The sequence below is a fragment of the Desulfonatronum thiosulfatophilum genome (assembly GCF_900104215.1).
GTDB lineage: Bacteria > Desulfobacterota > Desulfovibrionia > Desulfovibrionales > Desulfonatronaceae > Desulfonatronum > Desulfonatronum thiosulfatophilum.
Map to the genome: position 1 here is coordinate 1 of NZ_FMXO01000021.1, position 57,671 is coordinate 57,671.

Here is a 57,671-nt window from a genome sequence, read left to right on the forward strand (position 1 = left end):
TCCCGGGCGTGGCTTTGGGGGCGGCCCACGGCATCAAGAGCCGGCAAAATGGTTCGCGGCAGAAACACCCGCTGGTAGGTTTCTTCCAGAAAGGGGATGCATCCGGGATGGGCCCAAACCTGCAACCCCTCGTCCTCCCGCAAATGCCGGAACCAGACCGGAATCCGTTGATCGCCGTCCTGTTCGGTCCGCGTGATCGTTGCCAGCAACTCGAAGCCGTGCCTGGACAAGTCCAGTCCTGAAGGCGTGCCGTCCGGATTGCTGAACAGGCAGGAAACCTTGCTCCGGGCCAGAGCCAGAAGCATATGCTCCAGCAGGGGCGCAAGGCCCTGGTCGCAGGCGTCCAGCAGCCAGGGGCCGCTGAACGTCACGCTTTTTTCGGACATGTACTCCCAAAAGAGGAGGCCTCGAACCCGGTCCGCATCGTCCAGGGCCACGCTGACCTGCAGTTCTCCGTTCGCGGCCCTGTCCATGATTTTGCCGGGAAAAGCAATCCAGGGCGGCAGTTCCCGGGCTTGGAAGCGCCCCAAAAGCCGGGCGCAGCCGTGGGCGATACGATGATAATCCGTGACGGCCTCCACCCGCACCGGAGCGCACGGCAGGTCCTTCCCGCCCTGCTGTGGGGAGGTCCGTGCATACACGTGATCCTGGCGCAAGGTCAGAAACAGTTGCCCGCCAACCCTGGAAACATGCAGGCCGTCGCTCATCCGCGAGGCCAGCACCAGAGGCAGGGCATGATCATCTTCTTCGCCTGGGTCGGCTCCGGCCACGATATTCATGGCCGAGAGGTCCAGGCTGTCGGCGGCCAGGGTAAACGTGGCCGATACCGCGCCGGGGGCCTGTCCCAGCGATATCTGCACGGCCTCGCCGGGCAGCACCCGGGCCAGATACAGGAGCACTTCCTCCATGGACATGGCCAGGCGCAGCCCCTTTTCCCGGGCCAGCCCGAAAATCCGGGCCGCGTTTTCAGCCGCGGATTGCAGCAGGGGCGCCCAGTCCGCCTCGGCGGGTACGGCCAAGGTTATGGATTTGTTGTGTTGGGGGGCGGTCATGGTGGCAAGCCTCTTGGAGAAATCGTCTCAACCAGCCATCGCTTGCCATAAAACCTGAAACTTGCAAAGGATTATATGTGGGGCTGACAAGTCACTCACCCCCGCCGTTCACTGCGCTTCATGAACCTCAGTTGGATAGTTGCCTTTGATCAAGTGCAAGGTGCCAGACGTTCATGCTTTCCAGTCCGCCGGCGATATGGGTGTTGTTGGGCAGGGTTCCGCCGAAGGCGTACCCGGCCCTGGCAAAGGTGATGTTCATGCCGTAGGACCCGGCCCGGGCGATGGTGTACAGGGTGGCAAGGCCTTCCGCCCGCATTCGGTCTTCCATGTGCTTGAGGAGAATACCGGCCAGCTTGCGGCCCCTGTATTCCGTCAGGGTGGCGAAATCGGTCATTTCCGCGGCCCCTATTTCCAGATCCATTTCCGCTGATGCCAGGGCCGCCAGGCGGCCCTGGATCAGAATTCCGTAGTACTGCACGTCGCCGGCCATGGCTTGACGCAGATAGTCCGGGTCAAAGACGGGAAACGGGTAGGAGTCGAACACGTTCCGATAGAGTGCAGCCATTGCATCGGCCTGATAGGGGTGCATGCGGACGATGTGAGCATTATCGGGCAGCGGCGGCGGGGTGAGCTGCGTACTGAGTCCGGCCTTTTTTCGGGAAACGGCCAGCACGGTCCGCAGTTCGTCGAGATTGCAGGGATGCTTGCGCCAGTCCGCGAAGTAGCGGCCCATGAATACCCCGCCTTCCCGGCCGTTGAACAAGCCGGGCACATGGGCCTCGGCGACGTATCCGGCGCGTGTAAACCGGGAAGCGACGTTTTCCGGGACCTTGGCGAAGATCTTGGTGTACCCGTTTTCCCGAGCCAGCGTCTCCAGCCTGGAAAGAACGGTGGTCTCTTCCCGCGGCGCCAGGTGCATCAGGTAGGCCCGTTCGTTCAACGGACCGTGCTGGACCAGGGAATTTCCAATGTGCTCGAGACTGTCTGCTGCATGCGCGGCCGACGGACTAAGCGACATTGTTTTTGGTCTCCGTCATGCTGTCGCGGCGATCCATGCGCGGATTGTCGCTGGGGGTCAGGCTGCATGTATCGTCCCAATCCGCCAGCAGCTTCTCGATGCCCACGCACTGCTCGATGCCGTCGTCTTCCTTGAGCTGGAGATTGCAGGCGTCGCATTTGCGATCGCAAAACTGGGCCTCGTAGCTTTCCGGCTCGGCATAGGTGGTGATCACGCCTTCGAAATTGCGCAGCACGACCTTGTTCGCGCCCCAGGAAACGACATAATTGGGCATGACCGGGATCTTTCCGCCGCCGCCGGGCGCGTCGATGACGTAGGTGGGTACGGAAAACCCGCTGGTGTGGCCGCGCAGACTTTCCACGATCTCGATGCCCTTGCCCACGGGGGTCCGAAAATGTTCCAGCCCTTCGGAAAGGTCGCACTGGTACAGGTAGTATGGACGAACCCGGTTCTTGACCAGCTTCTGGTTCAGGGTGCGGATCAGCCGCTGGCAGTCGTTGACGCCGGCCAGCAGGACGCTCTGGTTGCCGAGGGGAATTCCGGCATCGGCCAGACGGGCCAGGGCGGCGCGGGATGAGGCGGTCATTTCCCGGGGGTGGTTGAAATGCGTGTTCAGCCAGAGGGGATGATGCTTTTTTAGCATGCGCACCAGGTCGTCGGTAACCCGGTACGGCAGGACCACGGGCATGCGTGTGCCGATGCGCACCACTTCCACGTGGTCGATCAGGCGCAACTCGCCCAGGATCCAGTCCAGGCGCTCGTCGGAAAGCATCAGCGGATCGCCGCCGGAAAGCAGAACATCCCGGACCTGGGGCGTTTTTCGGATATAATCCAGCCCCTGAAGCAGATCCTTCTTGCCGGCCATCTCGGCCGTATCGGTGTCTCCCACCTTGCGCTTGCGCGTGCAGTGGCGGCAGTACATGGAACAGACATTGCTGATATGAAACAGGACCCGGTCCGGATAGCGATGGGTTATGCCCGGCGCGGGACTGTCCTCATCCTCGTGCAGCGGGTCGGTCATGTCGTGGCGTCCGACAAGCAACTCCTTGGGAGAAGGGAACGCCTGCCGGAAAACGGGGTCGTTCTCGTAGTCGTTGGGATCGATGAGGGAGAGATAGTATGGGGTGACGGACATGGGGAACTTGTCCGTCGTCTGGGCGAAAGCCCGGCGTTGCAGTTCCGGAAAGCGTACCCCCAGCAAGCTCTCAAAGGTGTCGACATCCCTGATCGAATTGCGGATATGCCACTTCCAGTTGGTCCACTGGGATTTCCAATCGACAGCTTTTCCGAGGTTGCGGTTTTCAGGATACGCCCCGATGACGTTGAGAGCTTTTCGGGAACTATTTGCGGACACGTCAAGTGCCGAATCATTGATCATCTGTGTTGCGACAGCCTGTTGCCGCTCGCTGAGTTGGTACATTTTCCTCCCTGGTTACAGTTTCGAGGACACGTGCTTGACGTGCCTTTTGACAACCGTCTGAATTAAACAGGCCTGGAACGGGAGGACAAGGGGGGAAAACGGGCAGATATCGGGTATTTCTTGATACCCGATCAGAACATAACCAATCAGTGTTCTTGGTTTTGTTGGCGCAGAAAGGAGTAAAGCGAAACCTTGCGACCCTTGAGGCCGAGTTTGCGGCGAATATTTTTGCGGTGGGTTTGAACGGTGTCGAAGGAAGTGTTCAAAAATTCGGCGATATCCCTGGTGCTGCTGCCCAAGCGGATCAAATTGCAGATCTCGATTTCGCGCTGGGTGAGCTTGAGCATCAGACGGGAAGTGCCGCCGCCGAGACTGCCCGTGCCTCGGGGAGCAGCGTCGGCGGAAAGCTCCTCGATACGCGCTTCGATCATCTGCTTGAGCGTGTCGCGCATTTCGGGAGAGTTTTCCCGGGCCATCCGCTCCAGCGCGGGAAGAACGTCCGTGCGGATTTCCCGGATTACGTCCTCGCGAGCTTTGTCTTTTTCCTCTTCCGAGGAGCGAACCACGTTGCGCAACGCCAAGCTCATCCCCTCCACCTCGGCCCGCTTGCGGCGCAGCCCTTTTTCCAGGAGCGTCTGAGCGGACAAATCCCGCAGGACCATATGATATAATACAACACCGTGCAGATCGATCCGCCAGAGGCTTATCTCCACCGGAAGCGGCGCTCCTCGCGCGTCCAGGCAGGTCTTGCGCGACGTCCAGCGCGCTCCGTCCTTGAGCCGGGAGAGCTTCTGCGTGATCCGCTCCCGGTCATCCGGGCAGAACAAGGACTGCACCGAACGGCCGATCAATCCCTTGCCCTCCGGATCCAGCAGTTCTATGGCCTTGGGGTTGACGGCATGCAGCGCATGGTCCTGGGCCAGGAGGACCATGGGGTCCTGGACCCCGTCGAAAATTGCCCCGAAGAGACGAATGGAATTGTCCAGGGCCTGGATATTATCCCCGATTCGCTCCTTGTACATCTCCTTGAGCAGCACAATGGGCCGGTTGTCCGTGGCGATAACCACATAGCCGGGTGAGGGATCGGCATCCGGCAGCGCAATGATGCGCAGAGAAAAAGTTCCCTTGCCCATGGGAGCGCCGATTTCATGCACCCGGCCAGGCTGAAACCGATCCAGCGTCTGCTTCAGTCCGTGAACCGGCAAGCCCAGAACCTCCCAGAACAACCTGCCCTCCACCCCGCCCTGAAAAAAACTTTTTTTATCGTTCCCGGTATCGCGAATGCGACCGGATTGGTCCGTGAAGAAAACATAATCCTTGAACGCCCGAACAACAGCGGAAAGATTCCGCACCGGTTCAGGGGCCGGTCGTTTTCTGGAGATGGTTGTTAATTTTTGCGAAGGAGTCATGGCTGGCTATCGGAATCATCTGATCCTGTTCTTTCTGGAATAATTTCATGATGTCACAGTCGCCCCGAACAGGCAACGCGGAATCAAAGACTGTTCAACGGCACATGTCTTTATTCAAAAGTAATTATTCAGCACTTTTGATTGCATGGCATGAATTGGTCCGGCTTGTCTCGATTTTCTGGCATCGCCTGTCTGACTGAGTCAGGATTCGTTCATCGAACCATTACCGGGCGCTTGAAGCGCCAACTGCTGTTTATTCACGCAATGGTTCGATGCTAGGAAGCCGACGGAGAAGTTGCGAGGCCGAAAAATCAAGACAAGCCGGACCGCTGGTGGGTAGTTACATTGAAAATTTTTCTTGGTGATCCGACACGGCGCAAACGCCATATTCCGTGTATCTCCCTGACGTGGTCGGAACATTAGGCATGTGGTTTATAAAGAACAGGAGGGAATAGTGAACACAACATCGCCAGAACATTTCAAGTACGTCTCGGGCAAGGATGCACAAGTCCTATGTTCCAACATCAGGCTTGTATGAAGCCGCTTCGCATGGAGATCTCGCTCAAGATAATGAAAGGGTTTGACCACAATGGGCTCCATGTGGCACACACGTCTCAAGACTTTAGAGTATAATTCCGGACACTGAATATAAGCCCTTTGCCCGCAACGTGCTCTCTCAGCACCACGAAACCGACACGATCGACAAGCTGCCCCATGCGACATTTCACAGTTCTGATGCTCTGTGCTTTCTGGCTCCATCTAACCGACTTCCAGGCGCCGGCGCATGCCGAGGATTATCCCAAGAGCGGCGGCACGATCATCCTTGGACGGGCCGCGGATTCCACCTATCTCGACCCGGCAAAGTTCCTGGATAACGAGTCGGCAATGGTCATTGAAAACATTTTTGACGGTCTGGTCCGCTATGCCGACCATTCCACCCTGATCGAACCGGCCTTGGCCGTAAGCTGGGAGCGTTCGCAAAACGAACTGGAATGGCTGTTTCATCTGCGCTCCGGTGTCGTCTTTCACGACGGCTCACCCTTCAATGCCGAAGCCGTGGCCTTCTCGTTCCTGCGGAAAATCGATCCCGCCCACCCTCATTTTCGCGAAGAATTTCGCGACATGGACACGGCCTGGCACATCGTTCAGGGAGTGGACAAAGTAGACGAGCACACGGTCAGGATCACCCTGTCCCGGCCCTTTGCCCCCTTCCTGGACCTTTTGGCCAGACACTCCTCTTATATCGTCAGTCCGGCGGCGGTGAATAAATGGGGCGATGAATTCCACCGTCAACCCGTGGGTACCGGTCCGTTCATCTTTCAGGAATGGAACGCCGGAACACGAATCATCCTGCGGCGCAACGACATGTATTGGCAAGGTGCGCCGTACCTGGAACGAGTCGTGTTCAAGGTCATGCCCAACAACAAGGACCGGCTGCTGGCCCTGAAAACCGGAACGATCCAGTGCATGGACGGCATCAATCCGGATGACGTCGGTGAAATCAACAGAAGAAACGATCTGCGTCTCGACCAGGTTACCGGCCTGAACGTCGGGTACCTGGCCATGAACACGGCTTCCCCGCCCTGGGACCGGCTCGAAGTAAGACAGGCCCTGAATCACGCCGTCAATAAACAAGCCCTGGTCAAGCTCTTGTTCCGGGACATGGCCGAAGCGGCCAAGAATCCCATCCCGCCGACGATGTGGGGCTACAATGAAGAAATCCGGCAATATGACTACGACCCGGACAAGGCTCGTCGAATGCTGGCAGAGATTGGACTGGAGGAGGGATTGAGCACCACGCTGTGGACCATGCCCGTGGCCAGACCATATCTTCCCGACCCGAAAAGCGCGGCGTTGGCCATTCAGGCCAATCTGGCGGCCGTAGGCATCAAGGCTGAAATCGTGACCTACGACTGGCCCGAATATCTGGCCAAACTCTACAACGGAGAGCACGACCTGGCTCTCCTGGGATGGATCGGCACCGGCGACCCGGACAATTTTTTCTTCAACCTTTTCGACGCCCGAAACGCCCTGCCGCCCAGAGCCTCAAACATCGCCTTCTTCAGGAACGACAGAGCCCAGGCCCTGATCGCCCTGGCTCGGGAGACCATGGACCAGACTCAACGCGCCGAATACTACAGGCAACTCCAGGAAGTCATTCACGACAACGCGCCCTGGGTGCCTCTGGCCTATGCCCACCAGGTTCTGGCCAGGCACGAGGACGCCCGCGACATCATCTATCATCCCACCGGAATTCATCGCTATTATCGCGCGTGGCTGAAAAAATGACGGCAAGGAGCGAGGTGAAACGGATCCTGCTCCTTGCCGTCTGCCTGGTGCTGTTTTTTCCATCGAACCAGGCCCGGGCTGAACCATCGGGGCAAAAGACGCTGGTCATCGGTCGCAGTGCGGACTCGGTCACCCTGGACCCCGCCCTTGCTCCGGACAGGGAGTCCAGCAAAGTGGTCGCCCATATTTTCGAAACCCTGGTCCGAGCCGAAGACGAAGGCTCTCGGATTGAGCCCGGACTGGCTCTTCGTTGGGAGTCCTCACCGGACCGGACCGAATGGTTTTTTCATCTCCGCCCCGGTGTTTTCTTTCACGACCAGACCCCGTTCAATGCCCAGGCCGTAATCTTTTCCCTGGCTCGGCAGATCGATCCATCCCATCCGCACCATCTTTCCCACTCCATACTTGAAGCAGGGATTCGGGATAACATCCGTTCCGTGGACGAAATCGACGAGCTCACCGTGCGCATCGTGCTCGAATCACCCCGCGGCAATTTCTTGAGCAGTCTGAGTTCCACCAAGGCATCCATCGTCAGTCCGACCGCGGTCCGGCAGACCGGGGCCGCCTTCGCCCGAAACCCAGTGGGTACGGGTCCGTTCAAGTTTCTCCAGTGGCAGCCGGATGGAACCATTATTCTCGCAAGCCACGAAGACTACTGGGATGGACGAGCCAATCTGGATCGCATTGTCTACCGCACCATTCCGGACAACCTGGAGCGCCACTTGGCTTTTCAGGGCGGGCATATTCACGTTCTGGACGGCGTCCTTCCCGGCGACGTGCCCCGCCTGCTTCGGCTGCCGCGAACCCGGATTCTGGCTCATCCCGGAATGAACGTGGCCTTCATGGCCATGAACGTGAACAAACCGCCCCTGGACCGGGTCGAGGTCCGTCGGGCGGTGAATCATGCCGTGAACAAGGCGGACCTGGTGAAATATCTCTATCAGGGATTCGCCGATCCGGCCGGTACGCTCCTGCCTCCGACCATGTTCGGACACCATGCGCAAATAAGTGACTATGCCTACGATCCGCAAAGGGCCAGGAGGCTTCTGGCGGAAGTCGGATTGCCCGACGGCTTTCGCACCACCTTGTGGGTCATGTCCTCGGCAAGGCCGTATCTGCCCCAGCCGGTGGAGGCTGCGCGACTGATCCGAGCCGGGCTGGCGGAAGTCGGCATCGAGGCGGAAATCAAAATCCTGGACTGGAGCAGCTACCTTGAGAGCATCGTTACCGGGCAACACGACATCTGCCTGTTGGGCTGGAACGCACAGACCGCGGATCCCTACCATCTGCTGGAGACCAATCTGGGGCCGCTCAACACCCAGCCGGGACGGGCGACGAACATCACTTTCTGGCGTAGCGATCGAATGGGCGCCTTGCTGGACAAATTCAGGCACGACATGGAACTCCCCGAACAGGAAGCCCTCCTGCACGCGATTCAGGAATTCGTGATGGAGCAAGCTCCCTTGGTGCCGCTCGCCCATGCCCAAACCATATTGGCGGTTCGGGATGATGTCAGCGGACTCGTGCTGCAACCCAACAACCTGTTGCGTTTGCACCGGGCCGATCTGGATTGACGCGCCGCGCGGGGGCGCATTGGCCGAACATGTTCAACTTCCTGAGAAAGCACAACCTTCGCCTTTCCATCCGCATCCGGATGCTGGCCCTCTGCGTATTGGCCGTGATCGTTCCCATGGCCCTGGTCGCGGGCAGCAGCCTGTATTTTCACATCCGACACGACCAGCAGGCCATGCTGGACAATCTGCGGCTCTCCCAACACAGGGCCGAACATTTTTTTGTGCAGCATATCCGTCAGGCCGAAATCCTGGGCCAGCATCTGGCCCGCACCACGCAACCGCTCCCCTTCGCCCAGATCCAGAGCCACCTGGATTCCTCACGGGATTTCTGGTTTATGGGAATGGTGGAAATTTTCGACGAACTCGGGAACCTGCTGGCCCGCAGTTACGCCCCCCAACGCAACATCGAACTGTACTTCACGTCGCCCGAGGATGCTCGCATTGCTCAGATCCTGGATCTGAGCATCTTCTCGGACTTCGTTCTCACGCCCGGAGGCATCGCCGTACAGTCCGGCGTGCCGATAATAGATCCGGGAACCATGAAAACCACTGGGGTCGTGCTGGTCACGTATCCGATCACCACCCGGTTTCTGCAGGCGCTCAAGAACCACTTGCTCATGGACGTGAGCGTTATCAACCCCTCTGACGAAACCATGTCCAGCACCCTGCAGAACCCGGACGGAAAACTCCTGGATCGATTCTGGCGGCCTTTCTTTGTTGATGGCGCCGCGCCGCTTCCGACGGAAACTTTTCTGGAGGAAACCATTGATTCGGCGGATCATGCCGTGATTTTTTCAGATTTGCAGGACAATCAGGGCAAGACTCTGGCTGTTTTAGCCGTCAGCGCCAACCTTGACCGGATCAACGCGGGCATCAGAGAAAGCATCCGGTTCATTCTTTTCAGTTCTCTCGGCGCGGGAATCCTGGCCGTGTTCCTCGGCCTGTTCACCGCGACCACGTTCACCAAGCCCTTAGGGCGACTTCTGAAAACCATCGGCCTGATTGCCGGAGGTGATTTGCGTCAACAGGTGCATATCGCAAGATCGGATGAAATCGGCGACCTGGCCAGGGCTTTCAATGAAATGACCGTGCGGCTCAATGAGCAACACGTTGACTTGACCAGGGCCATCGACGTCAAAAATGAATACGCAGCCAAACTGGAGGAAACCGCCAGTCAGCTGGAGCGTTTCAGCAAGGAACTGGAACAGACCGTGGCCCGTCGGACCACGGAACTGACTTCGGCAAACGAGAAACTTGTTCTGGAAATCAGCGAGCGGGTACAAGCCGAAGCCGAGCTGGCCGCGGAAAAGGATCACCTGGCCGTAACCTTGCGTTCCATCGGAGACGGAGTGATCACCACGGATATCCGGGGAAACGTGATCATGGTGAATCCCGTTGCGGAAGACATCACCGGCTGGTCTCCAGAGGCTGCGCGAGGGAAGCCGCTAGGCGACATGCTGCCTCTTGTCGATCCTGATACGCGAGCCCCCCTGGCCAACCTCGTCGTGGAGGTTCTCCGTACCGGACACGTTGTTCATCTTACGGAACGTACAGCCCTGCTTGCCTCTGACGGCCGGCTGCGGGACATGACCGTCAGCGGCGCCCCCATCCGCGACAGCACGGGAAAATTTCGCGGCGTCGTATTCGTAGTCAGGGACATCACCCGACAGCGCAGGATGGAGAACGACCTGCTCAGGGTCCAGAAACTGGAATCACTGGGACTGATGGCGGGAGGACTCGCCCATGACTTCAACAATATCCTCACGGCCATCGCCACCCATATCAACCTGGCCCGGAATCACTTGCAACCTGTTGATTCGGAAGCGGCACAACGGCTCGAAAAGGCTGAAAAAGCCTGTCTGCGTGCCGGCGATCTGACCCGTCAGTTCCTGACGTTCGCCAAAGGAGGGGCGCCCATCAAGCGGAATACGGACCTGTCCGTGCTGCTCCATTCCACGGTGCAGTTCGTTCTCGCCGGGACCCAGGTCCAGGCAAAGTTTGATCCTCCCCCAAACCTCTGGGCCGTGAATATTGATCGAGGACAAATCAGTCAGGTGATCAACAACCTGGTCCTGAACGCGGTTCAGGCCATGCCCGGCGGAGGAAGCATCGACATCCTCGCGGCCAATGTGGAAATTGCAGCCGGTCAGGTCCAGCCACTGCCCCAGGGGCGCTACGTGTCCCTGACCTTCACGGATCACGGCACGGGCATCCGCGGCGACCAGATTTCCAGGGTGTTCGACCCCTATTTCACCACCAAGGAAATGGGCAACGGCCTGGGGCTGTCCACGGCCTTTTCCATCATCAAAAAACACGATGGACATATCCAGGTCCGATCCGATTACGGGCAAGGCGCTGAGTTTCAAATTTATCTTCCAGCGGAAAGCTCCACAGTGGTGATCGAGAGGACATCTCCTAAAGAAAAGCCCTTTGGAAGGAATCAGGGACGAATCCTGCTGATGGACGACGAGCGGATCATTCGCGAATCGGTCCAGGAACTGCTGGAACTGCAAGGATTTACCGTCACAGGCGCCGCAAACGGCCAGGAGGCGGTGAATCTTTATGAACAGGCCATGCGCGACGCATGTCCCTACGACGTGGTTATTCTGGATCTGACCGTCCCCGGCGGCATGGGAGGACGGGAAGCCATCGCCGTCCTGCTGGAAATGGACCCGCGGGTGAAGGCCGTTGTTTCCAGCGGCTACAGCAATGACCCGGTCATGGCCCGTTACCGGGATCACGGATTCCTGGACGTGGTCGCCAAGCCATACCCCTTGAACGAACTGATCACCGTCATCCACAAGGTCATGAACATGCCCGAATCATCGCGGCCTGTGGAAAACTGAAATACAAGCCCATGTGAGATCAAATGGGAGCTGCGACATATTGATCCAATAGCGAGAGAGGGATTATGCTCCCAGCACAGCCCGCTTGAACGCCTCCACCCCGGTCCGCTCCATGAACCGGGCAGTTCGTTCTCGTGGTTTGGCCTGGCTTGCGTAATGTTTCAGACAGGCTTGAGCCAGCTCAACGGCCTGCTCGTCGCTGAGATCCCGGGCTATCACGTCGCCGATCCGGGGGCGTCCGCCGCCATTGCCGCCAAAGATCAAGGTCCAGCCGTTTTTCTTGCCGAACAGCCCCACATCCCGCACATAGCACTCACAGCAATTCATGCCGCACCCGGAGAGGCCGAATTTGGTCTTGGCCGGCAGTTTCACGGCCATGACCGCCGAATCCATCTTCCGGCCCAGCTCCAACGAATCCTGTTGTCCGTATTTGCACCACTGTGAACCCGGACAGGCCTGGATGTAGTGAACGCCGGCGGGCTTTTGCGGGCCGTCGGGTAAGCCGAGGGATCTCCAGATTTCCGTCGCGGTTTCGGGACTGTGCCCGCCGATGGCTAAACGTTGGGCCGAGGTTATCTTGAGCAAGGGAATGTCGTGCTGGCGAACTGCCGCGGCCACGGCCTCCAGATACTCCGGCGTGATCAGCCCCATTTTCGGGCCGGGCAGGATATTGTAGGTTTTGGTGTGGCGTTGCCCATCGGACATGGTGATCTCCTTGTGGTTGTTTTAAGGTGAGGATTCTAACAAAGTTGATTGATGCGCTTTTTGAACATTCAGATCCTGGCCGTGGCCAGGAACAGGGTATGCAACACGGTGATCAACGTAATGAAAAGACTCCATGATGCCGTGCCGGAAAGCCAGGGAAAATGGTATGCAAGCCGGTTGTTGCGGCATCGAGAAATGCAGTCTCCGCACAGGGTGCAGGAAAGGCCGGGGCGGCGAAGGCGCAGGTCGTCAGGCTGCAGGGCCTGATGACGGCAGAACCGGGCACAGCGGCCGCAGGCGTCGCAGTCCGAGTCGATGCGCAGGCGCCAGGGGGACAGCTTGCCCAGAACCACCGCGGCCAATCCGATGGGACAAAAGACCGTGCAATGGGCCATGACGCCCATTCTTCGCGAAACAAGGGCCATGATCGCCACCCCCAGCAGGCCGAACACGGCGGCCAAAGTCAAAGCCCATGTCCAATGAACGTTCAACAGATGCATCCCCAGAGCCGCGGCCATCACCAGCAGAAAAATCGTCACACGGGCCACGGGCGTCCAGGGCGGCAGTTTACCAGGTGATTTGCGCACACCCGAAGCGAGACGATCCCAAGCGCCGATGTAGCAGAGGTGGCTGCACCAGGCCGGTCCCACCAGAATGACCGTGCTCAGAAAGAGGACGAGCATGAAGAAACCTTCGCCTCGATAAATCGGACCGGCCAGGATCTGGGCCGGAACCGGCAGGTGCAGGGCGCCGGTCATCAAGAACTGCTCCCAACCGGCCAGGCCCAGTCCGAGTTGAACGAAAAAAACCACGGAAAAGAACAACCACATCCGGACCCTGATCAGCGGGGCATGTTTCGGATCCTGCAATTTCCCGCTGATCCAGACTGCGTACAAGGCCATCAGCACGATCTGAACGGAGCCGTATCCGGGGAAAAAACGATCCGTGAGCAGAATGGGAAAGGAAACCTTGGCCTGAACCACTCCCAAAGTCAGGATCGTGAGCAGAAACACAACGGCCTGGATCAACTTCTCTTCCGGATTTCGACTGAACCAGGCGCGCAAGGTGCGCGTTTCAAAAAGCAGCACGCTACCGCCCGCGGCCAGGGCCACTCCACTGAGGATCAAGGCCATGCGCAGCCAGGGCTGACCGAAAACCTGCCGAAACTGAACCAGATCCATCATGGTCTGGATCCAGATCACCATGCCGATGGTCAGCGCAAACTGGAGCACGGGTTTGATCCAGGCGCCGCGCCAGAGCATCAGGCCGGGCAGGAACAGCCAGACCATGACCAGATCGAGACTGCCGGAGCGCAGAAAATGCGCCGCCAGCAGCAGGCAGGAAAGGGCCGGCAGCGCAAGAAGCGATCCGGTTCGGAGGAGGGAGGGCGAAGACATGGACATACTTTTCCTTGTGCTTTGAATCCAAAATAACGGATACACGCACTGGTCTCGGTCCGCCTTGACCTGGATCAATTCCTGTTCGCCGAACCTCAGCACTCTCCCCGCTGAGGACAATGACGGAACAGAACCCCAGCGTCATGCTTGAAAAGGTTGCTGCTCTCGGTCTGGTTGGGCAACAGTTTGTTTTTGGGTGAATAGATGGGAATGGAGTAATGGAAGATATTATTGAAATTGAGTCTAGGAGGCAAAAAAAAAAGGGGCTACGATTTTACATCGTAACCCCTTGAAATTTCTGGTCGGGATGAGAGGATTTGAACCTCCGACCCCCTGAACCCCATTCAGGTGCGCTCCCAGTCTGCGCTACATCCCGACAAAGAAAACTTCTCTATGTCATCTGTCGCCAGGATGTCAATGCGTGGTTTGCGATTCGTGGCGTTTGGAATGTGGAACGTGAGTGAATTCTTTAATTTTCAAGGCTTCACGCTTACCACCACCCACCACGCATCTCCTGTCACCCAAACAGAAGATATTTGAACCGCCCGCTTCGCTCGAGGCGCAAAGGTCGCCAAGGATGGCAGGAAGTTTTTCATTTGCCGGGTGAGGACGGCAAATGAAAAGGGGGCCTTGTCCAAAACCGTTACCCGGTTTTGGACAACTTCTGCAACGGTCTTGAACTTTGCGTTCTTGGCGTCTTTGCGGTTCAAAATTTCTTGTTTTTTCTGATAGAGTCACAGGAATAAGTCACTAAGGCATCTTTCATTACCCTTACCCATCTCCCCCCTTCATCCCTTCAGGCAGCCCAAAGGGCTGAGGCGGGCGAATTTGTTGGTCAGGCCGGCCTGGGTGGAGGCTTCCACGACCTGATGGATGTCCTTGTAGGCGGCGGGGGCTTCTTCGGCCAGGCCTTTGAGATGGTTGGTGCGGATCAGGATGCCGCGGGAGGTCAGCTGGGTCAGGACGTCGCGGCCCGGGGTGCGTTTCAAGGCCTGGGAGCGGCTCAGGGCGCGGCCGGAGCCGTGGCAGGTGGAGGCGAAGGCGTCTTCGCTGGATTCGCGCCCGGCCAGGATATATGAATCCGTGCCCATGCTCCCGCCCACCAGGATGGGCTGGCCGGTGCGCCGAAACGGTTCTTGGATCTGCGGGCTTTCCGGACCGAAGGCGCGGGTGGCGCCCTTGCGGTGGACGTAGAGGGGCCTGGATCGCCCTTCTACGGGGTGATCTTCACGGCGGCAGGTGTTGTGGTTGACCTCGAACAGGGTACGGACCTGGACTCCGGGCAAGACGCGCTGGAAGGCCTCCCGGATCAGGTGGACGATCATCTGCCTGTTGGCCATGGCGTAGTTCGCGCCGCAGGCCATGGCCTGATAATACCGCTCCGCTTCCGAAGAACGAATGGGCGCGCAGACCAGTTCCTTTTCCGGAATGGGAATTCGGTGCCGGCGGGCCGCCTCGCCCAGGATGCGGATGTAGTCCGTGCCGATCTGGTGGCCCAGGCCGCGGGAGCCGCAATGCACGGAGATCAGCACATCGTCACTGGCAACTCCCAGAAGCCCGGCGGATGGGTGCAAAACCTCCTCCACGCACTGGATTTCCAGGTAGTGATTGCCGGCCCCAAGGGTGCCCAGTTGGCGTTTTTCCCGCTTCCTGGCCTGATCGGAGACGGTTTCGGGAACCGCTCCGGACATGGCGCCGCCGTCCTCCAGGCGTTCCAGATCCTCTCGGGTGCCGTAACCCTGCTTGACGGCCCAGCGCGCACCCTGGACCAGGACGCGGTCCAGTTCTCCGGCCTTGAGTTGGATGCCGCCGGTTCCGCCCACTCCCGCCGGGACCAAAAGCTGAAACTGATCCATGAGCGCTTCCAGGTGGGGCTGAATTTCCTCCCGTCGCAACCCGGTGTGCAGGACCCGCACGCCGCAGGCGATGTCGTACCCCACCCCGCCCATGCAGATCACTCCATCCTGGTCCGGATCAAAGGCCGCCACTCCGCCGATGGGAAAGCCGAAGCCGCTGTGGGCGTCGGGCATGGCCAAAGCCGCACGGACGATGCCCGGAAGGGCGGCCACATTGGCCAGCTGCCGGATGACCGCGTCGTCCATGGCGGCGACAAGGGCGCGGTCGCCGTAGATCCGCGCCGGAACGCGCATGTTGCCCGCCGTCGGAAACTCCCAGAGCCATGGGGTTATTTGCTTCAGATTGGAGGCATCCATGTCTTCACCCCCTGCGTTTAAACATTTTTTCCAGGTCGCCGCTCTCCAGGCGGACCATTACGGGCCTGCCGTGGGGGCAAAAAGATTTGTCCGGGCACTGCAGCCAGGCGTCCAGAAGATGCAACGCCTCGGAGGGGGCCAGCTTCTGTCCGGCGGTGATGGCGGTCTTGCAGGCCATCAGGGTCCAGACGGCATCGGGATCGCGGGAGCGGCCGTCAAGCAGGTCCAGCAGAAACTCCTGCCCCGTCCCGGGCTGCATGTGCTCCGGCACCCCGTGAACAATGAGCCGGCCCCGTCCGGGATTTTCCAGATGAAAACCCAGGTCGTGCAGCGTTGCCCAAAGCTGTTCCGCTCTCTCCTGCTGCGTGGGATGCAGGGACAGTTCCAGGGGCGCGAGGAGGTTCCGGGGAACAGGCCGGGCGCTGTGCCGCAAACGATGGAACAGGACTCGTTCGTGGGCTGCGTGCTGGTCCACGAGCATCAGCCCGTCCTCGGTGGCCAGGACCAGGTAGGTTTCGGCCGCCTGCCCCAGGTAGTTCATTCCGGCGATATCGGTCCGGGGAGCGGCCAGCCCGGTCTCCGGCCTGGCCAATCTTGCCGCTGACGTGATCGACTGGTCGACCTGCGACGCGCCGAGCGGTTCGGGGTCGGCATGTTGCGAAACAGGCGACAGGGATGCCTGGTCGCTACCGGCGATGGACGGCTCAGCGAATTCGGCGTTGAATTGCATGCGGTACTCGCGCAGGGTGGCGAACTTTGGTCGCGGGTCCGGCCGGGGGATTTCGCTGGAGTATTCTGCGGCGGAGGCCGTGGACGATACGGGCCGATCCGAATCCAAAGCCGAGGCGAATCGGCGGGTTTCCAGATCTTCGAGAGCCTGGACCACCCCCCGGCGAATCAGGGCGAAGATGCCCTGTTGATCCCGGAAGCGGACCTCGGACTTGGCCGGGTGGACGTTGACGTCCACCTCCTGGGGCGGAACCTGCAGAAACAGCGCAACCTGAGGATATTCCCGGTTCAGCAGGCGTCCCTGATAGGCATCCCGGACCGCCCGCAGGAAGAGCTTGTCCTGCACGGGACGCTGGTTGACGTAGAGCAGCATGCGGTCCGCCTGGCCCTGGGTGCTGTGCGGCGCGCTGATCACTCCTTGGAGATGGTGTCCGTCGCGAAAATAATCCACGTCCAGCAGATTTTCGATGACCGTTGGCGGCCAGATCGCGCCGAGTCTGCCCCGCAGATCCGTGGCGGGTCGCAAATCCAGGGCGACCCGGTCGCCGACCTTGTATTCAAAGTGGACCCCCAGATGGGCCAGAGCCAGGCGGCACAAGACGTCCTGGCAGCGTTTGCCCTCCGTGGCCGTGGTTTTCAGGAATTTCAACCTCGCCGGGACGTTGACGAACAGATCCCGGACCTCCACCCGTGTCCCTCCGGCCAGGGCCGCCGGTCCCTGGTCCACGACTCGGCCGCCGTCCACCTCGATGAAGGCGGCCATATCCGACCCGGTGGGTATCGAGGTCATGCGCAGCCGGGAAACCGAAGCAATGCTGGGCAGGGCTTCGCCCCGGAAGCCGAAGCTGTGCAGGGAAAAAAGATCCTCGCTGGAGGCGATCTTGCTGGTGGCATGGCGGGTGACGGCCAGTTCGAGCTGGTCGGGATGGATTCCGGCGCCATCGTCCTGAACCTGGATCAGTCCCTGGCCGCCACGGTCCACCGCCACCTGAACCCGCGTTGCTTCGGCGTCCAGGCTGTTTTCCAGAAGTTCCTTGAGCACGCTGGCCGGCCGCTCCACCACCTCGCCGGCGGCGATCTGGTTTTGGAGTGCGGAGGGGAGAATACGGATGGACGAAGGGGGTGTCGGCATGTTCGCGATCCTGGGCGTTGGGGACGTTTTGGGAAGATGATTGTGGCGCAGGACCACAGGGAGATCAATCCCCGGGCGCAGGGGAAAGTTCAGAGATGAATTTCCGGGCCGCCCGCGCCCCGGCTTCGGCGCATCCCGGCCCCTTGAAAAAATCCATCAGACTGTAATCACGCAGTTCGGGCTGGATCAAAAAATCCGGCGGCTCTTTTTTCAGACGCATCAGATTGATGGTCCGTTGCATGATGTAGATGCTGTTGAAAAGCAGGACGAACAGGTTGGGCATTTTCCCCGGAGCAGCGGCTTTTGTCTGTTCGAGATGGATATCGGCCTTGAGAACCTGGGCGTTGAGGTCCACGGCGACGACAATGTCCGCGTTCATCTTGCGGCAGATATTCACCGGCAGCGGATTGATCAGTCCGCCGTCCACGAGCAGGCGGTCTTCATTCCAGGCCGGGGTGAACATGCCGGGCAGGGCGATGCTGGCCCGAACCGCTGGCAGGACCGGGCCGGAAGTGAAGACGACTTCCTCGCCGGTGGCCACGTCCGCGGCGTTGACTGCCAAGGCCGGAGCACAGTCTTCCAACCTGGAAACCCGCATGAACGAAGAAAGGAATTCCACCACCCTGTCGCCGTCCATGAGACCGTGACGCGGGAAAACAGGGTCCGCCATGCTCATCAGATCCCCGCGACCCATTTTCAGGACGTGGTCCGTGAACCTGGCCCAATCCCCGCCGGCATAGGCGGCGCCGACAAAAGCTCCGATGCTGCACCCGGCAATGCAGTGCGGCCTGAGCCCGGCCCGGTCCAATTCCTGGAGAAAGCCGATATGCGCAAACCCCCTGGCAGCGCCGCCGCCCAGGACAAGGCCCAGTTTGGCCGAACGCAGGTCGTTCAATGTAATGTGGGGAGACGGGATCGTATTCATGGCTGTGATTGACGTCGTGGAATAAATTACGGTCAGGTCTTGATAGGCCTCACGAACAAGGTAATGCTCGTCGGTTTCGGTATCCGGCTCTCTTCTGGTGCGTCAAGCATTTGCGCCTCCATGTTTTTCCTTTATCTGTCCAACATTGTCCTGTATGAATACATCCTAAACCCGTCTCTCGAGACGAACTACCGATATTTGCTGCCGTGGGTTGAAAAATTATGATCAAATTTGCTTGAGGCGGCAACTTTTCGATATCCGGTCCCGAATTTGTCGCCAGGGATGCCGGGATAATTGTTGAAGAGTTGATTATTGTAATGTGCAATGAACATGCAATCAGAACATGAGAGGGAGTGACCATGAGTGATCTTGATGCCTGCAAACAGTGGTTGAACGAGGTCAATTGGGACATGATCCACGAGGATGCCGTGACCATGTTTCTGGAATGGGGCAACAACAACTGGCATGATGCCATGCGGCAGCCGGTGCGGGGATCTGATGAATACTCGATCTATTTCGTGATCGACACCTGGGAAAAGCCCAAAGTCGTGTTGATGAAAATGAACAATTACGGTTCAACGACCTTGTGCGAGAAACGTCTGCCCGAGGAGCTGGCCAAATCCTATCTGGAATCCATCGGCGGCCTGAAAGGCATCCATGAACTCAGCCCCGAAGTCCGGGAATGGCTGACCGCGGAACTGGGAGACTGACGTCTGTCAGGCACTTGGCTGCCGAACACCGCTGGCGGACACCAACTGACGGGATCAATCCTCTGCCATGAAGAGCCGGGGCATCGCGGGGCGCCGGACTTCCGGTTCAAGCCATCTCCGCATCACAGCAATCCGCCTGATGACTTCCGACCTCCACCACGCGCGTCTATCCCTTTGCGACCAGCCGGAAGAGTTGCGGGAGGTCGTCGGATGCCGCGGCTTTTTGGAGCGCCAGGGCGGCGTCTTTGATGTCCTGGGGGGTGCGGGCCCGGAGGCGGAGTTCCACCTGGTCGGTTTCGAAGTCCTGGCTAGGCGTCAAGGTCCAGCGTGAGGAGCCCAAGAGTTCGCTGTTCAGATCCTCGAATTGCCGTTCGAGTTCGGTCAGGTTCGGGTAGCGCAGTTTTCTGGCCTGAGCGACCAACCGTTGGAGGGTGTCCTGGGGCGAGAGGCCTGCTTCCAGAATCTGGGCCGAGGAGGCAATTTCCAGAATCCGTTCCAGGGTCCATCCCTCGCGAAGCGAGATTTCCCTGAGGAATGTCAGCCATTGCACGGCGCGTCCCTGGGACCATTTCAAGTTCCTGAAACAGGGTTCCAGTGCGTCCAGATCCGCCCGTGAAAATTGTTCGAGAATCTGCCCCGCGGCCAGGGGAATGTTGCCGGCCTGAAGATGAACATCCCATGTTCGGGGGAGCCGCAGCCAGGCCAGATGGCGCTGCCATGCTCCGGAACGGGGCTGGAGGCGGAGCAGGACCGCGACGCGACGCGCCATTTCATCTGGTGTCAGCAGGGATTGGAAATACCGCAGCGCCTGAATGCGCATGACGTCGTCGACATCCCGAAGGAAATTTGCATGCAGATACAACAACCCGTCCCCTACGGGATCGGTTGGTCCGTCCATGCAGTGCGCAGTGATGGGTTCGTTCATCCGGCACAATGCATCCACCCGCTGATAGCCGGAAAGAAGCCGGTAGCCATCACCGCCTGGTCGGACCAGAACAGGATCCAGCTGCCCCATTTCCCGCAATGAGAAACATAATTCCTCGCTGGCAGGCCGTGCCCAGAACAACGCAGCGCCGGACCTGTCCAGATTTGATGCGTAAACCCTCATGAAACCTACCATTTGCGTCCCTCCCTTGACATTCTTCCAACCCCGTCTCTATAGATTATACGCTTTATGTTGACTGTTGCCCCAAAAAAACGAATGTCGGCAGACGCTATGCCGTGTCAATCCGGGTTGGTCCGAGATCACAACGTTTCCCCTGTAGCCGGCGTTTCGTTGCCTGCCAAGGGAAATGCTTTCCACTTCTGAAGGGTGAGGGACGACTGGTCCCCTGATTCTCCAACCTTTACCAACCGAATTCCTGAAGGAGGCCGAATGCAGGATAGACTCAGCACCCAACGCACATATGCCCTTGTCGGGCACGGAGGCTGCGGCAAGACTTCCGTGGCCGAGATGTTGCTCTTCAACGCCGGAGTGATCAACAGGCTGGGCAAGATTGACGAAGGCACCGCCTGTCTGGACTACGAGCCCGAGGAGATCAAGCGCCGGGGCAGCATCCAGCCGGGTTTCGGCCACTTTCAATGGAAAAAGAATCCGCATTTCCTGATCGATACGCCAGGAGACAACAATTTTTGCGGGGACCTGCCCTACCTGCTGACAGCCGCCGACGGTGCTGTTTTCGTGATCGATGCGGTGGACGGCGTCAAGCCTCTGACCAAAAGGTTCTGGGCGGAAGTCAAGACGGCCGGTCTCCCGGCGATGGTGATCATCAACAAGATGGACCGGGACCGGGCCAACTTCGAGATGGCCTTCGCCGGTCTCCAGGAAATTCTCGGCATCAAACCGGTCCTGCTGCATCTGCCGCTGGGAACGGAGTCCGATTTCCGCGGAGTAGTGGACATTCTGGCCGGAAAGGCCCTGTTTTTCGACGATGCCGGCAACCTCAAGCCAGGTGAGATCCCCGCGGAGGTTGCGGATCAGGCGGAAAGTCTCCGGGAAACCATGATGGAAAACATCGCCGAGAGCGACGAGAACCTCATGGAGAAATATCTCGAAGAAGGCTCCTTGTCCCTGGAAGAAATGCTCCCTGCTCTGCGCAAGGGCGTATTGAACGGAGAACTGGTGCCGGTGACGGTTTGCGCGGCATTGGTCAACCGGGGGGGCGGCCTCCTCCTGGACGTGGTGCAGGATCTGATGCCCTCGCCTCTGGACCGGACCGCCCCATGGCTGGACAGCGAAGGCAACGAGCGGCCGTCCAGCCATGACGCGCCGACGGCCTGTTTCGTCTTCAAAACCATCGCCGATCCGTTCACCGGACAGCTGAGCGTATTGCGGGTGCTTTCCGGGACGGTTTCCCCGGACATGACCCTGCTCAATCCCGCCAAGGACGGCAAAGAACGCCTGGGCCAGATTCTGCTGCCCCAGGGCAAAACCACTGTGCCTTGCAAGGACACCCTGGGACCCGGAGCAATCATTGCCGTGGCCAAGCTCAAGAACACGGCCACAGCGGACACTTTGTGCGATGAAAAGAAACCGTTCCAGTTGGAAGCACCGAAACTGCCCACGAGCATGATCACCTATGCTCTGGGCGCGGCGGAAAAGGGCGAAGAGGACAAGGTCTACGCCGCGGTGCAGAAACTGCTGGATGAGGACGTGACCCTCAACCTGACCCGTGGCGAGGAAACCGGGGAAATGCTTCTGTCGGGCATGGGGCAGATGCACATCGAAACCGCCGTGGAAAAGGTCCGACGCCGTTACAAGGTAAACGTGGTGCTCAAGCCGCCTAAGGTCCCGTACCGGGAGACGATCAAGGGCCGCGCCGAGGTTCAAGGTCGCTACAAGAAGCAGACCGGCGGTCGTGGCCAGTTCGGTGACTGCTGGATCAGGATGGAGCCTCTGCCCCGAGGACAGGGGTATGAGTTCGTGGACGCCATCGTGGGCGGGTCCATTCCCCGGCAGTACATCCCCGCGGTGGACAAAGGCATCCAGGAATCGTCCCAGCGCGGCGTTCTGGCCGGATATCCCTTGGTGGATTTCAAGGTCACCCTTTTCGACGGGTCGTTTCACACCGTGGATTCTTCGGAAATGGCCTTCAAGGTCGCCGGTTCCATGGCGTTCAAGAAAGCCGCCGAGGACTCCAAAATCGTGCTTCTGGAGCCCATTGTCCTGATGACCGTCTATACGCCGGACGAATTCATGGGCGACATCATCGGAGATCTTTCCAGCCGCCGAGGCAAGGTGCTGGGCACGGATTCCCACGCCGGCGTCACCGAAATCCGGGCCCACCTGCCCATGTCCGAGGTTTTGGAATACGCACCAACACTGCGTTCCATGACCGGGGGCCAGGGAACCTTCGTGATGGAGTTCGATCATTACGAGGAATGCCCGCCGCCGGTGGCGGAGAAGGTGGTGGCCGAGGCCAAGGCTCAGGAAGACTAGCTGTTTACAGTATGTTTAACCATGCCCGATCTAGCTGGCTGTTCGGGCTGATTCGTGTATTTGACCAAAAAAGGGCGGCCGGAGGCCGCCCTTTTTTGGCGGAAATCGTAACTATTCAGTAGATTTTGATTGCATGGCGTGAAGTGGTCCGGCTTGTCTCGATTTTTCGGCATCGCCTGTCTGACTGAGTCAGGATTCGTTCATCGAACCATTGCCGGACGCTTGAACTGCCAAATGCTGTTTATTCACGCAATGGTTTGATGCTACGAAGCCGACGAAGGAGTTGCGAGGCCGAAAAATCGAGACAAGCCGGACCGCTGGTGAGTAGCTCCGGAAAATCTATTACGCTCTGGCCATGCCCTTTGCGCCGATGTCCCGGCGCAAATATTTGCCGTCAAACTGGATCTGGTCCGCGGCCTGGTAGGCTGCATCCCGGGCGGCACGAAGATCGGGAGCCAGGGCGGTCACTCCCAGAACACGACCGCCGGAGGTGACCAAGCGGTCGTCCTTTTGAGCTGTTCCTGCCTGGAACACCTTCACGCCGGGAACCTCGTCAGCCTGTTCCAGACCGGTTATGGGCATTCCCTTAGGGTAGGAGCCGGGATAGCCGGGCGCGGACAATACCACGCAGAGCCCGGTTTGCGGCGACCACCGCACCGGCGTCCGATGCAGTTCTTTTCGGCAGCAGGCGGACATGATTTCAGCCAGGTCCGATTCCAGCCGAACCATCAGCGGCTGGCATTCCGGATCACCGAACCGGACATTGTACTCCAGCACGAAAGGACCGTCGGCCGTAAACATCAGGCCGGCGTAGATCACCCCCTGGAAGGGATGCCCCTTCTCGGCCAACAGGCGGATCAGCGGCGTGATGGTCAGTTCCGTAAGGTCTGCCAGCTTCTGTTCCGGGAGGATCGGTGCCGGGGTGTACGCGCCCATGCCGCCCGTGTTCGGTCCGGTGTCGTTTTCTCCCACGGGCTTGTGGTCCTGAGCCGAGGACAGGGGCACAACCGTCTTGCCGTCGCAAAACGCCAAGAGAGAGGCTTCCTCGCCGATCAAGGCCTCCTCAATGATGATCCGTTCGCCCGCGGCGTCAAAAATGCGCTGAACCATGATCCTGTCGATGGCTTCCAGGGCCTCGTCAACGGTCTTGGCTATGATCACGCCTTTGCCCGCGGCCAGCCCGTCGGCCTTGACGACCATGGGCAGAGGATGGGATTTGGCGTACTGCCTTGCTTCATAGGCTTCCTCGAAGACACGGAAGTTCGCCGTGGGGATGCCGGCCCTGCGCATCATGTTCTTGGCGAAGACCTTGCTGCCTTCAAGTCGCGCGCAAAAGGCGTTGGGTCCGAAACAAGCAATGCCTTCGTTGGCCAACGCGTCCTTGAGCCCCAGCACCAACGGCAGCTCCGGACCCGGAACCACCATGTCCACGGCATGTTCCTTGGCGGCCCGGACAAGGGCGGGAATATCGTCGTCAGTAATGGCCAAGTTATGGCCTTCCTGGGCCGTGCCGGGATTGCCGGGGGCGATGAGCAGGGTTTCGACCAGCGGGCTCTGCTTCAGCTTCCAGGCCAGGGCGTGTTCACGCCCGCCGGAGCCGACAAGAAGGATGCGCATGGGGCACTCCAGATATAATGATTTGTGAAGTTCATGTTGGTGATCGACGCCGCATTCTCAATCTATAGGTGCTTTTTAACCAAATGTATCCGGTAGCGGCGGCGATGCTTCAAAATTCCGATTGCCGTTCAGGAGCAGGAAATCGTGCTGAAGGGCATTGCAGGCGATGAGGCAGATCCGTGTATTGCGGATAACCAGGCTTTTTTTCGAGGTATGGTTATGTGCATGCCCATTGCCTGTCAAGGTTCCCGGAGCCGCGGCATAATCTCATGTTCGGCGCCGTCTCGGGACCGACTGTCAATCCCGAAAACAGGTCGTCCACGAAATCCTGCCTTGCGGCGCAAACCGGGCCGCGGGAAGGGTGCTGTCGGGATCGGTGAGCGCTTCCTGAAAGGCCTTTTGTTTTTTTGCACCGGTGACCAAGGCGATGACGTGTCGAGCATGTTCCAACACGGGCAAGGTCAAGGTGATGCGCGGAATCATCGGCTCCATCCCGGGATCCGGCACGCCGGTGACCCAGCGGGTGCGCTCCTCAAGAGCAGGTTTGCCTGGAAAGAGCGAAGCAATATGCCCATCCGGCCCCATGCCCAGGAGGAGGAGGTCGAACCGGGGAAACCAACAGCTTGCATCACCATTGTCGGGCAACTCGGAGGGTGCGTCGAAAAGCCGGCGCAGGGTCTGCTCGTAATCCTGGGCTCCCTGTTCCGGCGATGAGCTGCTGGTGGGCATGGGATAGATTTGGTCAGACCGGATGGGGAGTTTGGTGAGCAGACGATCCCTGGCAAGGCCGTAATTGCTTTCCGAATGATCCGGGGGCACGAATCGATCGTCCACCCAGCAAATAACCACCCGCTCCCAGGGAACGTTCGCGGCGGATTGTTCGGCGAGCACGTCGAAAAGGTTGGCCGCGGAACTTCCCCCACTCAGAGCCATGGTGATCCTGGACCCGGTCATGGAGGAGAGAGTCGAAGCGACCAATCCCGCTGCATGGGCAACAGCCTGATCCGATTCTTGAAAATCATGTACATTGGCCGCGGATATCATGGTGACCTCCTGTGATGTCCGGATGATAAAAAAAGATGGAAGTCGGAGATGCCTAAAGGTGATGCGTGATGCGCGGTCCATGCTTCAACCCCTGACCCCTGACCCCTGACCCCTGACCCCTGACCCCTGACCTGAAACATCATCAACGAGAAATGATTGAAAAACAATCCTGTTCCAGCTAGATAAACTCATGCCTGTTCCGAGCATACTTTTCCTTGCCCCCACATCCGTGGTTACTCCCTTGTTTCAGCCCATTAAACGCGCCGGTCTGGACGTGGGCATGGCTGAGACCATTCCGGGGGCGCTGAAGTTCATCCAAAGGCAGCAGCCCATCCTGATCTTCTGCCGAGACCGGCTGACCGGCTTCCAGGCAGAGGATTTACTGAGCGCCATCCATCAGTCCAACATCCCCGCGCCGCCGGTGATCATCTTCACGGACAAGGGCTCGGCTGAAGATGCCAGGAAGTTCATGGAACTCGGCGCCCGCGACTACTGGCTCGAGCCGCTGCTCTGGGACAAGGTCCGTGCTCTGCTCACCGCCACAGCCGACCCCCAGCCCAAGGAGCCGCCAAGACAGCCCGTCGCTGATGTCGGGGAAGAGTCGGCAAAGAAGGCCATCATCGGTCGCCACCCCACCATGCAGCGGGCCCTGGCCCTGGCCGGTCAGGTGGCCCGTTCCAAGGCTACCATCTTGATTTCCGGTGAATCCGGAACAGGAAAAGAACTGTTTGCCCGCTTTCTGCACAATTCCAGCGACCGCTCCGCTCATCCGTTTATTGCCGTGAACTGTGCGGCCCTGCCGGAACATCTTCTGGAAAGCGAGCTGTTCGGCCATGAAAAAGGCGCTTTTACCGGAGCGATCACCCGCAAGCTTGGAAAGTTCGAGCTCGCACACGGGGGCACCCTGCTCCTGGATGAAATATCCGAAATGGATATGGGGCTGCAGGCCAAGCTGCTGCGCGTGCTCCAGGAAGGAGAGATCGACCGGGTCGGAGGCAGTGAGATAATTCCCGTGGACGTGCGGGTTCTGGCCACCACAAACCGCGATCTGGCCGCCTCGGTGCAGGCCAAGGAATTTCGACAGGATCTGTACTACCGCCTGAACGTCATTCCGCTGCGTCTGCCGCCCCTGCGCGAGCGCGGCGAGGATATCCAACTGCTGACGGACTTTTTCGTCTCCCGCTTTGCGCGAATGTATTCTCTGGGCGCCATCGTCGTCAGCCCGGAGGCAAGGCAATGGCTCAAGGACCATGATTGGCCGGGCAACGTGCGGGAACTGCAGAACCTGATGGAGCGGGCGACCTTGCTCTGTGGCGGATCACCCATTGAGCCCCGGCACTTTCTTTTGGACGAAAGCGGCGACTGGCAGGGCGAGGGGATGATAGCGACTGCATCTTCAACAGGACTGGAGCGTTTTCCCCATCAACCCGGGGAGGAGGATCAGCCCGACGAGACTGAAATCACACCTGGTGACTATTCGCATCAAGAAGCGACGACCTTGGACATATCCGACGACCAGCGCCCGATTTTGCCCCTGCATGAGGTGGAACGCCATTTGATCTTCAAGAGCCTGGACTACACCGCCGGCAATCGAACCAAGGCAGCCGTGCTTCTTGGGGTATCCGTGCGCACCTTGCGAAATAAACTTAACGAATACCGTCAAATGGGACTGGAAGTCCCTTGATCTGCATGGAGGCAGCACGATGTCAGAAACCGCAATGAACACGGCGAGCGCCCTTGCGCCGCAAATTCAAGCCTATCTGCAACGTTCGTCGTGGATTCGGAAAATGTTTGAAACCGGCGCCGAACTCAAAGCCCGGCACGGTGCGGACGCAGTCTGCGATTTCAGCCTGGGAAATCCAGATCTTTCGCCGCCGGATGCCGTGTACACGGCCCTGGAGGAGCTTGCCCGGCGGGATCAGCGATTCGGCTATATGCCCAACGCGGGCTATCCGGAAGCCCGGACAGCCCTGGCCGGATATCTTTCCGACGAGCAGGGAACGCCCGTTTCGGCAAACGACGTGATCCTGACCTGCGGCGCGGCGGGCGCCTTGAACAGCTTTTTCCGGGCCGTGCTGGAGCCCGGCGATGAAGTGCTTTGCCCGGCGCCGTACTTCGTGGAGTACGGCTTCTACGCCGAGAATCATGGCGGGGTATTGCATCCCGTTTCTACGAATCCCGACGACTTCAGCCTTGACATGAAGGCGATGGCCGATGCGATTAATCCCAAATCGCGGGTGCTGCTGATCAATTCCCCGAACAACCCGTCCGGCAGGATTTATACCAAGGAGGAGCTCCAGGCTCTTTCCGACCTCCTGGCGGCCAGAAGCCGTGAGTTCGGTCGGACCATCTACCTGCTCTCGGACGAACCCTACCGTTTTTTGACGTTTGACGACCATCAGACGCCGTCGCTGCTTCCCCTTTATCCTCACACCGTGGTGGTCAGCTCTTTTTCCAAGAGTCTGGCCCTGGCCGGAGAACGGATCGGCTTCGCCCTGGTCAACCCGGCCATGCCCGGCAAGGATGAGCTGCTGGCCGGAATGGTCTTGACCAATCGCATCCTGGGCTTTGTGAATGCTCCGGCTGTTGGCCAGCGCCTGATGCAGCACGCTCTGGGCGCGAAGGTGGACGTCCAGGAATATGCCCGAAGGCGCTCAGCCATGGCCGAGATTCTGGAAGGCGCGGGGATTTCCTTCTTCAAGCCCCAGGGTGCCTTCTATTTTTTTCCGAAAGCTCCCGGCGGGGACGACGTCGCCTTTGTTCAGGCTCTGCAGGAAGAGTTGATCCTGGCGGTCCCCGGAAGAGGCTTCGGCACCCCCGGTTACTTCCGGCTGGCTTTTTGCGTGGACGAAACCGTCATCCGCCGTGCCGGCGCGGGATTCAAGAAAGCGGCGGCCAAGTTTCGATAAGGTCTGAGGGCTGAGGGCAGGATACAGGAGTCAAAAATCAGATATTTGCGATCAGCGATGTCGTCGGACGTCGCTGAAGAGACATGCCGAGTGCGCAACGCGAACAGGCCCGAGAGATCGGGCCTGTTCGCGTTTGGGAGGGCTTGACGGTTCTTATGCGCGATGGATCTTGCCTGGGATGTCCTGGAAAAAACCCCGAGTGTCCAGTATGGGCGACTCCAGAGAAGTCGGGTCGATGTCCCGGTACTGGTCATGGGCCGTGCAGAGGATGATCAGGTCGTATGCGTCGTGAATGGAAGCGGAGGTGCGTCCGGCATAGCGGGAATATTCGCGGCTCGGTCTGATTTCCGGGACATAGGGGTCGTTGTAGAAGACGACGGCGCCCTTTTGCTCCAGCAAGGCCATGATCCGATACGTCGGAGATTCGCGGTCGTCGTCCACCCCTGCCTTGTAAGCCAGGCCGAGAAGCAGAATCCTGGAATTCTTGAGCGGCTTTCCATGATCATTGAGCACTTCCGCGGCTCGCTGAACCACGAAATAGGGCATGGAGGTGTTGATTTCGCCGGCCAGCTCGATGAAGCGCGTGGCCACATCGAATTCCCGGGCCTTCCAGGTCAGATAGAAAGGGTCGATGGGGATGCAGTGGCCGCCCAGGCCGGGACCCGGATAGAAGGGCATGAAGCCGAAGGGCTTGGTCGAGGCGGCACGGATGACCTCGAAAATGTCGATGTTCATTTTCATGAAGGCCACCTTCAACTCATTGACCAGGGCGATGTTCACGCTGCGGAAAATATTTTCCATCAGTTTCACGGCCTCGGCGGCATGGGTGGACGAGACCGGGATTACCTGGTCGATGACCTGTCCGTATAAAGCGAGGCCGGCATCCTGGCAGGCCGGGGTGCTGCCCCCGCAGATCTTGGGAATGGTGCGGGTGTGGAAGTCGGGATTGCCGGGATCCTCGCGTTCCGGAGAATAGACCAGAAAAACGTCCCGGCCGACGACCAGTTCGCCGCGTTCGATGCGCGGACGCAACTCTTCCTCGGTGGTTCCGGGATAGGTGGTGGATTCCAGAGACACGACCTGACCGGGCCGGAGATAGGGCAGGATGGCCTCCAGGGAAGAGATCACGTAGCTCAGGTCCGGCTCGCGGTGGCTGTCCAGGGGAGTGGGTACGCACAGGATCAGGGCGTCCGCCTCCCTGGCCCGCGAAAAATCCGTGCAGGCCTGCAACTTCCCGGACTGCACGTTCTGTTGGATGGGTTCGGCCGGAATATGCTTGATGTAGCTTTGCCCCGCCATCAGCATATCGGTCTTGCGCTGATCAACGTCCAGCCCCAGCACGGAATATCCCGCCTCAAGATACCGCAACGCCAGAGGCAAGCCGACATAGCCGAGCCCGATGATGCCGATGAGTGCATTCCGGGAGTTCAATTTTTCCAGAAGTTGAGTGAGCATGGTTCGTCCGTGGCTTCGGTTACATGGTGGTTCGACGGGCTTCGATCAAGGCGCGGGCCCGTCGCGTCAGTTGTGTTATCTCCGGCTTGGAGATTTGATCGTCAGCGCCGGCCGCCTCTCCCCTGTGCCGGAGCTTGTCGCTGATCAGCGAGGAAAAAAGGATCACCGGCAACTGGCCCAGATGTGGATCTTCCTTGATTTTTTTACACAGAGTCAAGCCGTCCATGGTGGGCATTTCGATATCGGCAATCACGATTTGCACATGATCCGTTAATGCATTGCCCTCGGTCTCGGCCTTGCGCCGAAGGGCCTGCAGTCGTTCCCAGAGTTCCTGGCCGTGAAATGTCGTTTCCACGGAAAACCCTGCCTTTTCCAGTAAATCCCGGAGCATGTTCCGAATCAGGGAGGAATCATCGGCGACCAAGGCCTTGAGGGCCTTGCCGCGGTGCTCCTCCAGATCCACGTCCATGCGCAGGGCCATACCCGGATCCAGATCCGCGACGATTTTTTCCATGTCCAGGACAAAAACGATCCGGCCCTCCAGATTGATCACTCCGGTGATGCAATCGGAACTGAAACTTGCCAGATACGGCCCCGGAGACTCGACCTCCTCCCAACTGATCCGGTGGATGCGGTTCACCCCCGACACCCGAAAGGCGGTAACAACACTGTTGAATTCCGTGACAATAACCTTGCCTTCCTCCTCCGGCTCAGCTTGGGCCTTGCCCAGCCAGACGCCCAAGTCCACCAGCGGGATGATGTGGGAGCGCAGGTTGAATGCACCAAGGACCGAGGGATTGGAAACCCGCGGCAGTTCAGTGATTCTGGGCATGCGAATGATTTCCAGAACCTTGGCCACGTTGACGGCGTAATGACCCTGGTAGGCGGACGATTGCCCCTGAAGCTGCTCATTCAGGGTGAACTCCACCACTTCCAGTTCGTTGGTTCCGACTTCCAGCAGAATGTTCGTCCGGCTCATGCATCCCTCTCTTATCAGGCTACGCAGCGTTGTGCGGCATTCATGCCGACAGATCCTTCAGGTGGTTGACTACGGCCTGGATGACCTCTCCCGGAGTGGATGCTCCAGCGGTGACACCGACCGATTCCAGTCCGCGAAAGTGTTCCATATTCAGCTCAGCAGCTGTTTCCACAAGATAGCATGGAATGCCGGCCTGTTCGGCCACCAGAGCCAGCCTGCGGGTGTTGCCGCTTTCGCGGCCGCCAACCACGACCATGGCCTGAACCTGTTCAGCGATGGCCCGGGCTTCGGATTGGCGGTTTCTCGTCGCGGCACAGATCGTGTCCAGGACAGGGATGTCCGGATCCAGTTCCCCACGCAGGGTTTGGGCCAACAAAGCATATCGCTGCCGGTCCTGAGTTGTTTGGGCCGCCAGGAAGCAGGGTCCGATGTTTTCCTCGAGCAGGGCTTCCACGTCTTTGTCCGATTCCACCACATAGGCGCCGTGATCGGCATAGCTTAAAAGCCCCCGGACCTCGGGATGGTCCCCCTCTCCCAGAAGAACCATGATCTTTCCCTGGGCTGCCTGGGCGGCAATGAGGAGCTGGGCTTTCTTCACTTTGGGGCACGTTGCGTCCACGAGCTGGATTCCCCGAGCCTTTAGTGCGAATTCGATAGCCCTGGGGATGCCGTGAGCCCGGATGACCACGGTCTGTCCCGGCTTAAGGACATCGGGGTCATCCACCCTGCGCACTCCGCGATCGGCATAGGCCTGGAGCACCTGCGGGTTGTGGATGATAGGACCGAGGGTATGGACCGCTGCCAAGGGGTCAGGCTTGAGGAGCAGGGAATCCAGCTTGCGCAGCGCCATGTCCACGCCCATGCAGAACCCGGCGGTTTCAGCCAGTATGATTTTCATGGGCAATAACCTTTGTCACTCTACTTTGCTTTCAAAAAGATATTCTCGGTTTAACTTGGCATTATTGTCAGGATCTCAATCGCAATCGAAATCGGTATCGGATTAGCCTGTGTTATTTGCCGACTCCGTTCTGACGTGTCAAAACGGTATTGCATTCCATTCTCCGATCAGACCTGCGAGTCCGGATTGAAGATTTCCTGATTTTCACAAAGCGATTCGAGCAGATCATCGAGCTGTTCCCAGGAATCAACCATGGTGAACCGGGAACGCAGCGCCTTGGCTCCGGGGAAGTGGCGCAGGTAGCGAGGGGCAATGGTGCGCATGGCCAGCAGGGCCCGTCGGTCGTCCAAATACTCTCGGGCCAGAGCCATATGCCGGCGCACTACAGTGATAGAATATTCCGCGGAAAAACAAAACGGGTCGCCGTCTGGGCTCAGTGCCAGGAATTTTCGAAAGATGGCCGGGTCCCATAAAGCTCCACGAGCGAACATCACGCCCCGGACACCGGTTTGGTCCAGACAGCGCCTTGCGTCTTCCGCGGTGAAGAGATCCCCGCTGGCAATGACCGGGATGGAAACGTGAGCGCGCAATCGGGCCAGGCTGTCCCAGTCGGCCTGACCGGAAAATCCCTGGGTGGCCCACCGGGGGTGCAGAGTCAGCCATGCCGCCCCAAGGTCCTCCAACCTGCGTCCCAATTCCAAGAAAACTTCCTCTCCAGGCCGCCAACCCAGGCGTAGTTTCACCCCGACCCGGCCCGGCCCGGCCCTGGCAACCATGCTCCGGACAATTTCCAGAAGAGTTTGCGGAGTGCGCAAAAGAGCCGCACCGCAACCGGTCTTGGTCACCTTGGGTACGGAACAGCCGCAGTTGAAATCAAAATACGAGACATCCCGTTCCAGAAGCAGATCCATGGCCTGCTCCAGCGTTCGGGGGTCCGGCCCGTAGAGTTGGACAACCAGAGGAGCATCCATTGCGCTGGTGACCAGGATCCGCTCGGTGCCAACATTCCCGAAGATCAGTCCCTTGGCGCTGACCATCTCGGTGCAGGCGACCCGGCATCCTTGCTCCCTGCAGAGCAGGCGAAAGGGAAGGTCCGAGAAACCGGCCAGGGGCGCCAGCCAGGGGCTCTCCGGGGCGATAGGAAGCGGCGGAATGCTCATACTTTCAAATGCAGCCGAAAGCGGTCGGGGTCGGAAGTCAGAAGCATGCGGTCCAGGATGCCGGAGCGTCCATCCACGGGCAGGGACTTGATGCCGAGAAACGGCAGTTTTGGTGTTGCCGCTGCGGGTACGCAGTCCTTGAGTCGTTCCATCGTCCAGGTCCGCGGCACGGCATCCTCCAGAAGCAGCAGCCAACCAGTTTTTTTGGGGCCATGAAAGTAATGGATTTCCATCCGCCCGAGACAGGGATGGGTGCAGCCGAATTGCGCCAAGGGATAGGTGAGTGCCGAATCCGCGGAATCCAGCAACAGGCCGGCCCCCTGCACGCGGTCAACCAACCAGGGCATGGGAAAAAATCGGCCCTTTCCTCGTGCCCGCAACTCGTTGTTGACTGGCCCCAAGGCCTCCTGCAGGTTGACGTACTCAAGTTCCAGTTCAGGGCGCTGTTCCCGCTGTTTTCGAAAAAAGGCAATTCGGGCACGTGAATCCCAGGATTCGGAAACGCAGGTGATCCATTGCGCCGCCAGGACTGTTTCCAGGCTTGTCTGCACAGACCAAAACCGCTGCAGGAGCGCGTAACCGCCGGGAAGGTTGCGGGGCAGGAGTTCCTGGAGAACGATTTCCGGAGAAAGCTGCTTGACCAGGAAGTACAGCCGTGCTCCGACATCCGGTCGGGAGGCCATGCTGGCCAGGAGTGAAATTCCCTGAAAATCCACCCATCCCAGTCCCTGCCCTTCCCAGCCGAGAAAATTTCCCGATACTTGATCATCGATACGATTTTGGCTCCTGAACCGCTCGGCCCGGGCCGATCCGGACGCGGTTGAAGCTCCAGGGCTCCAGAATCTCATGACGACCGCCCCTGCTCCAGGATCAACTCAACTTCCTCGGTGCTCAGCCCTGTGGACTGGGCCAGAGACGTGACCGAGCTGCCTTTACGATGGCCGGTGATGATGACCTGCCTTAAAAATTGGGGCGATCGAGAAAGGCCCTCAGCCTGTTGGAGCAGAGCGCGGACCTGCTTCTCGCGTTCGGCGAGCCGGCTGTCGAGCTGGAGAAGCTCGGTCTGGCGAGCAGAGAAGTTAGCCAGAATCTGCTGTTCAAGGTCCACGTTTTGATCGATTCGGGCCAGAAACTCGCGCTGGTTTTGCTGCAGTTTGGCCAGCAGTTGCTCGGATTTGCGCAACCGCAAAAAAAAGACGACCACGCCGGCCAGGAGAACGACCTCAAGCAGGCTCACGGCCAGGATTACCCAGTAGGATATATGCATTGAACGCCGGATACGGAAGGCTTTTTACAAAGGCTTTATGGTTGGGTTGGGAGCATGTTCGCAGTTGGCATTTTGCAACTCGCTAAACAGAACTGGCTTAGATTTCAACCACTTCGCTGTATTGCCTGGATGACTGGATGACTGGAGCAGGATCATACCTTGATATTCACGATCTGCCCGGACCAGGGATCGTTATTTTCCATGGGTTCCTGGTCGGATTGTTCTCGGCTTCGCTGATCGCGGGGATGCCGGTGGCCGCGGCCGGAACCATGCTCATCCTCGGGCCGGACCTGATGGCTTTCCTGCGTCTTGCGAAGTTCCGCAATCTTTTCCCGCTCCCGTTGCAGGGCCTCCTTCATCACTTGCGCTGTCAGGGCCTGCTGCATCGGCGGCCGATCCTGCTCGACCTGGATCAGTTTTCCGACCTTCGGAAGCAGGGAAAGCAAAACGGGGAGCTGAACCTGTTGCGACAATTACTGCACCAAGTAGTCCTCGATAAGGATACTCTTCAGGGGTTGACTCAGGTGCTGGTTCATGACCGACATCAAATCCGTTTTCAAGGCTTCGGCGGCATCGGCACGCTTCAGGGTCGGCAAAGGGCGGTTGTTCAGAAAGTAGTAGACCGCATCCCTGAGGATGATGTTTTTGCGCTGAATTTCCAGGGAGAGAGTGGGATCCTCAATGACCAGAACCATGCGCAGCGATAGAAAGAACACGCCGTCATCCTGGGCGAACGCCACCCAGAAAGGATCCAAGGGTTGAGTAAATTCCTCCACCACCGGCTTCGATACGGGAACTGGCGGCGCCTCGGGCAGGGATACGACTTCGGGGGCAGGAGGAGGCCGGGTGAACCAGAATGCAAGACCTGCCAGCAGGATGGCGACAAGTACTCCGACAATGAGCAGAAATCTTCGGGACGTTTGGGCCGGCGGTTCCGATTCCGGCTCTGAATCAGCTCCGGCTCGTTTTTTGTCCTGGGTCGGCTTGGGCGGGGGAGCTTCCTCGGGCAGATCATCCAGAAAAGGCGCGTCATCCAGATCCAGGGCGACCTTTTGGTTCGTCTCATTTGCAACCGGCTCATGGTCGAGGACCTGTTCATCCCGTTCCAGCGGGTTGACTTCAATGGGCAGGGACGGATTTGGAGGCTTGTTCATAGCCGGTGCTCCCCGCGCTGATCATGCCTCGCTCGATTCATTCCGACGAATCATCCAAAAATCTTGTCGATCTTCTGCCCAAGCGTTTCCGGCGTGAACGGCTTGACGATGTAGTTGGACACTTTCGCCTGGACGGCCTCGATGATGTTCTCCTGCAGGCCTTCCGCGGTGACCATCAAGAACGGCACGTCCGCATATTCTTCGCTGGCCCTGACCTTGCGCAGCAGCTCAATGCCGGTCATCTTCGGCATGTTCCAGTCGGAAATGACGAAGTCGATCCGGTCCTTGTTCAGCACTTCCCAGGCCGTGGTGCCGTCGTCCGCCTCGACAATGTTGGTGAACCCGAGTTGGCGCAAAATATTCTTGATGATCCGTCGCATCGTCGAAAAATCATCGACCACGAGAACGCGCATGTTTTTATCGTAACCCATCAGATTTTTCTCCTTTTTCCGGGTGGGTGTGATTGCCTGCCTGGTGCAGCCGGGCGAACTTGTCGCGCAGTTTGGCCAGAGCCTGAGAGTGCAGCTGCGAGACCCTGCCCTCGGTAATGCTCATCACCAAGGCGGTTTCACGCATATTCAATTCATCGGCATAATACAACGAGAGGACCATCTGCTCTCTGGGCGTCAATTCATCAATAAGATGCGCAAGCTTGTCAATCATTTCCTTGTGCAAAGCGTGAGCGAAGGGATCGTTCTTCGTGGTGCTCAAGGAACGCAGCAGACTGTCTTCCAGGCCGTCCAGGCTGATGCAGATCTGATTCTGAAGGGCTTCGAGTCCCTCCTGGATTTCCTTGCCGGAAAAACCTGTCATTTCTTGCAATTCGCCCATGCTCGGAGTTCGCCCCGATAACTGCTCGATTTTCCGTACGCTTTCCTCAAGCACGCGAACTCTTTGCCGCAAACCGCGGGTAAACCAGTCCAGACGCCGCAATTCGTCCAGCATGGCGCCCTTGATTCTGGTTTCGGCATAGGTATCGAACTTGATGCCCATCCCGGCATTGAATTTTTCCAGTGCCTCGATCAGCCCGAGACTGCCGGCGCTGAGCAGTTCCCCCAATTCAATGTGCTGGGGGAGCTTGGCTTTCATGCGCAGGGCAATGATCTTCACTTTCGGGGCATAATGCTCCGCAATGGCTCCGCGGGCAGCAGGACCGGCCGAGGCCCAGTCCGTCTGACCCGTCTCAAACCGATGCCAGTCATCAGTTGTTGAAGAGGAGCTTTTTCCAGAAGAATTTGATATTGCCATCGGTTTTGGCTGATTGGGGCCAGTTCAGGATGTTTTCGGCCACCTTTTGCACGCCCAGGGCCACGGCCGAGGAAGGAAAAAGACTGCAGAACGGCGTCTGGCGAGTCACGGCCTGCCTGACAACCGGGTCCTGGGGCAAAGAGCCGATCAAATCCAGAGAAACCCCGTCCAGAAACTTGTCGCAGGCGGCCGCAAGCCGTTCATACGTTTGCTTGGCCTGCTTGGGATTCGCGGCCAGATTCACGACGATTTTGAACTTGTGGACTCCATGCTTGTTGTGCAGCACCTTGATCGTTGCGTAGGCGTCGGTCAAGGCGGTGGGTTCCGGAGTCAGCACAAGGACACGCTCCTGCACGGCCAAATTGAAGTACATAACGTTGTCCCCGATGCCCGCCCCGGTGTCCACGATCAGAATATCCGTTTCCAGACCCAGAGGCTCCAGGGCTTCGATCAGTTCCAGCTTCTGTCCGGTAGTGAGCTTGAGCATTTCGGGCACGCCGGAGGATGCCGGTAAAATCCGGAAACCATACTCCGTCTTCACCAGGACATCATTGAGACTCTTTTCCTCGAAAATGAGATGAAAAAGATTGTACTGCGGAGCCAGGCCCAGGAGTATGTCCACATTGGCCAATCCAAGGTCCGCATCCATCAACAGGACTCTCTTTCCCATTTTTTGCAACGTGTAGGCCAGGTTCACCGAAAGATTCGTCTTGCCCACCCCGCCCTTGCCGGAAGTTATGGAGAGTACAAGTGGATTTTGCTCGTTCATGTACGTCATGATTTCCTCACGATTACGTGATATTCGCCATCAGTGCAAAAAAATATTGCGCCTGTTCCTGATTAGCAAGTGGTTCTTGGGGTTGATTGTATTGAACATGACTTGATCGGTCTTGCCCTTGTGACGGAAACACAGTGGTACGCATTCTGTCCGGAAACGTATTCGTTTCCCCCGCGTAACGTTTTTCTGCCCTTACCCTGCTCATTCTTTTTTTTCGATTTTTCCGCTTCGGGGATGTTATGGAGCGATTTCGATTTCGATTGCGATTTCGATTGCGATTGTGGGTTTGGGGACGTGGGCGATTGCATTTTGAATCTCAGGCGTTGGCTGTTTGGGACGGAAGACGGTGGGTGAAGATCAGTTTCCAGAGGTTCTGGTGATCCGCGGCGGCCAGACCGGTGCTCAGGGATGTGCCGTAGGAAAACGCGGAAACCGGCAGCCGGGTGCTGTAGCCGATATTGATCAGGGAACCGAAGACGTCGGACTCGTCAAGCTTGGTCCAGATCAGGCTGGCCAGGCACGGAATCTGGAATTTCCTGATGAAATTTCGCAGACTGGTACTGGAGTAGTGCGGACTGAGCACAAGGTGCGCCGCGCAGTTGCCCTGCAGGGGGATTTCCTTGTGCATCAGCCAGGCGTCGAGATGTTCGCCGGCCGGCAGCCCCGGCAGGTCCACAAAAACAGTCTCGTGCGCCGGGGATTCCCGGATCAGCTTTTGCCAATCCTCGGGATTGCGCAAGTCGATAAAGGGAAATTCACCCAGTTCCGCATAGTGCTGGAGCAGCATGCGTCCTTTTCCATGATGCTGATCCGCATTGGCCAGAACGATGCGCCTGCCGGGCTGTTCGCGGCGCAAATTCAGGGCCAGGCGCAGCAGGGACGAGGTCTTGCCGGAGCCGTTGGGACCGATAAAGGCATGTATACGTTCCGGCCAGTTGCGCGTTGTCCACGGTTTTACGGCCACGACGGTCCGGAGTTCTTCCAGGATGGATCTGTCCGGAGCGTTTTTCAAGGCGCGCCAGAGATGCATGGCCACCTCGGGCAGGATCTCTTCCCGTTCCAGGTATTCCAGGGCCTGGCGTTGCCTGGGAGAAAGCAGGTTGTAATCAGCCTGGGGCTTGAGCACGCTGAACAGGTGATCCTTGAGGCAGCTCCACTCCTGGTGCATCTGCTTCCAGCCCGGATAGGGGGTGGCGCTTTCCGGTTCCGGCTGGACCGCGACAGGAGCTCGGTTTCCGTTGGATGACGGCTCGAGGGCGGCCATGATTTCGCAGCAGGGTTTTCCATTTTCCGTGCTGGTATGGGTGCTCAGGATGACCGCATCAGGGCCCAGCTCGGCCCGGATCAGATTGAGAACCGTGCGCGTGTTAGGCCCGCGAAACGTCTTAACCTGCATGTCCCATCCTCACGGTTGCCGCGGACCGCAGATTGATGCCGGCGGGAATCTCGGCCTGGGAGATGATGGGCAGGGTGGGAATGAACCTGGTGATGAGCTGCGCCAGATGAGTACGCAAGCTCGGCGTGGTCAGGACCACGGGCTGGCCTTCCTCGACCATGGCTTTTTCCATGGACGACTGCAGTTTCTGAATGAGCTGCTGCCCGTGGGCCGGATCGATGTTCAGGTAGACGCCCTGTTCCGTCTTGCGCAGATTGTCCTGCAGCAAGCGCTCCCATTCCTGATCCAGAATAATCACCGAAAGGTTGTTTCCGCTTGCAAGGTAAGGTTTGACGATGGTCCGAGCCATCCGCCCCCGGACGTATTCCGTCAGGAGATCCGGATCCTTGATGCTTGGTCCGAAATCGGCCAGGGTTTCCACGATGGTCAGCATGTCGCGGATGGAAACCTGCTCCCGCACCAGATTCTGGAGAACCCGCTGCACCGTGCCCAGGGACATGATGCCGGGCACCAGTTCCTCCACGGCCTTGGGCGCGCGCTTGGCCAGGTTGTCCAGCAGGGATTGGACTTCCTGACGGCCAAGGAACTCGAATAGATTGCGGCGGAAAACCTCGGTGACGTGCGTTGCGATGACCGTGGAGGGATCGACCACGGTATAGCCGGCAAGCATGGCCTCGTCCTTCTGCTTTTCCGGAATCCACAATGCCGGCAGGTTGAACGCCGGTTCGCGGGTTTCCACGCCCTGGATGCGGTGCTTGGCGTCACCGGGATCCATGGCCAGGAAATGGTCGATCAGAATTTCCGCCGAAGCAACCTGATTGCCTTTGATCAGCACGACGTACTGCCCGGGCTTGAGCTGCAAATTGTCACGCAGGTGCAGAGAGGGAATGATCACCCCCATTTCCAGGGCGAACTGGCGGCGGATGGAGCGGATGCGGGCCAGGAGATTGCCGTTCTGGTCTTCGTCCACCAGGGGGATCAGGCCGTAGCCGACTTCCAGTTCCAGGGCGTCCAGGGGCAACAGGGCCTGAACCTCTTCGGGCGTGTCCAGGCTCGGCGCCTTGGGCTTGGCGGCCTGCTCGGCAAGCTCCTGGGCCTCGGTCAGCCCGTTGCCGGCATAACGCGATATTGCATAGAGCAAGGCGGCAAACAGAAGAAAGATGAAGGTGGGCATGCCCGGAACCAAGCCCAGGACCAGCAGGATGGCCGAAACCAGGCGAAGGGCCTTGGAGTGCAGGGTCAACTGGCCCAGAAATTCCTGGCCCATATCGGCTTCGGCCGCGGCCCGGCTGACGATGATGCCCGCGGAAGTGGAGATGATCAACGAGGGAATCTGGGCAACAAGGCCGTCGCCGATGGTCAGGATGGTAAAGGTGGCCGCGGCGTCGCCCCAGCCCATGCCGTGCTGGAAGACGCCGATGAACAGTCCGCCGACGATGTTGATGGCGGTGATGATCATGCCTGCGGTGACGTCCCCGGAAACGAACTTCGCCGCACCGTCCATGGCGCCGTAGAAGTCGGCTTCCTTACGAATTTTTTCCCGGGCCTTCTTGGCTTCGATTTCATCGATCAGACCGGCGTTGAGATCTGCTTCAATGGCCATCTGTTTCCCTGGCATGGCGTCCAGTGTGAAACGGGCTGCTACTTCGGCGATCCGGGTCGTACCCGTGGTGATGACCTTTTTGTTCAGAATGAAAATTACCAGAAAGATGATCACGCCGATGACGTAGTTTCCGCCCACGACGAACTGGCCGAAGGCTTCGATCACCTTGCCGGCGGCGCCGGGTCCCTGGTCGCCGTTTAGCAGGATCAGCCGGGTGGAGGCCACGTTCAAGGCCAGCCGCAACAGCGTGGTCACCAGGAGCAAAGACGGAAAGATGGAGAATTCCAGGGGAGAACGCATGTACATGGCCGACAGCAGGACCACGAAACCCAGGGAGATGCTCAAGGTGAACATGGCATCCAGGACGATCGTGGGCATCGGAATGAGCATCACGAAGAGGATGGTCACCACGCCGCCGGCCAGGAGGATGTTGCCGATACCGGAAAACCGGGAATAATCGATGTTGGTGAGGGGCGCCGCGAGTTGAGCCATGGTTTTGACGCTCTAATTCGTGATCAAGGGGTTGTGTTTGTGAAAATTCCCGCTTTGCGGCCATTTTCAGGCAGGGGTGATTCGAAATCAGATTATCTGCGCCGGAATTTTGGCAGCTGGGCAAGTATGGAAGCCACGGCCTGGAACAGTTCCTCCGGGATCATCTGTCCGACGTCAACGCTTTTATACAAGGCCTGTGCCAGCGGCTTGTTTTCCCGGATGGGGATATTGTTTTCCCTTGCAATATTCCGGATTTTCTCGGCCATGAAGTCCGCGCCCTTGGCCAGCACCACCGGGGACGGGGCTTCCAAAGCATTATAGCTCAGGGCGATGGCCAAGTGGGTGGGGTTGGTGATGACCACGTCCGCCTTGGGTACGCTTTCGAGCATCCGTTTTTGCATCACGGCCATCATTTTCTGGCGCTGTTTGTTCTTGATGGTCTGATCGCCTTCGGCCTGCTTGCGCTCGTCCTTGACGTCGTGCTTGGTCATTTTCAGGTTTTCTTCATAATCCCAACGTGTGTAGGCCAAATCTGCAATGCCGATGATCAGCATCGGGACCAGGGCGTACATGACCATCTTGGCTCCGGTCAGGAGCATGTACGTAGCCACTGTCAGGGCGTCTTGGTAAAATAAGGGGATGAAGTTGGGAGCTTCCTGCCTGAGTACAAGATACGGCGCATAGCCCACGGCAATGGCCATGAACAGGCTGCGCAGCAGGCGGACGGCGGTCTGTGTGCTGAAAAAAAGGCGCTGAATCCCAGCGACAACATTAAGCTTTTTCCAAAAATTGGAAAGTTCGAAAACCTTCAGCGTCCAGAGATGTCCCACCTGCAGACGTACGGTCAGAAACGCCACCAAGGCGCAAGTGAACATCACGGGCAGGACCATCACCGCGATCTTCCAGGAAATGGTCTGGAACAGCAGATAGATGGTTTCCGGGGTGAACTCCGTGTGCAGATTTTCGCTGAAGGTCCAGATGAACAGCGTCTGCATGTGGGCGACCATGAACTTGACCATGAAGAACAGGGCCAGGAAACCGCCCAGCAGGACCGTGACCTTGGGCAATTCCTGGCTGCGCGGAACATTGCCCTTTTCTCGAGCCTTGTCGCGATGTTTCGGGGTGGCTTGTTCGGTTTTACTCGGATCGCTCTGGGGCATGGCCTACTCCGTGCGGCATGGCAATAATGCTAGCGTCCGCTGAGCATCACGCCCTGGAACATGGAACCGAGCAGGAGGATGAATTCCTGGACATACAACCCCATGATCGTGAACATCGTGCCCAAGAACAGAAAGCCCACCGCAATCTTCAAGGGAAAACCGACAAAAATGACGTTCATCTGCGGTGCGGCCTTGGCGACCAGGGCCAGAGCCAGGTCAACCAGAAACAGGGCGACCATCACCGGGCTGGCAATCTTGATGGCCAGGACAAAAATTTGACTGGAGTAATGGATCATCTGTTCCGAAAGAGCGGGAGTGAGCAGCAGGCCGCCGGGAGGAACCAGGCTGAAGCTGTGGGTCAAGGCGTTCAGGAGGTGCAGGTGGCCGTTGAGGCTCAGAAAGACAAGCAGGGAGGTCATGTACAGAAAGTGCGCGGTGACAGCCATGCTCACCCCGCTGCTGGGATCCACGACGCTGACCATGGCAAAACCCATCTGAAAGCCGATCAACTGGCCGCCGGTCTGGATGGCCGCGAAAAGCACCCGCACAATCAGTCCCAACGCCAGCCCGAGAAGAAGTTCGCCGAGGATCATCAGGGCGATCATGAAGGGATGTGCCGGAAAATAGTCCGCGGAGAAGGATAGGTGCGGCCACAAACCAAGAGTCAGGACCAGGCACAGAGCCGCCTTGGCCGGCACCGGAATGTTTTCGCCCCCGAAAAACGGCAGCATGAATACGATGAGGCTGATCCGGAAGAGGGTCAGGAAAAAACTGAGAAAGATTTGCGGATCAAAAGAAAACAGGTCCATGGTCCGAAGCAAAAGCAAGTTTTGGACCAAGGAGCATCCGCGGCCGAATCGTCCGGAGCGTAATCAGTGGCGCCCTAAGTCGACGCAGAAGTTTGCGAGGTTGCAAAACAAGGCAAGACAACCACGGGTTTTATTCGTCACGTCGCTGAGAGCATGGAACGATCAACTGCCCCGCGGACGGAACCGGCGGACCATACTGGCGAAATCGGCCAGTTCCCTAGCCTCGGCGGCCGAGCCATACCGCAGCCGGATGTAGGCATTGCTCAGGGAGTGGATCGAACTGGCCAGGTCCGGACGGAGTCGGGCTGCACGACGAGCGAAGTCAAGGGGGCCCTCCTGGGGCTTACGGCTGATGCCGACTCGGGCCAGTCGCTTGCAGAACAAGGCATAGGACCGGTCCGGAAGATCTCTGAATGGCTGGCCGCGCAGCAAAATGATTCCGTACACCATGGCCGCGACGACAAAGCACAAGGCGAGAGCAAGGATCGGATATCCATACCGCTCGAAACGTGTTGTTCCGCTGAGGCCAAGACGTTCCAGGAACCGGCGTTGCCGTTCAAAGCCGAAATCCAGCACCCACTGGTTCCAGAATGTGTTGGCCGCATCCCATCCCTGACTCAAACCGCGCCAGGCGCTGATCATCCAGCGTACTTCACGGGTGGAGAAAATGCCGGGCACATCGATGTTCGGCACCAGAGCCTCGGCACCGATATCTATGCGGTCAGGGGCAAGCACGCTGGTGGGATCAACCCGGACCCACCCTGCGTCATCGAGCCAGACTTCGCTCCAGGCGTGGGCATGATACTGGCGGACAACGTGGTAGTTGCCGAGAGGATTGTAGTCCGCACCCTGGTATCCGATGACCACCCGAGCCGGCACACCCGCCGCACGCATCAGAAACGTGAAGGCTGATGCGTAATGTTCACAGTAACCGCTGCGGGTGCGGAACAGAAATTCATCCACGGCTTCTTCTCCCAGCAGGGGAGGATGCAGAGTGTAGACAAAGAAGTTCGATTGAAAATGGTCAAGAGCCCGTTGCGCGATCTCCTGATTGCTTCCGGTCTCTTCAGACCAGTTCCGGGCCATGACCCTGGCGCGAGGGTTGCCAGCCGAGGGCAGAACCAGGGCGCGCTGCAACTCGTCCAGAGAGGGATCCGCGGCCCTGTAATCCAAAGCTGAAAACAATCTGTACTGGGCACGCTGTCGGAGTTCCTCCAGGGCCTGGAGCCTGAAATCCGGAGCCGCTTCCGCATTGGAAGGAACTTGCGTCGGCATTTCCAGGGCCGGCAACCAGCGATGCCCGTGCGCCTCCATGGTCAGCACATACTGAATCGGTTCCAGGATCGGGACGAGGCTCCAGGCCTTGGCCTCCTGTTCCGGCGACCCGGATCCGGCCCGCCAGGTCCGGCCGTCTGTTTCCCAGAGCACCAAAACCCGCCAATACATGCGGCCGACATCGGGAGCAGAATCTTCAAAAGCAACCCGAAAGACCACTTCCGACGATTGGAGCAGCTCATTGATGTCGCCGGGGCTCATGGTGTCGCTCAGTCCTGTGAGCCCGGTTTCCTGCCGATCGAACAAGCTCCACAACGAGCCGGACATGCGGGGAAAGAGCAGGAACAGGATCAGCATCACCGGCAGTGCCTGGGCAGTCATGACCGTGGCCCGGCGAAGCCGGAACATCAGGCTGGCCCGACTGGCGGGATGGGCCGTTCCGATCCAGGAGGCCGTGATCAGAAGAAATACCGGGATCATGTAAGCGGCGGCAAGCAGACTTCGACTGTGCAGGAACTGCAACAGGATCAGCATGTAGGCCATGAAGAGGATCAACAGGTAATCCCGCCGGCTGCCGGCCTCGAAGGGCTTGAGACCCATCAACAAGAGCAGCAGGGACGTCCCCGGCTCAGGGCCCAGCAAACGACCGTAGGAAGCGTAAACCCCGGCGATGCAGCCCAGGGTCAGAGCGAGACGGATCATCCTGGACGGCAGGAGCTTGGGACGAACCACTGCATACAACCGCAGGGTCCAAAAAACCACGCAAGCCAATCCGATCCATGCGGGCAGCCGAAAAAAATGCGGCAGGGCAGCCAGGAAAGCGGGCAAAAGAATCCAGCACCACGGACCAAAGGGGCTTTGCAGGACGGAGTCCAGGATACGGCGCATTAAAAAGGCTCGCTGGTTTTGCGTCCGTAAAGCGCCAAGGCCTGCAGGCAGGCATGCATCTGGGCAGGACCGAGACCCGGCGGGACATGACGGCCGGGCATCCGAAGACTGTAGGAGCGGCCCGCTTTTTCCGCATCCAGGACCCCGCGGCAAAGCTGCGACAATTTGGCTTCGGTTTCCTCCCCGGCCAAAGCGTCCCAGTCCAGCAGGATCACATCGCCTTCCACCTCGCCGATGAAATCCTTGGAAACCAAACCTGCGCCTCTGGCCACGGCCTTCCAGGCGATTCGCCGCACGTGATCGCCATCCCGGTACCCGCGCAAGCCGTCATATTCGTCACCATCCCGGTCTGTTCGCGTCTGGGCCGATTGCCCCAACGCGTCGGAGCTCGCCAAGGGAGCAGCCCGCGAGGCCGGAGCAGGATAGACCACGCAGTTCAAGGGCAGCAGGACCCAGGACCAGGCCCGGTACAAGCCCAAAGGAAAGACGGTGCTGACAACAATTCGGGCCGGCCGCAGCAAACCTCGCGTTTCCGCGAGCAACGTCGGATTGTAGACCATCTCCTGCCGGGCATCGATATCCCGGCACAGAGCGTGCTCCTGGGACCACGCGTCAATATTTCCGGATTCAGCATCTGTTCGGCACCAACCGACCCGAATCGCATGTCGGGGGATGCTGGTCGGATTGACAATGATGATGGGGAAGACGGCCTGGAAGCCCGCGAAAACAGGCAAAGCCCGACCATAACTGACCAGCAGGCCGGAAAGACCGCGATGGGTATGAAAAATGCCTACAAGAGCAATGCCCGCCAGCAAAAAAGTCAGCAGATATCCCGGGGGGTTGTTATAGTTGATGGAGATGAGCAGCATGACCCCGAGCAGCATGAAAAAACCAAGGCCGGTTTTTGTGGGTAGGATATAGATCCGATTATGACCCAGCTGGATGGGCCCCCGAGTGTCTCTTCGTGATCGGGAATTGGAACGGAAGCTGTAGTGCAGACGTTTCCAGAGCGAGAACAGATACATGAGGATTCAATACTGAAGAGGACCTGGAACGGCAATAAAAAAGGCAGGCCTCCCTGAGGAGGCCTGCCTGCAGATGCTGCGTAAAGAAGTGAAAATTAGCGTTTTGAGTACTGAAAGCGGGCGCGGGCCGAACGCAGACCGTACTTTTTGCGTTCCTTGATCCGGGCGTCGCGCGTAAGAAAACCGGCGCGCTTCAGGGTCGGACGCAGTTCGGCGTCATAGGAAAGCAGCGCACGGGAAATGCCGTGACGCAGCGCCTCAGCCTGACCGGCCACGCCACCGCCGTCAATGGTGGCCTTGATGTCGAATTTGCCCAGAGTCTTGGTCAGGTTCAGGGGTTGGCGCACGATCATCTGCAGAGTGGCCCGAGGAAAATATTCGTCGAAAGGACGATTGTTCACCAGGATCTGACCGCTGCCCGGGTATATCCTGGTTCTGGCCACGGCGGACTTGCGTCGTCCGGTTCCATAGAAAAAATCACTGCTCATGCCTGACCTCTCTTAGACATCCAAAGTTTTAGGCTGCTGGGCCGAATGCGGATGCTCGGCGCCGGTATAGACCTTCAATTTCTTCAACAAGGCGCGCCCCAGACGATTCTTGGGAAGCATGCCTTTGACAGCGTGTTCCAGGACGTACTCGGGTTTGGTCTGGAGCATGGTCCGCAGGTTGGTCTGCTTCAGCCCACCCATATAGCCGGAGTGGCGATTGTACATCTTCTGGTCCAGCTTGTTTCCCGTAGTCTTTACCTTTTCGGCGTTGACCACCACGATGAAATCGCCGTTGTCCATGTGCGGAACAAATTCAGGCTTATGTTTTCCACGCAATCGATCGGCAATCGTTGATGCCAGCCGGCCGAGAACCTTGTCGTCGGCATCAATCACAAACCATTCGCGATTAAGTTCCGCCGCGGTGGGTGAATATGTTTTCATGCTCCGTCTCCTCGTTCAAAACTGAAAGAGGTGGTCTATACTCGGTGCAGGCAAAAGATGTCAAGCATGTTTCCCAGAGCAGATTTGTTCTCGCACTACGGGCGCTCTGAATCGGTATCGAAATCGAAATCGTGATCGTAATCGATTCCTGGTAACTTTCCGATTTCGATAGCGATTTCGATTTCGATGATTGATGGCCCACCCTGGAGGCTCCCTTTGAACATACTGCAATCTACCACTCTAAAATTATGGATATTTTGCAGAGAACAAAAAGGCTGGCATGTTTCCAAAACGCAGCATCAAATTTGGTTCGGACTCACCGGCACAGCGCTGATCCGTTCCTCATACACGGACATCAGGAACATCACGGCAATGGGGGTCGTGAACAGCGCGCCGATGGCGAAGGAGCCGCCGATGGCCTGAATGGCCCAGAAAATAAGAACCACCACGAGATGTTCCCCGATGTTGTTCTTGAACGACATGCGCATGCTTTCCATGAGAGCGTCGATCAACCCCAGCCCCCTGTCCGTCATCAGGGGCGGCATGTAGACCGCTCCCACGGCAAGACCGACAATAACGGCGAGGCCGGGGAGGACCAGAAGCGCCAACCCCAGACTCACGGCCAGGACGGCCAGCACGGTAAAAGCCAGCAGGGGCAGAAAAAGTCCCATGAACGAAAACAGGTCGCCGATCTTCGGCTCCCGCCCTACCCGGATCACCAGCAGCACGGCATGCATGTAGCCGGCCATCATCACCGGAGCGAGAATGCCCAGGGTCAGGAATGAAGCCAGAAACATGACCAAAGTCATCAGGACCAGGGGCACAATGAATCGAAGCGTCATTTCCCAGGCCAGCACCAGATGTTTCTTGAAATCCATTGAGTTCTCCCGATGTCGAGGCGTACATTACGGCAATGACGACAGTGCGTCTTTCTTTCAATTCATGGTCATTTGCAGTAGGCAGAAGGCAGATACGAACATTCTCATCGCAAATCAGATCCGGCCAATCCGCAGCCTGCCTGACCTGAACCTGACGACACGACGAAACTTCTCCGAAACCAGATGGCCAACAATTTGAGCAAACAAAACCAGCCCACCTGGGACAGAACCACGGTGCTTCGCTACGCCCTGATGCAGATCCCCGGAGTGGCGCTGGTCGGCGCAGGGCTCTGGTTTCTGCACAGTGTACTGGGACTTTCCGAAAGGTCCGCCTGGATGCTCATGTTGCTCTGGCTTGCCAAGGACACATTGATGTTCTTTTTCGTCTGGCCGGCCTACCAGGCAAATGTCGGTGACGGATGGTACTCCCTGGTCGGCCTGCGAGGCGAGGTGCGCGGCGAAATGCACCCCGAGGGGTACATCCGCATTGGCGGCGTGCTCTGGAAAGCCAAGGCCGATCCGAAGACCTGTCCGATCCCGCCTGGAACCGTGATCGAAGTCGTTGGCAGGGAGGGCATCAAGCTGATCGTGCGCCCCCTGCCTCCCCCGAATCCTGAGCAAGACATCTAGATCCTATTTCAGAATCCCGCACCACTCGGCATCTTGCGCGTTCTCAAAGGCAAGAACCCGGTCCTCACGCAGAAAATAGCAGTAGGTGACCGGCAGATAGGCCTGACGCTCCTCGCTTTTCAGGGAAAAACGAACCCGCCCGACATATCCGGGAACATTTTCCGCATTCATCGGAAGCAGTCCGACAGAGGGCGGACTGACCACGACATTGCGCAGAACCATGTCGCCCGGATACGTCTCGAAGACATGAGCCATGACCACGTCCTGGAACCGCACGGGAAACGGCCCGCATTCCACGTCCTGCAATGCTTCGGATCCGGTTGCGGAACGCTGCTGCCCCGGGGCGCAGGCCATGATCATGGCGGACAGGAACACGATGCCGACCAGGATGACACGAAATGGAATCCGGTATGGAATCAAGGAGTGAAACATGGAGACCTCATGGGGATGCGGGTTGAGGACTGCGACGAAAACCTATCCGACGCAAAGGCGAAGAGCAACAGTTCCCGGAAATGATCCGTATAAACGCTCTGCGACCGCTACCCCCAACCTCCACCCAGTGCCTTGAACAGGGTTGCCGTTGCGGTGAGGCGGTCGCGGAGGGCGTTGTTCAGGTTTTGTTCCGCCGCGAGCCGTGACCGGTGCGCATCGAGGAACTCGATGAACCGGATCAGGCCCTGACGGTAGCGGATGTTCGCCAGTTCCTCGGTGCGCCGGGCAATGGCCAGCTGGCGGGAAACCGCCTCCACCTGGTCCATGGTGCTTTGATGCAGCACCAGCGCGTCGCGAACCTCGTTGAAGGCCAGGTTCACGGTTGCCACATATCCGGCCTCGGTCTGAAGGTATTGCGCCTGGGCGGTTTCCACCCGCGCTCTGTTCCGTCCGAAATCCAGCAGGGGGCCGGCGGCGCCGATGCCCAGATTCCAGACCTGTGCCGATGAACCGAAGAGATCATCGATCTCCAGGGCGTTCGCACCCAGCAGCGCTGCCAGATTCAACCGGGGCAGGCGCTGGGCCTGGGCGATCCCGATCCGGGCGGAGGCAGCTTGCAGGGACGCTTCCGCGGCCCGGATGTCCGGGCGGCGAAGCAGCAGTTCCGAGGGCAGAACCTGGGGGACGAGCTCGGGATTGCGGATTTGCGTCAGGTCTCGGGCGTCGTATTCGCGTTCAGCCATCAGCTCGGCCGGACTCAACCCGGTCAGAACGCCCAAGGCGCCTTCCAGCCTCCGGAGCTGTCCGATCCGCGGAGGAAGCAGGGCTCGGGTCGCTTCCAGTTCCGTCTCAGCCTGGCGCAGGATGAGTTCGTCGATCTCCCCATACCTGAACCGCACCGTTTGCAGACGATAGGTCTCCTCGAGAATGTTCAGGGCTTCCGAGGTGATGTCCAGTTCCCTCTGGGCCGCCTTTAAGTTGAAATAGGTGGCGACCACCTCGGTGATCACGCTCAGGCGCACGGCGTCATGGGTGAAACCGCTTTCCCGGAGCAGGGCTTCGGAAGCCTCGCGTTCCCTGGCTGCCCGGCCCCAGATGTCCACCTCATAGTTCAGAACGCCCGCCAGAGTGAAGAGATTGACCGTTGTTCCCTGGCTATGAGGTACGCCCGTGACGGCCCCGGACGCCCTTTGGCGGACGGCGTCGGCCTGGAAGCCGACGGTCGGGAACTGGTCGGCGGTGCTGAATCCCAGCCGCGCCCGGGCCTCCTGAATCCTGGCGGCCTGCATTCGGATGTCCAGATTGTCCGCCACGGCACGGTTCACCAGCTCATCCAGATCCGGATCGCCGAACTCCACCCACCATTGCCTCCAATCCTCACCTGCGTCGAGAACACTCCGCTCCTGAACATCCAGGACATCGTTCGGCGGCCATGCCGCGGGCAATTCCAGATCCGGGGCTCGGTAATGCGGACCAAGGGCGCAGCCGCTGAGAAGCAACGCCAGCAATGCCAGGAGTCCGTGGAAAAAACGGGACATGGTTCGGCTATTCATTGCAGACCTCTTTCTTGGGGCGGAGCATTTTTCGATTATGAAACCAGAACGAGGAATCATCCATCAGTTTGTAAAACAGGGGCACGAAGAGCAGGGCCAGCGAGCTGGCGAAGATCATGCCGCCCACGACCACCATGCCGATTTCCTGGCGGCTGTTGGCTCCCGCGCCGGTGGCGAAGACCAGAGGCAGGGAGCCGATGATGAAGGTCAACGCGGTCATCATGATCGCCCTGAATCGCTGCCGGGCCGCGGCCAGAGCCGCATCAAAGGCGCACAGGCCCTTTTCCTGCCGGTTCTGGGCCGCGAACTCCACGATCAGGATGGCGTTCTTCGCGGCCAGACCGATGAGCACCAGCAGTCCGATCTGGAAATAGATGTCATTGGGAAAACCGCGCCACAAGCCGAAAAGAGCCGCGCCCAGCACGCCAAAGGGCACGGCCGAAGCCACGGCAAAGGGCAGGGTCCAGCGTTCGTACTGGGCGGCCAGAATCAGGAATACCATCAGCAGGCCCAGCCCGAAGGCCAGTCCCCCTGCTCCGGCCGCCGCATCCAGCTGATAGGCTTCGCCGATCCAGCCGAGCTGCTTGTTGCGGTCGAGCATTTCCGCGGCGACCTCTTCCATGGCCTGTTTGGCCTGACCCGTGGTGTATCCAGGGGCGGGGTCGGCAAAGAATTTTGCCGCGACATTGCCGTTGAACCGGTTGATGATGTCCGGGCCGGGGCTGCGCTCCAGGGTGATCAGGGAACTCAAGGGAAGCATTTCCTCAAATTGCGAGCGTACGAAGACCCGGTTCAGGTCTTCCGGCCTGCTGCGGAATTCTCCCTCGGACTGCATGTTGACCTGCCAGTTGCGCCCGGCCAGGCTGAAGTCGTTGACGTACAGGGAGCCGAAGGTGCTCTGCATGACCTCGAAGACTTGGTTAATGGGCACTCCCATGGCCCGCGCCTTTTCCCGGTCCACCTGGGCATGATACCTTGGAATGGCGGTGTCCAGGGTGCTCCTGGCATTGACCAGTTCGGGTCGGGCATTGGCCGCGTTCATCAGACCCGTGGCCAGGGCCTCGATCTCCCGCGGCGAGGAGTCGTCCCGGATCTCCAGATAGCCCTGCACTCCGCCGGTCAGGGAGAGACCCTGGATAGGCGGCGGGGTGAAGGCCAGCACGTTGGCATCGGGAATCCCCATGCCCATGCCCATGATTTGCCCGGCCAGAGACATGGCGTCCTGGCCCGGAGCCGTGCGTTCGCGCCAGTCGGTCAAATTGGCGAAACCCAGGCCCATGTTGGGGCGCAGAGCGGAATCAAAGATGTCGAACCCGGCAATGGCGGTGAATTCCTGGATCTCGTCCAGTCCGGTCAGCATCGCGGTGGCGGTCCGGCGCACGGCTTCGGTCCGGGGCAGGGACGAACCCTGGGGCAGCTGATAGACAACCATGGCCACGCCCTGATCTTCCTGAGGCACTAGGCCGGAGGGCAGGAGAGATACGGAATAAACTGTACCTGCCATGACGCCGAGAAAGAGCAGGACGGCGATCACGGCATGGCGCAGCAGCTTGCCCACGGTCCAGACGTAAATGCCGGTGATTCCGTCGAACAGATAGTTGAACAGGGCGAAAGGGCGGGACGCCTTCCTCGTCTTGCGGTCCAGCAACAGCGCGCACATGGCCGGGGTCAGGGTCAGGGCCACGATCCCGGAAACCACCACGGAGACGGAAATGGTCACCGCGAACTGGCGGTAGAGTTCTCCGGTCATGCCCCCCAGAAAGGCCACGGGAACGAAGACCGCCACCAGGACCAAAGTCGAGGAAACCACGGCGCCGGAGACCTGCTTCATGGTCTCGATGGCCGCCTCTCTCGCGCGCATGTTCTGTTCACGCATCAGTCGGTCCACGTTTTCCAGGACGATGATGGCGTTGTCCACCACGATGCCGATGGAAAGCACCAGGCCGAACAAGGTGAGCAGGTTCACGGAAAAACCCAGGGCCATCATACCGGCAAAGGTGCCGATCAAAGAGACCGGAATCGCGGCGGCGGGAATCAGGGTGGCCCGAAATCGCTGCAGGAACAGGTATGTTACCAGAATCACCAGCGCCACGGCGATGAGCAGGGTGATCATCACCTCGCGAATAGAGATCTCCACGAATTCGGTGGTATCGTAAGCGATGGTGTAGTCCACGCCGGGTGGGAATCGCTGAGAGAGGCTGTCCAGGGTCGCTCGGACGCCGACGGCCGTATCCAGGGCGTTGGCTCCGGGCTGAAGATAGATGCCGATGGGCACCGCGGGCATGTCGTTATAGGTGGCGGAAAAGGCATAGTTCTGGGAGCCCAGCTCGGCCCGGGCAACGTCGCCCAGGCGCAGGACGGCTCCGTCCGCGTCGGAGCGCAGGATGATCCGCTCGAATTCCCGGGCATCGTTCAACTGTCCCGCGGTGGTCACGGCAAAGGTGAAGGCCTGTCCTTCCGGGGCGGGCTGCGCGCCGAGCTGTCCGGCGGCGAACTGGGCGTTCTGTTCGCGGATGGCCGCGGCCACGTCCGAGGGAATGAGGTCGTACTGGGCCATCTTTTCCGGATTGAGCCAGATGCGCATGGAATAGTCCTGGGAGCCGAACAGGGAGGCCTCGCCCACTCCGGGCAGGCGCACCAGTTCGTCCAGCACGTTGAGCAGCGCATAGTTGCTGATGAACAGCGTGCTTTCTTCGCCGCCCGGCGAGTACAGCACCGGGACCATCAGGATATTCGTGGACCGTGCTTCCACGCGCACGCCAAGATCCCGGACCCGTTGCGGCAGTCGGAACAGAGCCGCCTGGACCCGGTTGTTGACGTTGATGGCCGCCACATCGGGGTCCGTGCCCATCTGGAAGGAGACAGTGATGCGCAGGCTGCCGGCATCCGTGGCGCTGGATTCCATGTAGATCATGCTGTCCACGCCGTTGATTTCCTGTTCCAGGGGCGCGGCCACGGAGGCGGCGACGACTTCGGCGCTGGCTCCCGGATACATGGCCGTGACCACGATCTGGGGCGGCACCACGTCCGGATATTGCTCCACCGGCAGCATGCGCAGGGCCGCGGCCCCGGCCATGACAATGATGATGGAGATGACCGAGGCGAAAATCGGCCGATCGATGAAGAAGCGAAACATTACTGGGCCTCCCCGCCGATGATGTTGACGGGCGCGCCCTCGCGCAGGGCCACCTGGCCGCTGATCACAACCCGGTCGCCGCTCCGCAGGCCGTCCAGGACCACCTGCCGACCATCGATCACCGGACCGAGGCGAACCGGACGAACCCGGGCCGTGTCCTGTGCATCGACGATAAAGAGATGCGTGGTTTCCCTGCCCTGGCCAATGGCGCTTTCAGGCACGAGAAAAACACGTTCAAGATGCTGCAGGGCCATCTGAACCCGGACGAATTGGCCGGGGATCAGATTCTGGTCCGGATTGGCGAAAACAGCGCGAACAGCCACGGTGCCGGTCCGGGCGTCGATGGTGCCGGCGGTGAAGTCGATCTCTCCGGACACGGGATGCAATCCGCCGCCTGGGAGAAGCAGGTTTACCTGTCCACGATTCTCACCGCTTCCATTGAGCAGAGACGCATCGTTTTCGGGCATGGAAAAACGGACATGGACCGGGTCGTGCTGCGTGATGGTGGTCAACAAGCCGCCCCATTCAATGAGATTGCCCTCGGACAGGCTTTCCATGTCCGTCAGGCCGCCGACGGGGGCGCGGACTTCGGTGTAGCCGAGGTTGCGCCGGGCGTCGGCCACGGCCACCTCGGCCTGGGCGAATCGTGCCTGGGCGCGTTCAAGCTCGGTCATGGCCCGGTCCCGCTCCAGTTCGCTTACCGCGGCCTCGGCGTACAGCGCCGAGTATCTGTTCCATTCCCGCTGGGCATGGTTCAGGTTGGCCTGGGCGTCGGCCAGATCAGCCTCGGCTCGGCGCAAGGCGATTTCATATCGCTCCGGATCGATCCGGAACAGCAGTTCACCCTGGTTGACCATCCTCCCTTCCTGGTAATGACGTTCCCGAAGGATGCCCTCGACCCTGGCCCGGACCTGAACCTGCCGCGAGCCATGGACTCGGGCGGGATAATCCCGCATCACGTCAACGTCCTGCACCTGGGCGTGGATGATCACGACCGGCGCGGGAGGCATCTGACGCTGCGCGGTTTCAGACGTTTCACCGCAGCCCCCGAGCCCGAGGGCCAGCAGCACAAGCACTATCACGGCAGCACCAAGCCGAATGGAACAAACACCTCTTTGCATCAACCCCTCCGTTGCTCACACATCTTATGTTGAACCCAATGCCGCGGCGTTCGCGCTATACGGCATTCTCCAAACTCCGACTTCCTGAATGCCGTCTCCTCAACCCGGCTCCTGCCCTTTGTCCGCCGTCTCTTTCGCCACCTTGGTCCAGTGCGTATGGGAGACCCAGCCGAAGCGAGAAAAAATGTCGGCAATTCTCAAACCCTGCTCCGAGAATCCCTCTCTTTCCGGTACCGGACCTTGATGCAACAGGATCACGATGTCCCCCTCACGTTCCACGCAGGTCCACACCTCAAGTGAATCCGCGGTTTCAATGCCGCAAGGAAGCAATTCCCGCGCGGATTGCAATGCATTGAGTTCTTGTTCGTTGTTCAATGGACTGACATAAATGATTTCCATACATAATCCCGCTATTGCAGCTGTTTTTTTTAGATTCCAGATTATCGCAAACAATGATGAATTGGCCCAACACCGCAGGTCAGATTGAAAATTGTCAGATCCTTCGGTCTGACGTGCATCTACATCTTTAACATGAATCGTGCCAAAAAAATAACCCATGAAATCGGATTGTTAAAAAAGATAACAAACGCAAAAGTCTTATTTGACATTCAAGTAGCGTCAAATATGATAGTGATGGGGTTTTTGTTCAAATATGACGCTCAGGGAGAGAAAAGGAATGGATGAGAATGTCTTTTTCCGGGAGGCCACGCTGCGGATCTGCAGCAGTCTGAATCTGCAGCGGGCCATGGAACGGACTCTGGAATACATTAGCGGGTACATCCCCGCGGATTCGCTGCAGATCGGGCTCTTCGACCCGGACCTGCGGGTGCTGCGGTCCATTGTTCGAATTCGCCCGGACAACTGGCCGGATCTGCATACCACCATCCCGGTTCCGGAAGGAGCCATGGCCAATGTTCTCCGGCAGTGGCGATCCGAACCCAGCTTCGAGGTGATCAACGACTGGCGCGGCAGGGAGCCGGATATCCTGCCGTTGCTGAGGATGATCTGGCCGGAGGACGTTTCGCTGCTGCGAACCGACCTCGCTTTGGAATCGCGGCGGATCGGCATCCTGGTGCTGGGCGTTCAAGGCCGCAACCGCTATGAGGAAGACCATGCCCGGCTGATGAACACGCTTAATGAACCCTTCGCCATTGCCGTGGCCAATGCGCTTCAATACCAGGAAGTCGTCCGGCTCAAGGAAATGCTCGAGGACGACAACCGGTATCTGTCCACGGAACTGCGCAATGTTGCCGGAGACAGGATCATCGGCGCGGATCTGGGATTGCGGGAAGTGATGCAGCTGGTCCGTCAGGTGGGCCCGCTGGAAAGCCCGGTGCTGCTGCTGGGCGAAACCGGTACGGGCAAGGAACTGCTGGCCCATGCCCTGCACATGGTCTCGCCGCGGCACAAGGGGCCTTTCGTGAAGGTCAACTGCGGCGGTCTGCCGGAGAGTCTGCTGGACAGCGAACTGTTCGGCCATGAAAAAGGGGCCTTCACCGGCGCCCTGGCCCTGAAGCGCGGTCGGTTCGAGCGGGCTCAGGAAGGAACCATCTTTCTGGATGAAATCGGCGAACTCAGCCCCGGGGCCCAGGTCAAGCTGCTGCGGGTGCTGCAGCAACGGGAGATCGAACGGGTCGGCGGGACACAGACCATATCCGTGGACGTGCGGATCGTCAGCGCCACGCACCGCAATCTGGAGCAGATGGTGCGTGACGGAACGTTTCGCGAGGATCTCTGGTTCCGGTTGAACGTCTTCCCGATCATGATCCCGCCCCTGCGCCATCGGCCCCAGGACATCCCGGCCCTGCTGGACTACATCGTCTCCAAAAAGTGCCGGGAAATGAAGATCGCCCGCAAGGTCCGCCTCGCGTCAGGGACCATGGACCGGCTCAAACAGCATGGCTGGCCGGGCAACGTGCGGGAACTGCAGAATCTCGTGGAACGTTCCCTGATTCACTGTCAGTCCATTCGCCCCGATTCCGGCGATTTGATCCTGGAGCTGCATCCTTCGGGACCTGTTTCGGCAAGACCGGATTCCGGCGTGGATCAGGAGGAGATTGTACCCTTTGATCTGGCCGTGTCCCGGATGATCACCAGGACACTGGAACGAACCGACGGAAGAATCATCGGCCCACGCGGGGCAGCCCAATTGCTGGGGCTTCACCCCAGTACGCTGCGGGGCAAGATGCGGAAGCTGAACATCCTTGCGGAGCGGAGGAAAAGGGGAAATTAAGGAGAGGGTTTCGTCTACAAGAAGGTAAATGGAAATCCACAGGCTGTTCAAAAACCCCGATGGCAAGGCGCAAAAAAACTTCAAGACCGAAGCGTATTCATCATACGTGAAGGTTTGCCGTTGTTGCGGCAACAAAGTCAGCGGGGATTTTTCAACAGCCTGTCAGCGGTGCTCCAGATCCAGCCAACGGCGCAAACCCCGGACGACCTGGTCCAGGGGCCGGCCCAGAAGAAAGGGGAGCACGTCCGGCGCTGCCCCGGTGCGCTTCGGAATAAGCGAACGCAGCGCGGCATCGAACGCCGCGGCCTGGCGAAGCTCTTCGGATACATTCGCATGATTCGAGCGAAGGAGCTCCAGAAGCGCCGGGACGGAGCAGCGCTCTTCATGGATGCGGATCAGTTCGCCCAGAGCGCTGTCCGGGGCCAGAAGATCAAACCTCCCGATGCGCGGCTGGGCGCTTGTCGCGGCCAGATCAGCGGTGTCCCAGCATTTCAGGGCGAGGCATTCATCCGGCTTGGCGGGATGAATGGCGCACCGACCGAATGATGAAGAACCGAACGCGGCGCTGTAAAAACGACAACCCGTCCCCCGTTCTACGGAGCGGATCTTGATGCATTCGGCCTCCAGCAACACGACCTGGTCCCTGATCTGATCGTGGACCGGCTCCCCGATGCGCAAGGTATAAAGATCCTCCTTGCCCAGGACCTTGTCGCGCAAGAGCACCAGGTCCGCCTCGTGCAGGGC

Annotated in this window: 48 protein-coding genes and 1 tRNA gene (1 of these 49 running past the window's edge); 9 read left to right on the plus strand and 40 right to left on the minus strand. The window is 59.0% G+C overall.

Annotated elements, in window-relative coordinates; all coding sequences use genetic code 11:
- The 4 genes from BLP93_RS15330 to BLP93_RS15345 form a co-directional block, all read right to left on the minus strand.
- On the minus strand, window positions 1–1,052 hold a 1,052-nt coding region (locus tag BLP93_RS15330; RefSeq protein WP_092123599.1), incomplete at its 3' end, for a hypothetical protein.
- A 127-nt stretch (window positions 1,053–1,179) separates the two neighbouring features.
- Window positions 1,180–2,070, minus strand: coding sequence for a putative beta-lysine N-acetyltransferase (gene ablB / locus BLP93_RS15335; protein WP_092123601.1), 891 nt, complete (start codon window positions 2,068–2,070; stop codon window positions 1,180–1,182).
- Window positions 2,060–3,490: a lysine 2,3-aminomutase gene (kamA, locus tag BLP93_RS15340; protein WP_244148786.1), complete on the minus strand. Its 1,431-nt coding sequence runs from the start codon at window positions 3,488–3,490 to the stop codon at window positions 2,060–2,062. Before kamA ends, ablB begins: the two co-directional genes overlap by 11 nt.
- A gap of 146 nt (window positions 3,491–3,636) precedes the next feature.
- Window positions 3,637–4,899 (minus strand): LuxR C-terminal-related transcriptional regulator, encoded by a 1,263-nt coding sequence (locus BLP93_RS15345; RefSeq protein ID WP_092123603.1) that lies wholly within the window; start codon window positions 4,897–4,899, stop codon window positions 3,637–3,639.
- Window positions 4,900–5,613: 714 nt separating this feature from the next.
- Here BLP93_RS15345 and BLP93_RS15350 point away from each other — a divergent pair.
- From BLP93_RS15350 to BLP93_RS15360, 3 genes are read left to right on the plus strand one after another with little or no spacing between them, the layout of a single operon-like run.
- Window positions 5,614–7,188, plus strand: a complete 1,575-nt coding sequence (locus BLP93_RS15350) for an ABC transporter substrate-binding protein (RefSeq protein ID WP_092123605.1) — start codon at window positions 5,614–5,616, stop codon at window positions 7,186–7,188.
- 14 nt (window positions 7,189–7,202) lie between these two features.
- Window positions 7,203–8,762 carry an ABC transporter substrate-binding protein gene (locus tag BLP93_RS15355; RefSeq protein ID WP_161946367.1) on the plus strand — a complete coding sequence of 520 codons (1,560 nt, stop codon included), beginning with the start codon at window positions 7,203–7,205 and terminating at the stop codon, window positions 8,760–8,762.
- 29 nt (window positions 8,763–8,791) lie between these two features.
- Window positions 8,792–11,608, plus strand: a complete 2,817-nt coding sequence (locus tag BLP93_RS15360; RefSeq protein WP_092123609.1) for an ATP-binding protein — start codon at window positions 8,792–8,794, stop codon at window positions 11,606–11,608.
- Window positions 11,609–11,671: 63 nt separating this feature from the next.
- Here BLP93_RS15360 and BLP93_RS15365 read toward each other — a convergent pair whose 3' ends face one another.
- The 7 genes from BLP93_RS15365 to BLP93_RS15390 form a co-directional block, all read right to left on the minus strand.
- Window positions 11,672–12,313 carry a nitrite/sulfite reductase domain-containing protein gene (locus tag BLP93_RS15365; protein ID WP_092123611.1) on the minus strand — a complete coding sequence of 214 codons (642 nt, stop codon included), beginning with the start codon at window positions 12,311–12,313 and terminating at the stop codon, window positions 11,672–11,674.
- A gap of 68 nt (window positions 12,314–12,381) precedes the next feature.
- A complete protein-coding gene (locus BLP93_RS15370) occupies window positions 12,382–13,710 on the minus strand; it encodes a 4Fe-4S binding protein (RefSeq protein WP_092123696.1) in 1,329 nt (442 codons plus the stop codon).
- A gap of 299 nt (window positions 13,711–14,009) precedes the next feature.
- Window positions 14,010–14,086, minus strand: a tRNA-Pro gene (locus BLP93_RS15375).
- Window positions 14,087–14,186: 100 nt separating this feature from the next.
- Window positions 14,187–14,420: a hypothetical protein gene (locus tag BLP93_RS16785; protein WP_139163031.1), complete on the minus strand. Its 234-nt coding sequence runs from the start codon at window positions 14,418–14,420 to the stop codon at window positions 14,187–14,189.
- A gap of 78 nt (window positions 14,421–14,498) precedes the next feature.
- A complete protein-coding gene (locus BLP93_RS15380; RefSeq protein WP_092123613.1) occupies window positions 14,499–15,923 on the minus strand; it encodes an RtcB family protein in 1,425 nt (474 codons plus the stop codon).
- 4 nt (window positions 15,924–15,927) lie between these two features.
- Window positions 15,928–17,784, minus strand: a complete 1,857-nt coding sequence (gene mutL / locus BLP93_RS15385; protein ID WP_092123615.1) for a DNA mismatch repair endonuclease MutL — start codon at window positions 17,782–17,784, stop codon at window positions 15,928–15,930.
- Window positions 17,785–17,848: 64 nt separating this feature from the next.
- Window positions 17,849–18,709, minus strand: a complete 861-nt coding sequence (locus tag BLP93_RS15390; RefSeq protein ID WP_092123617.1) for a patatin-like phospholipase family protein — start codon at window positions 18,707–18,709, stop codon at window positions 17,849–17,851.
- 359 nt (window positions 18,710–19,068) lie between these two features.
- Here BLP93_RS15390 and BLP93_RS15395 point away from each other — a divergent pair, with 359 nt between their 5' ends.
- On the plus strand, window positions 19,069–19,419 hold the full coding sequence (locus tag BLP93_RS15395) for a DVU0772 family protein (protein ID WP_092123619.1): 351 nt from the start codon (window positions 19,069–19,071) through the stop codon (window positions 19,417–19,419).
- Between the two features lie 166 nt (window positions 19,420–19,585).
- Here the strand turns inward: BLP93_RS15395 and BLP93_RS15400 are convergent, their stop codons facing one another.
- Entirely contained in the window at window positions 19,586–20,539 is a 954-nt protein-coding gene (locus BLP93_RS15400) for a ParB/RepB/Spo0J family partition protein (RefSeq protein WP_092123621.1), read from the minus strand.
- 255 nt (window positions 20,540–20,794) lie between these two features.
- On the opposite strand from BLP93_RS15400, the gene fusA reads away from it, so the two are divergent.
- The gene (gene fusA, locus BLP93_RS15405) at window positions 20,795–22,858 is read left to right on the plus strand and encodes an elongation factor G (protein ID WP_092123623.1); all 2,064 of its coding nucleotides are present in this window, start codon (window positions 20,795–20,797) and stop codon (window positions 22,856–22,858) included.
- A 342-nt stretch (window positions 22,859–23,200) separates the two neighbouring features.
- Here fusA and purD read toward each other — a convergent pair whose 3' ends face one another.
- Both purD and pgl read right to left on the minus strand, forming a co-directional pair.
- Window positions 23,201–24,475, minus strand: coding sequence for a phosphoribosylamine--glycine ligase (gene purD, locus BLP93_RS15410; RefSeq protein ID WP_092123625.1), 1,275 nt, complete (start codon window positions 24,473–24,475; stop codon window positions 23,201–23,203).
- A 297-nt stretch (window positions 24,476–24,772) separates the two neighbouring features.
- Window positions 24,773–25,519 carry a 6-phosphogluconolactonase gene (gene pgl, locus BLP93_RS15415; protein ID WP_161946368.1) on the minus strand — a complete coding sequence of 249 codons (747 nt, stop codon included), beginning with the start codon at window positions 25,517–25,519 and terminating at the stop codon, window positions 24,773–24,775.
- 190 nt (window positions 25,520–25,709) lie between these two features.
- On the opposite strand from pgl, the gene BLP93_RS15420 reads away from it, so the two are divergent.
- On the plus strand, window positions 25,710–27,203 hold the full coding sequence (locus tag BLP93_RS15420; protein WP_092123629.1) for a sigma-54-dependent transcriptional regulator: 1,494 nt from the start codon (window positions 25,710–25,712) through the stop codon (window positions 27,201–27,203).
- A gap of 19 nt (window positions 27,204–27,222) precedes the next feature.
- Window positions 27,223–28,428 carry a pyridoxal phosphate-dependent aminotransferase gene (locus BLP93_RS15425; protein ID WP_244148787.1) on the plus strand — a complete coding sequence of 402 codons (1,206 nt, stop codon included), beginning with the start codon at window positions 27,223–27,225 and terminating at the stop codon, window positions 28,426–28,428.
- Window positions 28,429–28,581: 153 nt separating this feature from the next.
- On the opposite strand, the gene BLP93_RS15430 is transcribed toward BLP93_RS15425, so the two are convergent.
- The 20 genes from BLP93_RS15430 to BLP93_RS15525 form a co-directional block, all read right to left on the minus strand.
- Complete coding sequence (locus BLP93_RS15430; RefSeq protein WP_092123631.1) at window positions 28,582–29,883, minus strand: nucleotide sugar dehydrogenase; 1,302 nt, start codon at window positions 29,881–29,883, stop codon at window positions 28,582–28,584.
- Window positions 29,884–29,902: 19 nt separating this feature from the next.
- A complete protein-coding gene (locus BLP93_RS15435; RefSeq protein WP_092123633.1) occupies window positions 29,903–30,862 on the minus strand; it encodes a chemotaxis protein in 960 nt (319 codons plus the stop codon).
- 40 nt (window positions 30,863–30,902) lie between these two features.
- Window positions 30,903–31,760, minus strand: coding sequence for a 4-hydroxy-3-methylbut-2-enyl diphosphate reductase (gene ispH / locus BLP93_RS15440; RefSeq protein ID WP_092123635.1), 858 nt, complete (start codon window positions 31,758–31,760; stop codon window positions 30,903–30,905).
- 167 nt (window positions 31,761–31,927) lie between these two features.
- A complete protein-coding gene (locus BLP93_RS15445; RefSeq protein WP_092123637.1) occupies window positions 31,928–32,920 on the minus strand; it encodes a tRNA dihydrouridine synthase in 993 nt (330 codons plus the stop codon).
- Window positions 32,917–33,768: a hypothetical protein gene (locus tag BLP93_RS15450; protein WP_092123639.1), complete on the minus strand. Its 852-nt coding sequence runs from the start codon at window positions 33,766–33,768 to the stop codon at window positions 32,917–32,919. The genes BLP93_RS15445 and BLP93_RS15450 overlap by 4 nt, the downstream gene beginning before the upstream one ends.
- Window positions 33,765–34,187 (minus strand): hypothetical protein, encoded by a 423-nt coding sequence (locus BLP93_RS15455; RefSeq protein WP_092123641.1) that lies wholly within the window; start codon window positions 34,185–34,187, stop codon window positions 33,765–33,767. The genes BLP93_RS15450 and BLP93_RS15455 overlap by 4 nt, the downstream gene beginning before the upstream one ends.
- A gap of 152 nt (window positions 34,188–34,339) precedes the next feature.
- A complete protein-coding gene (locus BLP93_RS15460) occupies window positions 34,340–34,660 on the minus strand; it encodes a hypothetical protein (RefSeq protein ID WP_092123642.1) in 321 nt (106 codons plus the stop codon).
- The gene (locus BLP93_RS15465; protein ID WP_092123644.1) at window positions 34,661–35,341 is read right to left on the minus strand and encodes a flagellar basal body-associated FliL family protein; all 681 of its coding nucleotides are present in this window, start codon (window positions 35,339–35,341) and stop codon (window positions 34,661–34,663) included.
- Between the two features lie 50 nt (window positions 35,342–35,391).
- On the minus strand, window positions 35,392–35,772 hold the full coding sequence (locus tag BLP93_RS15470) for a chemotaxis response regulator CheY (protein WP_092123646.1): 381 nt from the start codon (window positions 35,770–35,772) through the stop codon (window positions 35,392–35,394).
- The gene (locus BLP93_RS15475) at window positions 35,759–36,589 is read right to left on the minus strand and encodes a FliA/WhiG family RNA polymerase sigma factor (protein ID WP_092123648.1); all 831 of its coding nucleotides are present in this window, start codon (window positions 36,587–36,589) and stop codon (window positions 35,759–35,761) included. Before BLP93_RS15475 ends, BLP93_RS15470 begins: the two co-directional genes overlap by 14 nt.
- On the minus strand, window positions 36,543–37,358 hold the full coding sequence (locus BLP93_RS15480) for a MinD/ParA family protein (protein WP_092123700.1): 816 nt from the start codon (window positions 37,356–37,358) through the stop codon (window positions 36,543–36,545). The genes BLP93_RS15475 and BLP93_RS15480 overlap by 47 nt, the downstream gene beginning before the upstream one ends.
- 325 nt (window positions 37,359–37,683) lie before the next feature.
- Window positions 37,684–38,763, minus strand: coding sequence for a flagellar biosynthesis protein FlhF (locus tag BLP93_RS15485; protein WP_092123650.1), 1,080 nt, complete (start codon window positions 38,761–38,763; stop codon window positions 37,684–37,686).
- Window positions 38,753–40,858, minus strand: coding sequence for a flagellar biosynthesis protein FlhA (gene flhA, locus BLP93_RS15490; protein WP_092123652.1), 2,106 nt, complete (start codon window positions 40,856–40,858; stop codon window positions 38,753–38,755). Before flhA ends, BLP93_RS15485 begins: the two co-directional genes overlap by 11 nt.
- 92 nt (window positions 40,859–40,950) lie before the next feature.
- Window positions 40,951–42,018: a flagellar type III secretion system protein FlhB gene (gene flhB / locus BLP93_RS15495; RefSeq protein WP_092123654.1), complete on the minus strand. Its 1,068-nt coding sequence runs from the start codon at window positions 42,016–42,018 to the stop codon at window positions 40,951–40,953.
- A gap of 29 nt (window positions 42,019–42,047) precedes the next feature.
- The gene (fliR, locus tag BLP93_RS15500; protein WP_092123702.1) at window positions 42,048–42,827 is read right to left on the minus strand and encodes a flagellar biosynthetic protein FliR; all 780 of its coding nucleotides are present in this window, start codon (window positions 42,825–42,827) and stop codon (window positions 42,048–42,050) included.
- A gap of 162 nt (window positions 42,828–42,989) precedes the next feature.
- A complete protein-coding gene (locus BLP93_RS15505) occupies window positions 42,990–44,990 on the minus strand; it encodes a transglutaminase TgpA family protein (RefSeq protein ID WP_092123656.1) in 2,001 nt (666 codons plus the stop codon).
- The gene (locus tag BLP93_RS15510) at window positions 44,990–46,015 is read right to left on the minus strand and encodes a DUF58 domain-containing protein (protein ID WP_092123658.1); all 1,026 of its coding nucleotides are present in this window, start codon (window positions 46,013–46,015) and stop codon (window positions 44,990–44,992) included. Before BLP93_RS15510 ends, BLP93_RS15505 begins: the two co-directional genes overlap by 1 nt.
- Window positions 46,016–46,110: 95 nt before the next feature.
- Window positions 46,111–46,503, minus strand: a complete 393-nt coding sequence (gene rpsI / locus BLP93_RS15515; RefSeq protein WP_092123660.1) for a 30S ribosomal protein S9 — start codon at window positions 46,501–46,503, stop codon at window positions 46,111–46,113.
- A 12-nt stretch (window positions 46,504–46,515) separates the two neighbouring features.
- Complete coding sequence (rplM, locus tag BLP93_RS15520; protein ID WP_092123662.1) at window positions 46,516–46,944, minus strand: 50S ribosomal protein L13; 429 nt, start codon at window positions 46,942–46,944, stop codon at window positions 46,516–46,518.
- A 299-nt stretch (window positions 46,945–47,243) separates the two neighbouring features.
- The gene (locus tag BLP93_RS15525) at window positions 47,244–47,822 is read right to left on the minus strand and encodes a hypothetical protein (protein WP_092123664.1); all 579 of its coding nucleotides are present in this window, start codon (window positions 47,820–47,822) and stop codon (window positions 47,244–47,246) included.
- A gap of 183 nt (window positions 47,823–48,005) precedes the next feature.
- On the opposite strand from BLP93_RS15525, the gene BLP93_RS15530 reads away from it, so the two are divergent.
- Window positions 48,006–48,452 carry an NfeD family protein gene (locus BLP93_RS15530; protein ID WP_092123666.1) on the plus strand — a complete coding sequence of 149 codons (447 nt, stop codon included), beginning with the start codon at window positions 48,006–48,008 and terminating at the stop codon, window positions 48,450–48,452.
- Window positions 48,453–48,455: 3 nt separating this feature from the next.
- Here the strand turns inward: BLP93_RS15530 and BLP93_RS15535 are convergent, their stop codons facing one another.
- The 5 genes from BLP93_RS15535 to BLP93_RS15555 form a co-directional block, all read right to left on the minus strand.
- The gene (locus BLP93_RS15535; RefSeq protein ID WP_092123668.1) at window positions 48,456–48,884 is read right to left on the minus strand and encodes a hypothetical protein; all 429 of its coding nucleotides are present in this window, start codon (window positions 48,882–48,884) and stop codon (window positions 48,456–48,458) included.
- Window positions 48,885–48,991: 107 nt separating this feature from the next.
- The gene (locus BLP93_RS15540; protein ID WP_208596668.1) at window positions 48,992–50,437 is read right to left on the minus strand and encodes an efflux transporter outer membrane subunit; all 1,446 of its coding nucleotides are present in this window, start codon (window positions 50,435–50,437) and stop codon (window positions 48,992–48,994) included.
- Window positions 50,430–53,573: an efflux RND transporter permease subunit gene (locus tag BLP93_RS15545; protein WP_092123672.1), complete on the minus strand. Its 3,144-nt coding sequence runs from the start codon at window positions 53,571–53,573 to the stop codon at window positions 50,430–50,432. Before BLP93_RS15545 ends, BLP93_RS15540 begins: the two co-directional genes overlap by 8 nt.
- Window positions 53,573–54,694 carry an efflux RND transporter periplasmic adaptor subunit gene (locus BLP93_RS15550; RefSeq protein ID WP_092123674.1) on the minus strand — a complete coding sequence of 374 codons (1,122 nt, stop codon included), beginning with the start codon at window positions 54,692–54,694 and terminating at the stop codon, window positions 53,573–53,575. Before BLP93_RS15550 ends, BLP93_RS15545 begins: the two co-directional genes overlap by 1 nt.
- A 99-nt stretch (window positions 54,695–54,793) precedes the next feature.
- The gene (locus BLP93_RS15555) at window positions 54,794–55,252 is read right to left on the minus strand and encodes a hypothetical protein (protein ID WP_139163032.1); all 459 of its coding nucleotides are present in this window, start codon (window positions 55,250–55,252) and stop codon (window positions 54,794–54,796) included.
- A 118-nt stretch (window positions 55,253–55,370) separates the two neighbouring features.
- Here BLP93_RS15555 and BLP93_RS15565 point away from each other — a divergent pair, with 118 nt between their 5' ends.
- On the plus strand, window positions 55,371–56,927 hold the full coding sequence (locus tag BLP93_RS15565; RefSeq protein ID WP_092123680.1) for a sigma 54-interacting transcriptional regulator: 1,557 nt from the start codon (window positions 55,371–55,373) through the stop codon (window positions 56,925–56,927).
- Window positions 56,928–57,089: 162 nt separating this feature from the next.
- On the opposite strand, the gene BLP93_RS15570 is transcribed toward BLP93_RS15565, so the two are convergent.
- On the minus strand, window positions 57,090–57,671 hold the 3' portion of the coding sequence (locus BLP93_RS15570; RefSeq protein WP_139163033.1) for a YkgJ family cysteine cluster protein. The gene runs 60 nt beyond the window's last position; the window shows 582 of its 642 coding nt (coding positions 61–642); its start codon lies off the right edge, out of view; it ends in the stop codon at window positions 57,090–57,092.

Excerpts from the sequence above, each read along its gene's own strand:
- BLP93_RS15465 (WP_092123644.1), bottom strand. The coding sequence starts at position 35,341 with ATGAACAAGCCTCCAAATCCGTCCCTGCCCATTGAAGTCAACCCGCTG.
- BLP93_RS15450 (WP_092123639.1), bottom strand. The coding sequence starts at position 33,768 with ATGAGATTCTGGAGCCCTGGAGCTTCAACCGCGTCCGGATCGGCCCGG.
- BLP93_RS15425 (WP_244148787.1), top strand. The coding sequence starts at position 27,223 with ATGTCAGAAACCGCAATGAACACGGCGAGCGCCCTTGCGCCGCAAATT.
- mutL (WP_092123615.1), bottom strand. The coding sequence starts at position 17,784 with ATGCCGACACCCCCTTCGTCCATCCGTATTCTCCCCTCCGCACTCCAA.
- BLP93_RS15505 (WP_092123656.1), bottom strand. The coding sequence starts at position 44,990 with ATGCGCCGTATCCTGGACTCCGTCCTGCAAAGCCCCTTTGGTCCGTGG.
- BLP93_RS15430 (WP_092123631.1), bottom strand. The coding sequence starts at position 29,883 with ATGCTCACTCAACTTCTGGAAAAATTGAACTCCCGGAATGCACTCATC.
- BLP93_RS15400 (WP_092123621.1), bottom strand. The coding sequence starts at position 20,539 with ATGGTAGGTTTCATGAGGGTTTACGCATCAAATCTGGACAGGTCCGGC.
- flhB (WP_092123654.1), bottom strand. The coding sequence starts at position 42,018 with ATGCCCCAGAGCGATCCGAGTAAAACCGAACAAGCCACCCCGAAACAT.
- BLP93_RS15535 (WP_092123668.1), bottom strand. The coding sequence starts at position 48,884 with ATGTTTCACTCCTTGATTCCATACCGGATTCCATTTCGTGTCATCCTG.
- BLP93_RS15530 (WP_092123666.1), top strand. The coding sequence starts at position 48,006 with ATGGCCAACAATTTGAGCAAACAAAACCAGCCCACCTGGGACAGAACC.
- fliR (WP_092123702.1), bottom strand. The coding sequence starts at position 42,827 with ATGGACCTGTTTTCTTTTGATCCGCAAATCTTTCTCAGTTTTTTCCTG.
- BLP93_RS15455 (WP_092123641.1), bottom strand. The coding sequence starts at position 34,187 with ATGCATATATCCTACTGGGTAATCCTGGCCGTGAGCCTGCTTGAGGTC.
- BLP93_RS15550 (WP_092123674.1), bottom strand. The coding sequence starts at position 54,694 with ATGCAAAGAGGTGTTTGTTCCATTCGGCTTGGTGCTGCCGTGATAGTG.
- BLP93_RS15555 (WP_139163032.1), bottom strand. The coding sequence starts at position 55,252 with ATGGGTTATTTTTTTGGCACGATTCATGTTAAAGATGTAGATGCACGT.
- pgl (WP_161946368.1), bottom strand. The coding sequence starts at position 25,519 with ATGATATCCGCGGCCAATGTACATGATTTTCAAGAATCGGATCAGGCT.
- BLP93_RS15370 (WP_092123696.1), bottom strand. The coding sequence starts at position 13,710 with ATGTCTTCGCCCTCCCTCCTCCGAACCGGATCGCTTCTTGCGCTGCCG.
- BLP93_RS15380 (WP_092123613.1), bottom strand. The coding sequence starts at position 15,923 with ATGGATGCCTCCAATCTGAAGCAAATAACCCCATGGCTCTGGGAGTTT.
- BLP93_RS15510 (WP_092123658.1), bottom strand. The coding sequence starts at position 46,015 with ATGTATCTGTTCTCGCTCTGGAAACGTCTGCACTACAGCTTCCGTTCC.
- BLP93_RS15395 (WP_092123619.1), top strand. The coding sequence starts at position 19,069 with ATGAGTGATCTTGATGCCTGCAAACAGTGGTTGAACGAGGTCAATTGG.
- BLP93_RS15350 (WP_092123605.1), top strand. The coding sequence starts at position 5,614 with ATGCGACATTTCACAGTTCTGATGCTCTGTGCTTTCTGGCTCCATCTA.
- BLP93_RS15480 (WP_092123700.1), bottom strand. The coding sequence starts at position 37,358 with ATGAACGAGCAAAATCCACTTGTACTCTCCATAACTTCCGGCAAGGGC.
- BLP93_RS15525 (WP_092123664.1), bottom strand. The coding sequence starts at position 47,822 with ATGGATTTCAAGAAACATCTGGTGCTGGCCTGGGAAATGACGCTTCGA.
- BLP93_RS15365 (WP_092123611.1), bottom strand. The coding sequence starts at position 12,313 with ATGTCCGATGGGCAACGCCACACCAAAACCTACAATATCCTGCCCGGC.
- BLP93_RS15420 (WP_092123629.1), top strand. The coding sequence starts at position 25,710 with ATGCCTGTTCCGAGCATACTTTTCCTTGCCCCCACATCCGTGGTTACT.
- BLP93_RS15485 (WP_092123650.1), bottom strand. The coding sequence starts at position 38,763 with ATGCAGGTTAAGACGTTTCGCGGGCCTAACACGCGCACGGTTCTCAAT.
- BLP93_RS15475 (WP_092123648.1), bottom strand. The coding sequence starts at position 36,589 with ATGGCAATATCAAATTCTTCTGGAAAAAGCTCCTCTTCAACAACTGAT.
- flhA (WP_092123652.1), bottom strand. The coding sequence starts at position 40,858 with ATGGCTCAACTCGCGGCGCCCCTCACCAACATCGATTATTCCCGGTTT.
- BLP93_RS15390 (WP_092123617.1), bottom strand. The coding sequence starts at position 18,709 with ATGAATACGATCCCGTCTCCCCACATTACATTGAACGACCTGCGTTCG.
- fusA (WP_092123623.1), top strand. The coding sequence starts at position 20,795 with ATGCAGGATAGACTCAGCACCCAACGCACATATGCCCTTGTCGGGCAC.
- BLP93_RS15445 (WP_092123637.1), bottom strand. The coding sequence starts at position 32,920 with ATGAGCATTCCGCCGCTTCCTATCGCCCCGGAGAGCCCCTGGCTGGCG.
- BLP93_RS15545 (WP_092123672.1), bottom strand. The coding sequence starts at position 53,573 with ATGTTTCGCTTCTTCATCGATCGGCCGATTTTCGCCTCGGTCATCTCC.
- ablB (WP_092123601.1), bottom strand. The coding sequence starts at position 2,070 with ATGTCGCTTAGTCCGTCGGCCGCGCATGCAGCAGACAGTCTCGAGCAC.
- BLP93_RS15540 (WP_208596668.1), bottom strand. The coding sequence starts at position 50,437 with ATGAATAGCCGAACCATGTCCCGTTTTTTCCACGGACTCCTGGCATTG.
- BLP93_RS15360 (WP_092123609.1), top strand. The coding sequence starts at position 8,792 with ATGTTCAACTTCCTGAGAAAGCACAACCTTCGCCTTTCCATCCGCATC.
- BLP93_RS15435 (WP_092123633.1), bottom strand. The coding sequence starts at position 30,862 with ATGAGCCGGACGAACATTCTGCTGGAAGTCGGAACCAACGAACTGGAA.
- BLP93_RS15345 (WP_092123603.1), bottom strand. The coding sequence starts at position 4,899 with ATGACTCCTTCGCAAAAATTAACAACCATCTCCAGAAAACGACCGGCC.
- kamA (WP_244148786.1), bottom strand. The coding sequence starts at position 3,490 with ATGTACCAACTCAGCGAGCGGCAACAGGCTGTCGCAACACAGATGATC.
- purD (WP_092123625.1), bottom strand. The coding sequence starts at position 24,475 with ATGCGCATCCTTCTTGTCGGCTCCGGCGGGCGTGAACACGCCCTGGCC.
- ispH (WP_092123635.1), bottom strand. The coding sequence starts at position 31,760 with ATGAAAATCATACTGGCTGAAACCGCCGGGTTCTGCATGGGCGTGGAC.
- BLP93_RS15565 (WP_092123680.1), top strand. The coding sequence starts at position 55,371 with ATGGATGAGAATGTCTTTTTCCGGGAGGCCACGCTGCGGATCTGCAGC.
- rplM (WP_092123662.1), bottom strand. The coding sequence starts at position 46,944 with ATGAAAACATATTCACCCACCGCGGCGGAACTTAATCGCGAATGGTTT.
- rpsI (WP_092123660.1), bottom strand. The coding sequence starts at position 46,503 with ATGAGCAGTGATTTTTTCTATGGAACCGGACGACGCAAGTCCGCCGTG.
- BLP93_RS15470 (WP_092123646.1), bottom strand. The coding sequence starts at position 35,772 with ATGGGTTACGATAAAAACATGCGCGTTCTCGTGGTCGATGATTTTTCG.